Origin of the sequence: Pseudomonas sp. FH4, from assembly GCF_000510915.2 — a bacterium.
Lineage (GTDB): Bacteria > Pseudomonadota > Gammaproteobacteria > Pseudomonadales > Pseudomonadaceae > Aquipseudomonas > Aquipseudomonas brenneri.
Genome location: NZ_AOHN01000026.1, coordinates 173,015 through 230,005, shown reverse-complemented (window position 1 = coordinate 230,005; position 56,991 = coordinate 173,015). Strand labels below are relative to the sequence as shown.

The following is a 56,991-nucleotide window of genomic DNA, read 5'->3' as shown; positions in this document are numbered from 1 at the left end:
AGCTCGAAGCCAAGGCGCCGGACCTGAAAAACATTGCCGACCTGGCCAAGTACTCTGCGGTATTCAAGGACCAGGAAGAGCCGTCCAAGGGCCGCTTCTACAACTGCCCGGCCGGCTGGACTTGTGAGCTGGACAACAGCGAAATGCTCAAGAGCTATGGCCTGGAAAGTTCCTATACCAACTTCCGCCCAGGCACCGGCCCGGCACTGGATGCGGCGGTGCTGTCGAGCTACAAACGTGGCGAGCCGATCCTGTTTTACTACTGGACGCCAACGCCGCTGATGGGCCAGGTGGACCTGGTCAAACTCGACGAAAAACCTGGCGTGGATAAAAGCGTGACCATCAAGGTCGGCCTGTCCAAGACCTTCCACGAGCAAGCCCCGGAACTGGTGGCGGTGCTGGAAAAGGTCAACCTGCCGATCGACCTGCTCAACCAGAACCTGGCGCGCATGAGCAAAGAGCGCATTGATTCGTCGAAGCTGGCGAAGATTTTCCTCAAGGAACACCCGGAAGTCTGGCACGCCTGGGTCAGTGAAGACGCAGCCAAGAAAATCGACGCGGCCTTGTAGGCACAGTGCTCCCGGCTACCCTGAAAAGGCAGCCGGGCACCCGGCCACACTCCATTGGATCGAGAGCACGTTATGTTTCCTGAGAGTTTTACGTTTTCCATCGCCGACTGGGTCAACGGTTGGGTCGATGCATTAGTGACCAATTACGGCGATGTGTTCCGGCAAATTTCCGACACCTTGCTGTGGGCCATCGTCAACCTGGAAGGCCTGCTGCGCATGGCGCCCTGGTGGCTGATGCTGGCGATTGTCGGCGGCGTTGCCTGGCACGCCACCCGCAAGGTAGTGACCACGGCGGTAATCGTCGGCCTGCTGTTCCTGGTCGGCGCGGTCGGCCTGTGGGACAAACTGATGCAGACCCTGGCGCTGATGCTGGTCGCGACCGTGATCTCGGTATTGATCGGCATCCCGCTGGGCATCCTTTCGGCACGCAGCAATCGCCTGCGCGCGGTGCTGATGCCGTTGCTGGACATCATGCAAACCATGCCCAGCTTCGTGTACCTGATCCCGGTACTGATGCTGTTTGGCCTAGGCAAAGTGCCAGCGATTTTCGCCACGGTGATCTACGCCGCACCGCCGCTGATTCGCCTGACCGACCTGGGCATTCGCCAGGTGGACCGTGAAGTGATGGAAGCCATCAATGCCTTCGGTGCCAACCGCTGGCAGCAACTGTTTGGTGTGCAACTGCCGCTGGCCCTGCCGAGCATCATGGCCGGGATCAACCAGACCACCATGATGGCCCTGTCGATGGTGGTGATCGCCTCGATGATCGGCGCCCGTGGCCTGGGCGAAGACGTACTGGTCGGTATCCAGACCCTTAACGTTGGGCGCGGCCTTGAAGCCGGCCTGGCGATTGTGATTCTCGCTGTGGTCATCGACCGCATTACCCAGGCCTATGGCCGTCCACGGCATGAGGCGAGCAAATGACCACTGTCAGCAAGATCGAAGTGAAAAACGTATTCAAGATTTTCGGTGCGCGGGACAAAGAGGCGCTGGCGCTGATTGGCCAGGGCAAGACCAAGGACCAGGTGCTGGCCCAGACCGGTTGCGTGGTGGGCGTCAATGACTTGTCCCTGAGCATCGGTACCGGCGAGATTTTTGTGATCATGGGCCTGTCGGGCTCCGGCAAGTCCACGCTGGTGCGCCACTTCAACCGCCTGATCGACCCCACCAGCGGCGCGATCCTGGTAGACGGCGAAGACATCCTGCAACTGGACATGGACGCCTTGCGCCAGTTCCGCCGGCACAAGATCAGCATGGTGTTCCAGAGCTTCGGCCTGCTGCCGCACAAGAGTGTGCTGGACAACGTGGCCTATGGCCTGAAAGTGCGTGGCGAAACCAAGCAGGTGTGCACCGAGCGCGCGTTGCACTGGATCGAAACCGTGGGCCTGAAGGGCTACGAAAACAAATACCCGCACCAGCTGTCGGGCGGCATGCGCCAGCGCGTGGGGCTGGCCCGGGCCCTGGCGGCCGACACGGACATCATCCTGATGGACGAGGCGTTCAGCGCCCTCGACCCATTGATCCGCGCCGAGATGCAGGACCAGTTGCTGGAACTGCAAAAGACCCTGCACAAGACCATCGTGTTTATCACCCACGATCTGGACGAGGCTGTGCGCATCGGCAACCGCATTGCGATCCTCAAGGACGGCAAGCTGATCCAGGTCGGCACGCCGCGGGAGATCCTGCATTCGCCGGCGGACGAGTATGTGGACCGCTTTGTTCAGCGGCGGGCGGCGGTGGTCTGAGCCGGGTTTTGTGGTGAGTTGGCTGGCCTCTTCGCGAGCAAGCCCGCTCCCACATTTGGAATGCGTTTCCCCTGTGGGAGCGGGCTTGCTCGCGAAGAGGCGGCAAGGCTGAAAAGAATTGAAGAAGGTATGAAGATGTCCCAGGCTAAAAAAATCATCATCGCCGACACCCCGCTGCACTGGCAGGACGTGGTCGCCGTCGCTCGTTTTGGCGCCGAACTGGGGCTGTCGGGCCAGGCCTGGGCGCGCATCGACAACGCCCAGGCCATCGTGCAGCGCATCGTCGCCAGCGGCGAGCGCGCCTATGGCGTCAACACCGGCCTGGGCGCCTTGTGCAACGTGTCGCTCGAGGGCGAGCAACTGAGCCAGTTGTCGCGTAACACCTTACTCAGCCACGCCTGTGGTGTCGGCGCGCCGCTGAGTAATGAGCAGACCCGCGCAATCATCTGTGCGGCGATCATCAACTACAGCCAGGGCAAGTCCGGCCTGCATCCGCAGGTGGTGCATTCGCTGCTGGCGCTGCTCAACCACGGCATCACCCCGCAGGTGCCGTCCCAGGGGTCGGTGGGCTACCTGACCCATATGGCGCATATCGGCATTGCCTTGCTGGGCGTGGGCAATGTCAGCTATCGGGGTCAGATCGTTACGGCCCAGGCGGCGTTGGCCGCCGAAGGCCTACAGCCAGTTGTACTCGGCGCCAAGGACGGCCTGTGCCTGGTCAATGGCACGCCGTGCATGAGCGGCCTGAGCTGCCTGGCCCTGGCCGATGCCCACCATTTGCTGCAATGGGCCGATGTGATCGGGGCCATGAGCTTTGAAGCACAGCGCGGGCAGATCGACGCATTCGACGAGCAAATCATTGCCCTCAAGCCGCACCCCGGTATGCAGCAAGTGGGGATCAATTTGCGCGCGCTGCTCGACGGCAGTGAAGTGATCGCCGCGAGCAAGGGCATTCGCACCCAGGACGCGTTGAGCATCCGCTCGATCCCTCAAGTCCACGGTGCTGCCCGCGATCAACTGGAGCACGCCACCCGGCAGATCGAGACCGAGCTCAACGGTGCCACCGACAACCCTTTGCTGCTGGGCACGCCGGACAGCTACCGCGTGGTCTCCCAGGCCAACCCGCATGGCCAGTCCGTGGCGCTGGCGGCGGACATGCTGGCCATCGCCATGGCCGAAATCGGTTCCATCGCCGAGCGCCGCCTGGATCGCCTGATCAACCCCCATGTCAGCGGCCTGCCGGCCTTCCTGGTGAGCAACCCTGGCGTCAACTCGGGGATGATGATCGTGCAGTACGTTGCCGCTTCCCTGTGTGGGCAAAATCGCCAACTGGCGCAGCCGGCGGTGCTCGACAACTTCGTCACCTCGGGCCTGCAGGAAGACCACCTGAGCATGGGCACCAATGCCGCGCTCAAGCTGCATGCGGTGCTGGACAACGTCACCCAGATCCTCGCCATCGAATACCTGCTGGCGGCCCAGGCCTTTGAGTTTCTCAAGGAACAAGGCTTCGGCGCCGGCACCCACACCGCCTGGCGCCTGCTGCGCGAGCAGGTCCCGGCCTATGAGCAAGACCGCTGGCTGGCGCCGGATATCGCGACCGCCGCCAAGCTGCTCAAGAACACGGATTTGCTGAACCACGCTTTACCGAATGTGCACTGAACCCTATTTCAAAAAGGAGCATGAATGTGACTGCGCTAAATCTGATTCCAGGCCAACTGAGCCTTGCCCACCTGCGAGCCATCTACCAGCAGCCGGTGACCCTCAGCCTGGATGACAGCGCCACGGCGCAGATCGAAGCCAGTGTGGCCTGTGTGGAGCAGATTCTCGCCGAGAACCGCACCGCCTACGGCATCAACACCGGTTTTGGCCTGCTGGCCTCGACCCGTATCGCCAGTGAAGACCTGGAAAACCTCCAGCGTTCGCTGGTGCTGTCCCACGCCGCCGGTGTAGGCGAGCCGATCAGCGACGCGCTGGTGCGTCTGGTGATGGTGCTCAAGGTCAACAGCCTGAGCCGTGGTTTTTCCGGGATTCGCCGTCAGGTGATCGATGCGCTGATCGCGCTGATCAACGCCGAGGTCTACCCACATATCCCGCTCAAGGGTTCGGTGGGTGCTTCCGGTGACCTGGCGCCTCTGGCCCATATGTCCCTGGTGCTGCTGGGCGAAGGCAAGGCCCGCTACAAGGGTCAATGGCTGGAGGCGACCGAGGCGCTGAAAATTGCCGGCCTGACGCCACTGACCCTGGCCGCCAAGGAAGGTCTGGCGCTGCTCAACGGCACCCAGGTGTCCACTGCCTATGCCCTGCGCGGTTTGTTTGAAGGCGAAGACCTGTTCGCCGCAGCCATCGCTTGTGGCGGCCTGACCGTGGAAGCGGTGCTGGGCTCGCGCTCGCCGTTTGATGCACGTATTCACGCGGCCCGTGGCCAGCGTGGGCAGATCGACTCCGCCGCCGCTTATCGCGACCTGTTGGGTGACAGCAGCCAGGTGTCCCAGTCCCACCAGAACTGCGACAAGGTGCAAGACCCGTACTCCCTGCGCTGCCAGCCACAAGTCATGGGCGCCTGCCTGACCCAGTTCCGCCAGGCGGCCGAAGTGCTGGTAGTCGAAGCCAATGCGGTCTCGGATAACCCGCTGGTGTTTGCGACCGAAGGTGATGTGATTTCCGGCGGTAACTTCCACGCCGAACCGGTGGCGATGGCCGCTGACAACATGGCCCTGGCCATTGCCGAGATCGGTTCCCTGAGCGAGCGCCGCATCTCGTTGATGATGGACAAGCACATGTCGCAACTGCCGCCATTCTTGGTGGGCAATGGCGGGGTGAACTCCGGCTTTATGATCGCCCAGGTGACGGCTGCGGCCCTGGCCAGCGAGAACAAGGCGTTGTCCCATCCCCATAGCGTCGACAGCCTGCCCACTTCGGCGAACCAGGAAGACCACGTGTCCATGGCTCCGGCTGCTGGCAAGCGTTTGTGGGAAATGGCCGAGAACACCCGTGGCATCCTCGCCGTGGAATGGCTGGCCGCGTGCCAGGGCCTGGATTTGCGCGATGGCTTGAAAACCTCGCCGAAGCTGGAAAAAGCCCGCGGCATCCTGCGCGCCAAAGTCGGGTTCTATGACAAGGACCGCTTCTTCGCCCCGGATATCAATGCCGCCAGTGAACTGCTGGCCAGCCGCTGCCTCAACGAGCTGGTACCCGCCAAGCTGCTGCCAAGTTTCTAACCACAAGGCCCCCTGTAGGCGCGAGCTTGCTCGCGAAAATCGTTAACGATGACACGGGAAACCTGACACCCCGTGGCGTTCTCAGGTTTTTCGCGAGCAAGCTCGCTCCTACAAAGGGGAGCGTTTTTCCCTGCATAACAATAATTAGGGACGAGCAATGCACCAGCAAGCACAAGGTCTAAAACGCGGACTGACCGCCCGCCATATTCGCTTCATGGCACTGGGGTCGGCGATCGGCACCGGGTTGTTCTACGGTTCTGCCTCGGCCATCCAGATGGCTGGCCCGGCGGTGCTGCTGGCCTACCTGATCGGTGGCGCCGCAGTGTTCATGGTGATGCGCGCCCTTGGCGAGATGGCCGTGCACAATCCGGTCTCCGGCTCGTTCGGTCAGTACGCCAGCACCTACCTGGGCCCGATGGCCGGTTTCATCCTCGGCTGGACCTACGCCTTTGAAATGATCATCGTCTGCCTGGCGGACGTCACGGCCTTCGGCATCTACATGGGCTTCTGGTTTCCCGAAGTCGCGCGCTGGGTCTGGGTACTCGGGATTGTCCTGCTGATCGGCGGGCTGAACCTGTGCAACGTCAAAGTGTTTGGCGAAATGGAGTTCTGGCTGTCACTGCTCAAGGTCGCGGCGATTGTCGCGATGATCCTCGGCGGCTTCGGCATCATGCTGTTTGGCGTGCATTCGGCCGGTGATGCGCCAGCCAGCGGGTTGAGCAACCTGTGGGCCCATGGCGGCTTCATGCCCAATGGCGTGGGCGGCCTGATCGCGTCCTTTGCCGTGGTGATGTTTGCTTTTGGCGGCATCGAGATCATCGGCATTACCGCCGGTGAAGCCAAGGACCCGCAACGGGTTATCCCCAAGGCCATCAATGCGGTGCCGCTGCGCATCCTGCTGTTCTACGTGCTGACCCTGTTTGTGCTGATGGCCATCTACCCATGGCCGCAGATCGGCAGCCAGGGCAGCCCGTTTGTGCAGATATTCAGCAACCTGGGGATTGGCTCGGCGGCGACCATCCTTAATATCGTGGTGATCTCGGCGGCAGTCTCGGCCATCAACAGTGACATCTTCGGCGCAGGCCGCATGATGTACGGCCTGGCCCAGCAAGGGCAGGCGCCCAAGGGCTTTGCGCAACTGTCGCGCCACGGCGTGCCATGGATGACCGTAGTGGTAATGGGCGCGGCGCTGCTCGGCGGGGTGGTGTTGAACTACCTGATCCCGGAAAACGTGTTCCTGGTGATTGCCTCGATTGCCACCTTCGCCACGGTGTGGGTGTGGCTGATGATCCTGGTCACCCAGGTGGCGATGCGCCGCTCGATGACCAAGGAGCAGGTCGCCGAACTGAAATTCCCGGTACCGTTCTGGCCTTACGCGCCGGCGGCGGCCATTGTGTTCATGCTGTTTATTTTTGGCGTACTCGGCTACTTCCCGGACACCCAGGCCGCGTTGCTGGTTGGCGCCGCGTGGATTGTGCTGCTGGTCGTCGCCTATCTGCTGTGGGTCAAGCCCGCAGCCGGGCAAGCTGCCAAGGTTCATTACGACCCGGCTTTGTCTCACCGATAACTTAAAGGGAGGCGTTGATGAAAACGCTTTGGCACCACTGCCACATCGCAACCATGGCCCAGGGCACGTACTCGATCATCGAGGATGGCGCCATGGTCACGGCTGGCACGTTGATCGAATGGATCGGCCCTCGGGCCGAGCTGCAGAGCGGCAACTATGGGCAGATTCATGACCTGCAGGGGGCGTGGGTCACGCCGGGGCTGATCGATTGCCACACCCATACGGTGTTCGGCGGCAATCGCAGTGGCGAGTTCGAACAACGGCTGCAAGGCGTGAGCTACGCCGAGATCGCGGCGGCCGGTGGTGGCATTGCCAGCACTGTGCGCGCCACTCGCGCAGCCACCGAGGACGAGTTGTTCGACAGCGCCCGCCAGCGCCTGCGCAGTCTGCTGCGTGACGGTGTGACCACGGTGGAGATCAAGTCCGGCTACGGCCTGGACCTGGCCAACGAACGCAAGATGTTGCGCGTGGCCCGGCGCCTGGGCGAGGAGCTGCCGGTCAGCGTGCGCGCCACCTGCCTGGCAGCCCATGCGTTACCGCCGGAGTACAAGGATCGCGCCGACGACTACATCGAGCATATCTGCAACGAGATGCTGCCAGCCCTGGCTGCTGAAGGGCTGGTGGATGCCGTGGATGCGTTCTGCGAATACCTGGCGTTTTCCACCGAGCAGGTCGAGCGTGTGTTCAAGGTCGCCCAGCGTTTGGGCTTGCCGGTGAAATTGCACGCCGAGCAATTGTCGTCCCTGCACGGCTCCAGCCTGGCTGCGCGGTATCACGCATTGTCGGCGGATCACCTGGAATTCATGACCGAGGAAGACGCCATCGCCATGGCTGCTGCCGGTACCGTCGCGGTCTTGCTGCCGGGAGCGTTCTACTTCCTGCGCGAAACCCAATTGCCGCCGATGGACGCCTTGCGCAAGCACGGGGTGAAGATCGCCATCGCCAGCGACCTCAACCCCGGCACCTCGCCGGCGTTGTCGGTAAGGCTGATGCTGAATATGGCCTGCACCTTGTTCCGCATGACTCCGGAAGAAGCCCTGGCCGGTGCCACCCGACATGCGGCGACCGCCTTGGGCATGGGCGACACCCATGGCTCACTGGAAGTGGGCAAGGTCGCGGATTTTGTCGCCTGGCAGATCGACCGTCCTGCCGACCTGGCCTACTGGCTGGGCGGCGAGTTGGATAAACGCGTCGTGCGCCATGGCGTCGACGTTACCGTGTAAAAGGAGTACCGCTGTGGATAAGGTTCTGAACTTCAACCAAGGTCGTGTGCCGCTGCTGATCAGCATGCCCCACGCCGGCCTGCGCCTGACGCCTGCGGTCGAGGCCGGCTTGATCCCCGAGGCACAAAGCCTGCCGGATACCGACTGGCATATCCCCACGTTGTATGACTTTGCCGAAGGCTTGGGCGCCAGCACCCTGGCGGCCGAATATTCGCGGTTTGTGATCGACCTGAACCGGCCATCTGACGACAAGCCGCTGTATGTCGGCGCGACCACCGGCCTGTTTCCAGCGACGCTGTTTGAGGGTGTGCCGTTGTTCAGCGAAGGCAAGGAGCCGTCGAAAGAGGAACGGGCGACCTACCTGGAGCAGATCTGGACGCCCTATCACCAGACCCTGCAACACGAACTGGCACGGCTCAAGGCTGAGTTTGGCTACGCGTTGCTGTTCGACGCGCATTCTATCCGCTCAGTCATCCCGCACCTGTTCGACGGCAAATTGCCGGACTTCAACCTCGGCACCTTTAATGGCGCCGCCTGCGACCCTGGGTTGGCCAGCCAATTGGAAGCGATCTGCGCGACTCATCCGCAATACAGCCATGTGCTGAACGGGCGTTTCAAGGGCGGGCATATCACCCGGCACTACGGCAACCCGGCGCAGGATATCCATGCGGTGCAACTGGAACTGGGGCAGTGCACGTATATGGAAGAGTTCGAGCCGTTCCGTTATCGGGCAGATCTGGCCGAGCCGACGCGGGTGGTGTTGAAGCAGTTGCTGCAAGGATTCCTGGCCTGGGGCCAGAAGCACTACACCTGAGCCAATGAAGATCAAAATGTGTGTGGGTTTGCTCGCGATAGAGTTGGGTCAGCCAGATAGAGTTTGACTGGCCCACTTCGGCTACTTTTTCAAAGATATTGAAAGGGCTGGCCTCTTAAGATAGTTCCGGTATTCGAGTAGGTCATTTCCCTAATGCTCTTTCCGCCATAGATGACGCCACGGTGCTTGCTAGTCTGCGCGCCCTAATGATCAGAGAAGGATGGTCTGTGGTGTCTCAGGATGTATGTGTTGACTGCCTTTGTGATTATCTGAGGCGGTTATGGCTTACGAACGTTTAACGAGTTTCATGTATAGCGAAGTGGGCGAGAGGGTCGGTGCGTGGCGCAGGGAAGGTGAAGCTGCAATTGTGCCCTTTTCCTTGCAGGACATTGTGCAAGGCTATGTTGACGCTCACTCCCGCCTCAGCGTCTGGCTACTCAAGCGGGAAATACACCGCTACCTGCGTAATAACCTGACATCTGGCCGCTTGCGCAATGCCGCACCGTTTGATTATGAACTGTGCTTTTCAGAGCATTACTTCGGTTGTAACAACCACCAGTTCTTGCTGTGGGTCTGTCGGCTTCTGGATGAAAACCTCAAACGGACCCAGTGGCGAGGCATAAAGCGGCTGTTCAATAAGCGCTGATAACACGACGCAAAGGATCTACAGCTGCCCAGGCCTCAAACCCTGCTTCGTACGCGCCAGATCAAACAATGGAGAACAAATGTGGGAGCGGGCTTGCCCGCGAAAGCGGTCTGTCAGTTCAAAAAATATGTCGACTGATACGCCGCTATCGCGAGCAAGCCCGCTCCCACACGTGGTTCAGTGAGTCTTCCTGGCGAATCGCTGACGCAGATCCAAGCCCTCAAGGACATGCTCATTGCACAATTCGGGTTTATGATGCCAGACGGCAAAATAATAGACGTCCCCCCAGGGATGGAACCGACCCCTTACGGAGCGCGCAATGCAGACTTTGTACCCGCAGATCAAACCCTACGCCCGGCACGATCTGGCCGTCGACCAAACCCACACGCTGTATGTCGACGAAAGCGGTTCCCCGCAAGGTTTGCCCGTTGTCTTCATCCATGGCGGCCCGGGTGCCGGGTGCGATGCCAATAGCCGCTGCTATTTCGATCCCAACCTGTACCGCATTGTCACCTTTGATCAGCGCGGTTGCGGGCGTTCCACGCCGCGGGCCAACCTGGAAAACAACACCACCTGGGACCTGGTGGCCGACCTTGAGCGCATTCGCGAGCACCTGGGTATTGAAAAATGGGTGCTGTTCGGCGGCTCCTGGGGTTCGACCCTGGCCCTGGCCTACGCGCAAACCCACCCCGACCGCGTGCATGGACTGATCGTACGCGGCATCTTCCTGGCCCGTCCCCAGGACATTCAATGGTTCTACCAGGCCGGCGCGAGCCGTTTGTTCCCGGACTACTGGCAGGATTACATCGCGCCAATCCCCGTGGAAGAACGCCACGACATGATCAGCGCCTACCACAAGCGCCTGACCGGCAACGACCAGATCGCCCAGATGCATGCCGCCAAGGCCTGGTCCACCTGGGAAGGCCGCATGCTCGGCCTGTGTCCCAACCCGCAACTGATCGAGCGCTTTTCCGAACCCCAGCGTGCCCTGTCGATTGCCCGCATCGAGTGCCACTACTTCACCAATAATTCATTCCTTGAGCCCAACCAACTGATTCGCGACATGCACAAGATCGCCCATCTGCCTGGCATCATCGTGCATGGCCGCTACGATATGATCTGCCCGCTGGACAATGCCTGGGAACTGCATCAAGCCTGGCCGAACAGCGAACTGCAGGTGATCCGCGAGGCGGGGCACGCGGCTTCCGAGCCCGGAATCACTGATGCATTGGTGCGTGCGGCGAGCCAGATGGCACGGCGCCTGCTTGATTTGCCACCCGAAGAAGCATGAAAGGCCTTTTGCAGCGGGTACGCGGTGCCCGGGTCGAGGTGGCGGGGGAAGTGGTCGGTGCGATAGACCAGGGTTTGCTGGTGCTGGTAGCCGTCGAGCCTTCAGATACAGTGGCCAGTGCCGACAAGCTGTTGCATAAGCTGCTTAACTATCGGGTGTTCAGTGACGACGAGGGCAAGATGAACCTGTCGTTGAAGGACATTGGCGGCGGTTTGCTGCTGGTGTCTCAGTTCACCCTGGCAGCCGATACCAAGAGCGGCTTGCGTCCCAGCTTCTCCACGGCGGCTCCTCCGGCGCTGGGCGAGGCGCTTTTCGAGCACTTGTTGTTACAAGCGCAACAATTGCATGGCACTGTGGCGTCGGGGCGTTTTGGCGCGGATATGCAGGTGCATTTGGTCAATGACGGGCCGGTCACCTTCCTTTTGCAGACCTGATTGTATGAAAAACGACTTTTAATGCGCAAAAACGCAAGTTTTCGCTACAAATACTTCGCTGCCCCTGCTGCGTTATCTCACCGGCTACTAGATAATCGCGCGCTACGGGGATCAGCGTAAATTGGTCCATTTTTGACTTAGGTAGAGACTTGTCCGAGTGCCGTTGGGGAATCATTTAGCCCCTTCGGAGTCGGAACAATGCTCGCCAACCTGGCATATAGATAGCTGGCCGTTGGTTTTTTGATCTGTTTTCGGCGAGGGTTGCTCGTGATTGTTAGTCCCTGTAATGCACCAAAATTGTCTGCCAAACGGTTGCGAAACGCACTGGTAACGGGCTCTGCCCTGTTTTGCCTGTTCGGCGCGGGTCAACTGTGGGCATTCAGTCTGGACGATGTGTCGGCCAAGGCAAAAGAGCTGGCCGGGCAGAAATACGAAGCCCCGCGCAGCAATCTGCCGAACGAATTCCGCGAAATGAAGTTCGCTGACTACCAGAAAATTCGTTTCCGCAATGAAAAGGCCGAGTGGGCCGATCAGAAAACCCCGTTCAAGCTGTCCTTCTATCACCAGGGCATGCACTTCGATACGCCGGTGAAGATCAACGAAGTCACCGCGACCGACGTCAAGGAAATCAAGTACGACCCGACGCGTTTCGACTTCGGTGACGTCAAGTTCGATCCCAAAGCCACCGAACAGCTGGGTTATGCCGGTTTCCGTGTGCTGTACCCGATCAACAAGGACGACAAGCAAGACGAAATCATGACCATGCTCGGCGCCAGCTATTTCCGCGTTGTGGGCAAGGACCAGGTCTACGGCCTGTCCGCCCGTGGCATGGCAATCGACACCGCGCTGCCGTCCGGCGAAGAGTTCCCGCGTTTCACCGAGTTCTGGATCGAGCGTCCAAAGCCGGGTGACAAGCACCTGGTGATCTTTGCCCTGCTGGACTCGCCACGGGCCACTGGTGCTTATCGCCTGATCCTGCGCCCGGGCACCGACACCATTGTCGACGTCAAGTCGCAGATGTTCCTGCGCGACAAGGTCAGCAAGCTGGGCGTTGCCCCGCTGACCAGCATGTTCCTGTTCGGCGCCAACCAGCCGTCCAAGGTCCTCAACTACCGTCGCGAACTGCACGATTCCAGCGGCCTGTCGATCCATGCCGGTAACGGCGAGTGGATCTGGCGCCCGCTGAACAACCCTAAACACCTGTCGGTCAGCAACTTCTCGGTGGAAAACCCGCGTGGTTTCGGCCTGTTGCAGCGTGGTCGCAACTTCAGCCAGTACGAAGACCTCGACGACAACTACGACAAGCGCCCAAGCGCCTGGATTGAGCCTGAAGGCGATTGGGGCAAGGGTTCGGTCGATCTGGTAGAGATTCCGACCGCCGATGAAACCAACGACAACATCGTTGCGTTCTGGAGCCCGGCCGAACTGCCTAAGCCAGGTGAGCCGCTGGACGTCGCCTACCGTCTGCACTGGACCCTGGACGATGCACCGTTCCACTCGCCAGACAGCGCCTGGGTCAAGCAGACCCTGCGTTCGACCGGTGACGTGAAACAATCGAACCTGATCCGCCAGCCAGATGGCAGCGTGGCCTATCTGGTGGACTTCGAGGGCCCGTCCCTCAAGGCCTTGAAGCCAGATGCAGCAGTGCGCGGCCAGGTCAGCGTCGGTGAAAACGGCGAAGTCGTGGAAAACAGCGTGCGCTACAACCCGCACACCAAGGGCTGGCGCCTGACCCTGCGCTTGAAGATCAAGGATGCGGGCAAACCGACCGAAATGCGTGCGGCCCTGGTCCAGGATATCGTCAAGAGCGAGCCAGAGCAGGTTTCCACCCAAGTCCTGAAGGCTGACAAAGTCTTGGCCAAGCAACACGAGAAGCACGCCAAGAAAGACGCCAAGGACAAGCAAGACAAGCAGCCAGAAGCTGCCCCAGCCACCCCGGAACCGGTCAAGACAGAACAAGTCCTGACTGAAACCTGGAGCAATCAGTTGCCTGCCGATGAGTAACTCTCAAGCCCAGCCAGAGACTCTTGCCGAGTACCTGGCGCATCTTCCGATGACCGACGAGCAGCGCGCCGAACTGGCGGGCTGCAAGTCCTTCTCCGAGCTGCACGAGCGCCTGTCGTCCTCGACTTTTGATGCGCCTGTGGATGCTGCACAGGCGTCGGTTGGCCGTCGGTTGACCCTGAGCACTGCCGAAGAACTGGCAGACGCCGAAATGCTGGTGCTCGATGCCAGCGGTCGGGTTTGCCTGAAGGCCACGCCGCCGATTCGTCGCACCAAAGTGGTGCCCGAGCCTTGGCGCACCAATATCCTGGTACGCGGCTGGCGCCGGCTGACGGGTCGCACCAATCCGCCGGAACCGAAAAAAGACGAGCGCGTGCTGCCCGCTGCCCGCTGGCGCACCGTCGGTTCGATCCGCCGCTATATCCTGCTGGTGCTGATGCTCGGCCAGACGATTGTGGCGGGCTGGTACATGAAAGGCATCATGCCTTACCAGGGTTGGTCCTTCGTCGACTTTGACGAGATCCGCAACCAGACCCTGCTGCAAACCGCCACCCAGGTGCTGCCGTACGCCCTGCAAACCAGCATTCTGATCATGTTCGGGATTCTGTTCTGCTGGGTTTCGGCGGGTTTCTGGACGGCGCTGATGGGCTTCCTTGAGTTGCTCACCGGCCATGACAAATACCGTATTTCCGGGAAAAGCGCCGGCGACGAGCCTATCCCCAAGGATGCCCGTACCGCGTTGGTGATGCCGATCTGCAACGAAGATGTGCCGCGGGTGTTTGCCGGCCTGCGCGCGACCTTCGAATCGGTGGCCGCCACTGGCGACCTGGACCGTTTCGATTTCTTCGTGCTCAGCGACAGTAACGACGCCGATATCTGCATCGCCGAACAGCAAGCCTGGCTTGATGTCTGCCGCGAGGCCGGTGGCTTTGGCAAGATCTTCTATCGTCGCCGTCGCCGTCGCGTCAAACGCAAGAGCGGCAACCTCGACGACTTCTGCCGTCGCTGGGGCGGCGACTACAAGTACATGGTGGTCCTCGACGCCGACAGCGTGATGAGCGGCGAATGCCTGACCAGCCTGGTGCGCCTGATGGAAGCCACGCCGGACGCGGGGATTATCCAGACCGCGCCACGGGCTTCGGGCATGGACACCCTGTATGCACGCATGCAGCAGTTCGCTACCCGCGTCTACGGCCCGCTGTTCACCGCTGGCCTGCACTTCTGGCAGTTGGGTGAGTCCCACTACTGGGGCCACAACGCGATCATCCGCATGAAGCCGTTTATCGAGCACTGCGCCCTGGCGCCATTGCCGGGTAAAGGCGCGTTTGCCGGTTCCATCCTGTCCCACGACTTTGTTGAAGCTGCGCTGATGCGCCGTGCCGGCTGGGGTGTGTGGATTGCCTACGACTTGCCCGGCAGCTACGAAGAATTGCCGCCCAACCTGCTGGACGAACTCAAGCGAGACCGTCGCTGGTGCCACGGCAACCTGATGAACTTCCGCCTGTTCCTGGTCAAGGGCATGCACCCGGTACACCGTGCGGTGTTCCTCACTGGCGTGATGTCGTACCTGTCGGCGCCGTTGTGGTTCCTGTTCCTGGTGCTGTCCACGGCCTTGCTGGCGGTCAATACCCTGATGGAGCCGCAGTACTTCATGGCGCCCCGCCAGTTGTACCCGCTGTGGCCACAATGGCATCCGGACAAGGCGGTGGCGCTGTTCTCCACCACCATCGTGCTGCTGTTCCTGCCCAAGTTGCTGAGCATCATCCTGATCTGGGCCAAGGGTGCGAAAGAGTTCGGTGGCAAGTTCAAGGTGACCTTGTCGATGCTGTTGGAGATGCTGTTCTCCATGCTGCTGGCGCCGGTGCGGATGATTTTCCACACCCGTTTTGTACTGGCCGCGTTCCTTGGCTGGGCCGCGACCTGGAACTCGCCGCAACGTGACGACGACTCCACGCCATGGAGCGAGGCGGTCAAGCGCCACGGCCCGCAGACCTTGCTGGGCTTCTTCTGGGCACTGCTGGTGGTGTGGTTGAACCCCAGCTTCCTGTGGTGGCTGGTGCCGATTGTCGGTTCGCTGATGCTGTCGATCCCGGTCTCGGTGATCTCCAGCCGGGTCAAGCTGGGCCTCAAGTCTCGCGACGAAAGCCTGTTCCTGATTCCTGAGGAATACAACCCGCCGCAAGCGTTGCTGTCGACCGACCGCTACACCCATGAAAACCGTTGGCATGCACTCAATGACGGTTTTGTGCGGGCGGTGGTTGATCCGCAGCAGAACGCCCTGGCCTGCGCCCTGGCGACTTCCCGGCATGGCCAGGCGGAGCCGATCGAGTGGCTGCGTACCGAGCGTGTGCGGCATGCGTTGAAGGTTGGCCCTGCCGGCCTCAACAACAATGAGCGTGTGGCCTTGCTCAGCGACCCGGTGGCCCTGGCGCGCTTGCATGAGCAAGTCTGGGGCGAAGGGCATGCCGAGTGGCTTGGCGCCTGGCGTGAGTCGGTCAAGTCCGACCCGCATGCGCCGTTGCTGCCGTTGCAACCGCTGTCATCCCAGGCGCAACCTGCCTGATTCAGACGCCCCCGAGAGCTGTCTCGGGGGCGCTTGAAACGCCCTTCCTACAGCGCCAGTCGCTTGCGCTTTACCCCTCTAACTTCGATACAAAAGACCCTGGCTCAAGGCGTATTGCCGTGCCTGTCAGTGGGTTAGGATCGCCCCCCAAATCTGAATCGACCGCCTCTGGTGTGCGCTGGCCGCGCAACGCCTGGTGCGCGGCTGCTTAACGAAAAAGGGGCTTTTCATGATCAAAGGTTACTGGTCGATGCTGTTGCTGGGCATTGTCGCGTTGGTACAGGTGCAGATGGCACAGGCAGGCGCCGTTGACGAGGCGGTGCGGCGTGGCGTGCTGAAAGTGGGGACCGATCCCAACTACGTGCCCTTTGAAATGACTGACAGGCAGGGGCGTGTCATCGGCTTTGAAGCTGATCTGCTCGAAGCCATGAGCGATGCCCTGGGGGTGACGCTGGAATGGGTGCCAGTGGCGTATACCGAACTGATCCCGGGCCTGCTGGCCGACCGGTTCGACATGATCGGTAGCGGCATGACCGTGACCCAGGAGCGCAACCTCAAGCTCAATTTCAGTGATTCATTCATCATCGTCGGCCAGACCGTTCTGCTCCACCCGCGCCTGGCCGGGAAAGTCAGCAGCATTGAGGATTTGAACGAGGCCGGCTATCGGATTGCCTCAACCGACGGCACGACGGGCGAGGCGGCGGCACGACGCTTTGTGGGCGCTGCGCAACTGCGCAGCTTTGCCACGGCGGAGGAGGGCATACGCCAGGTGGTCAGCGGCAGGATGGATGCCTTTATCCACGATGCGCCCTATAACCTGATTGCCCTGGCCAAGCCGCAAAACCACGCGCTGCTGGCCCTGGAGCAGCCCTTCACCTATGAACCCCTGGCGTTTGGCCTGAAGAAGGGCGATTACGACAGCCTGAACTGGATCAATCACTTCCTCAACCAAATTGCCCAGGATGGCACCTACGATCGGTTGCATGACAAGTGGTTCAGGGACACGGACTGGCTGTCGGAGATCGAATGATGGTCACAACTGCTTACATAACTCCAAGGTAAGCAGCCACCATGGCAAACCGTCTAATAGCGCTTTTCCCTGGATTTATGTGGGGTTTTTCTGTCATATCCGCCAACAAATCCTGGCTAGACCTTTGTGCCGATGGGCGAGTGGGTTAGCATCGCTCCCCGAAGAAATAGTGCGGCCATGCGAAGGCCTGCATCAAAATAAAATGAGTCAGGGGACTTGGTGATGAAAAAGTATCTTTCGATGCTGATGCTCGGCGTGACGGCCCTGCTGGCAGTCAATACGGCCCAGGCGGGTGCGATTGACGAAGCGGTCAAGCGCGGTACCTTGAAAGTCGGGATGGATCCGACCTACATGCCGTTCGAGATGACCAACAAACGCGGCGAAATCATTGGTTTCGAAGTCGACCTGCTCAAGGCGATGGCCAAGTCCATGGGCGTCAAGCTGGAGCTGGTCTCCACCGGTTACGACGGCATTATCCCGGCCTTCCTCACCGGCAAGTTCGACATGATCGGCAGCGGCATGACCCTGACCCAGGAACGCAACCTGCGCCTGAACTTCAGCGAACCCTTCATCGTGGTTGGCCAGACCCTGCTGATTCGCAAGGAACTGGAAGGCACCATCAAGTCCTATAAAGACCTGAATGACGAGAAGTACCGCCTGACCTCCAAACTCGGCACCACCGGCGAGATGGTGGCCAAGAAGCTGATCTCCAAGGCCAAGTACCACGGCTACGACAACGAACAGGAAGGCGTGCTTGACGTGGTCAACGGCAAGGCCGACGCCTTTGTCTACGACGCGCCGTACAACGTGGTTGCCGAGAAAAAAGTCGGCAATGGCAAGCTGGTGTACCTCGAAGAACCCTTCACCTACGAGCCTCTGGCATTCGGTCTGAAGAAGGGCGACTACGACAGCATCAACTTCATCAACAACTTCCTGCACCAGATCCGCAACGACGGCACCTACGATCGCATCCATGACAAGTGGTTCAAGAGCTCCGAGTGGCTCAAGGACATGGAATAAGGCTGTCTGAATACCGAGTCGCGCCTATCGCGAGCAAGCCCGCTCCCACATTTGGAATGTATTCCAAGGTGGGAGCGGGCTTGCTCGCGATGGCGGCCTGACAGGCGATATCAATCCCGGAACCTGCAATGAAACAGAAAAAAGCCCAATGGCCCTGGCACCTGCTGACCGTGCTGGTGCTGGTCGGCCTGGCCGGCGCGTTGTACTACGCCACCTCGCTGATGTCCTACGAATGGCGCTGGAACCGCGTGCCGCAATACTTTGCCTATCAGGCTGAAGAATCCAAGCGGGCGGCAGATATTTCCACCGTGGTCGAGTTGGTGCGCAAAGGCGACGTTGCTGAAGTTACCTTGCGCAACGACGCTGGCGCCGAGCAGCACCTGACGGTGGCCGAAAACAGCCTGCAAGTGGCCCGTGGCGACGATGTGGCCGAAGGCGATGTGATCGGCGTGACTCGGCATTGGGCGCTGGGCCCGTTGATGTGGGGCTTGTGGACCACCCTGTGGCTGTCGCTGGTCTCGGGGGTCTTGGGCTTGTTCATCGGCCTGGCAACCGGCCTGTGTCGTTTGTCGAATAACCCGACCTTGCGCGATCTGTCGACGATCTACGTCGAACTGGTACGCGGCACGCCGCTATTGGTGCAGATATTCATCTTCTATTTCTTTATCGGCACGGTGCTGAACCTGTCCCGTGAGTTTGCCGGCATCGCCGCGCTGTCGCTGTTTACCGGCGCCTATGTGGCAGAAATCGTGCGTGCCGGTGTGCAGTCGATTGCCCGTGGCCAAGGCGAAGCTGCCCGGTCCCTGGGCTTGAGCGCCAGCCAGTCGATGCGTCATGTGGTGCTGCCGCAGGCCTTCAAACGCGTGCTGCCGCCGTTGGCCGGGCAATTTATCAGCCTGGTCAAGGACACTTCGCTGGTGTCGGTGATCGCCATTACCGAGCTGCTCAAGAGCGGTCGCGAGGTCATCACCACCTCGTTCTCGCCGTTTGAAATCCTGTTCTGTGTCGCAGGCCTGTACCTGCTGATCAACCTGCCGCTGTCGAAAATGGCCAGCCGGCTTGAGCGGAGGCTCGCGCAAAGTGATTGAAGTCCGCGATCTGGTAAAAGTCTTCGATACTCGTGGGCATGTGGTCCGCGCGGTGGATCACGTCACCACCCAGGTGGCCAAGGGCGAAGTGCTGGTAGTGATCGGCCCGTCCGGTTCTGGAAAATCGACCTTCCTGCGCTGCCTCAACGGCCTGGAGGAGTTCGACTCCGGTTCGGTGAGCATCGACGGCCTGCAACTGGCCGACCCCAAGACCGATGTGAACGCCTATCGCCGGGAAGTCGGCATGGTGTTCCAGCACTTCAACCTGTTCCCCCACATGACCGTGCTGGAAAACCTGTGCCTGGCGCAGAAAGTGGTGCGCAAGCGTGGCAAGAAGGAGCGCGAGGCCAAGGCCCTGGCGTTGCTGGAGAAGGTCGGCATTGCGCAGAAAGCCAACGAGTTTCCGTCCAGGCTTTCCGGTGGCCAGCAACAGCGCGTGGCGATTGCCCGGGCGTTGGCGATGGAACCCAAGGTCATGCTGTTTGACGAGCCCACCTCGGCGCTGGACCCGGAAATGGTCGGCGAAGTGCTCGACGTCATGAAAACCCTGGCCCTGGAAGGCATGACCATGGTCTGCGTGACCCATGAAATGGGCTTTGCCCGGGAAGTGGCGGATCGGGTGCTGTTTTTCGATCACGGCAAACTGTTGGAAGATGCTGCGCCCGCGCAGTTCTTCGACTCGCCGAAGGACCCACGGGCACAGGCGTTTTTGCGCCAGGTTCTGTAAGGCACCTGGGCAGGTTCATACCTTGAACTTGCCCACGTACCGCTGAAGATCCGCTCCCAAGCGTGCCAATTCAATGCTCGCCGCCGCCGTCTGTTCACTGGCAGCGGCGGTTTGCTCCGACACGTCCCTGACTTTCAACACGCTGCGATTGATCTCCTCGGCCACCGCACTTTGCTCCTCTGCGGCGGCGGCGATCTGTGGATTCATTTCCTGGATGACCAGCACGGTACGTGCGATTTCTGTCAGGGCGTCCCCAGCGTTGCGCGTCAGGCCGACGCTGCGATCGGTCAAGGTGCGGCTGTTGTCCATGATATCCGCGACTTGTTGCGTGCCGCTGTGCAGCCCGCCAATCAGTTCTTCGATTTCCTCGGCGGACTGTTGGGTGCGCTGGGCAAGGCTGCGCACTTCGTCAGCAACCACTGCGAACCCTCGACCAGCTTCACCTGCACGTGCCGCCTCGATCGCCGCATTGAGGGCCAGCAGGTTGGTCTGCTGGGACACCGACTTGATCACCTCCAGCACACTGCCGATTTTCTGGCTTTCCCGTTGCAGGCCTAGCATTGCCTGGCTTGAGCGCGCCATTTCGTGGGCCAGATGTTCAATATGCGCCACCGCATCCGTCACCACCTGGTCGCCCAGTTCGGTCTGCTGATTGGCTTGATTGGCGGCAATCGAGGCCTGCTCGGCATGCCGGGCGACTTCCTGGGCGGTGGCGAGCATCTGGTTCATGGCGGTCGCCACCTGTTCGGTTTCGTCGCGCTGATTGCTGACGCCCGCCCGGGTTTGCTCGGTGACGGAGGAGAGCTCCTCGGCGGCGCTGGCGATTTGCCGGGCATTGTCACTGATGCTGCCAATCAGCCCCCGCAGGTTCAAAGTCATTTGCGCCATGCTGCATTGCAACTGGCCCAGCTCATCCCGGCGCGGGGTCTGCACGTCGTGGCTCAGGTCGCCATCGGCAATGCGATTGGCCACTGCCAGTGCCCGGCGCAGTGGCTTGACGATCTGCCCGGCGATTACCCAGGCGGCCAGGGCGCCGAAGAGCAAGGCCGCAGCGGTAATGGCGAGGGTCTGGGTATGGGCTTGCTCGGCCTCCCGGTCGCGGCGCTGGGTCTGGTCCTGGCTGAGCAGGTCACTTTGAGCCAGCAGTTGGTCCAACTGCTGCTCCAGCTGGTTTTGCGCGCCCTCGGTCGTAAGCTGGGTGTCCCGCAGGCGTGTCAGGTGTGTCCGGATGCTGAGTACGGCATTTCTCAATGCGCTGCTGTCCACGGGCAGCTTCTCCACGGCCGCCTGGGCAAGTTCAAGGCTGCGCTCCGCGTCGCTGACGGCCTGGGCATAGGCATCCAGGCTGCTGGCGGCCCAGGCCGGGCTCAGGGCACGGTCTTCGGCCTGTTCGATAGCCAAGCGCAGGTTTTCGACGGCATCGAGGGCTTTTTCGTCCTCCTGATCTGGCAGGTCGCTGGCCAATTGCGCCAGGACGTCACTGGTGCGCACAGAGCTTTGTTTGAGTTGCTCGCGGGCAGTTTCCCGTTGTTTGACCAGCGATGGCACATCCTTGAGTGTGGTTTTGAACTGGCCGGAAAAGCTGGCCATGCTTTGCAAGTACTGCAGAGGTTTCGCCACTTTGAGGCGGTTCGAAAGCTCGGCCAGATACCCGTCGATCTTCCCCATGGACAGGCTCAGTTTGTTGAGGCTGACCTCATCGTCAAGGGTGCGATAAACGATTCGGTCGGCCCGTAGTTCTTCGCCGGTGACCGCCAGTTGTGCGAGAACGGTCAAGGTCTGTGAACGGTAGAGCGAGGCGGCGAGGGCCTGCCAACCGGTCAGGGCAATCACAAGGCTCAGGGCCAGCACCAAGGCAAAACCCAGGACCAGTTTGAGGGTGACACTGGCGTTACCCAGCAGTTGAGTCATTCGACGAAGCATGGCCAACCTCCGGCAAGTGCGCAAAGGAGTTCAACGTGCCGGGGCGCCGACGGGCGTGGACACATTAAATCCATTTGAACGCTAGTTCCCTTGGGCGCCAGGCGTACTGATCAAGGACTGAAAAACATGTAGGAAATTTCACAAGCTGCAAGCGGCGACCCGGACGGATCGCCGCGAAGGGCAGGCCTCAGACCCGGAAGCGGCCAACCAGCGTCTGCAGATGGGTACCCAGGCGTGCCAGTTCGGTACTGGAGGCGGCGGTCTCTTCACTGGCCGCAGCGGTCTGCTCGGACACATCACGTACGTTCAACACACTGCGGTTGATCTCTTCGGCCACGGCGCTCTGCTGCTCGGCGGCGGTCGCGATCTGCTGGTTCATCGCCTGGATCGCCGAGACCGTGCGAGTGATGTTTTCCAGGGCATGGCCAGCACGGCGGGTCAGTTCGACACTGCTGTCGGTAAGGTCCCGGCTGTTGTCCATGATGGTAGCGACCTGCTGGGTCCCGCTTTGCAGGCCGACGATCAACTCTTCGATTTCCTCGGTGGACTTTTGCGTGCGTTGCGCCAAGCTGCGTACTTCATCGGCCACCACCGCGAACCCACGTCCGGCCTCCCCGGCACGCGCCGCTTCAATGGCGGCGTTGAGGGCCAGCAGGTTGGTTTGCTGGGCCACGGACTTGATCACGTCCAGCACACTGCCGATCTTGTCGCTTTCGCGCTTGAGATGGCCCATGGCCTCGGTGGAGTTGCCGACTTCACCGGCCAGGCGTTCGATCTGGGCGATGGCTTCGCCGACCACCCTGTCACCTTCACGGGCCTGTTGGTCGGCGGCGACGGCAGCCTCGGAGGCTTCCTCGGCATTGCGCGCCACTTCCTGCACAGTGGCGGCCATTTCGTTCATTGCGGTGGCCACCTGGTCGGTCTCGACCTTCTGGCTGTTGACCCCGGCGCTGGTCTGTTCGGTCACCGCCGACAACTCTTCGGCGGCGCTGGCGATTTGGGTCACGCCGTCGCTGATCCCGCCGATCAGGTCGCGCAGGCCCATGGTCATGCTTTGCATGGCGCGCTGCAGTTGGCCCAGTTCGTCCTGGCGTTGCGACACCAGGTCGTGGGTCAGATCACCAGCGGCGACGCGCTCGGCGACCTTGAGGGTCTGGCTCAATGGGATCACGATCTGCCGGGTAATCGCCCAGGCGGCGAACAAGCCGAAAGCCAGGGCCAGGGCGGTCGCCAGGATCAGCAGTTGCTTGGCTTGTGCGGCATCGTTGTCACGGACCACGGTTTGCGAAACAGTGAGTTTCTTGCTGTGATCGAACAGCAGGTCGCCTTGTTCGGCCATGGCCTTGAGGGCCGCAGCGCTGGCCACCTGGGAGTCGCGGAACTGGCTGACAGCGGCAAGGTAGGCCTTGAGGGAGTCGCTGGCCTCTTGCAGGTTGGCGCTGTATTGCTCCGGCAGTTGACTGCGCAGGCTGTCGGCGTTCTTCAGGGCATTGGCGATGGCGTCCAGGGCCGGCTGTTCGGCTTCGGCCTTGGCGCTGTAGGTGTAGCCGCGCACCTGGAAGCGTGCCTGTTGGATCAACTTGCTCAAGTCGATCACGCTGTTGAATTGGCTGACGCTGTCACCTTGCAGCAGGTTTTTTTCGATTTCCGAGACCCGTGCAACGGCGTTGTCAGCTGTGGCGCCGAGTTTGCTGCGGGCATCTTCGCGGTGGGCGCCGGCCTGGACCATGGCGCTGAAGGACTGTTTGTACTTGGCGACGGCGGCCAGTTGCTCGTCGATCATGGCGACATCGGCCGGCTGCTCGATCTGGCTGCGTGCGGTTTTCAGGCCGCTGTCGAGCTTGTCCATTAGCTCGTTGACCAGTCCCGGGCCTTGTTCGCCACGACGCATTTCATAGTCCAGGCGGGCCTGGCGCAGGTCTTTGGTCAGTTCATTTAGGCTGGAAATAAAGCCCAGTTTGTCGCCACGGCTGATCACGCCGCTCAGGCCCGTCCAGCCGGTGAACGTGATCAGGAGCGTGAGGACCAATACCAGGCCAAAGCCCATGCTCAGCTTGCGATTGACGCTTACATTTCCCAGTTTTTCAGCTAGCCAACGGTACATGCGGTGAACTCCCCTGAACAAGGCTTGGACTTATTCAAAGGCTATCGGCACGTCAACGCGATTCTGTAGGAGCGAGCAAGCTCGCTCCTACAGGAGATCTCAGTTTGGTCAGAAGAGGCGGGCTAGCAGGGCGGTGACGGCGGTTTCTACTCGCAGGATCCGCGCGCCCAGTTGCACCGGCTGCAAGCCGGCCTTGGCCAGCAAGTCCACTTCGTAGGGAATCCAGCCACCCTCGGGGCCGATGGCCAGGGTCACCGGTTCATCGAGGCCGCGTGGGCAGGGCGGGTGATCGCCGGGATGCCCAACCAGGCCAAGGGTGCCCTGGGCCAGGGCGGGCAGGCGGTCTTCGACGAAGGGTTTGAAGCGCTTTTCGATGATGATTTCGGGCAGCACGGTATCGCGCGCCTGTTCCAGGCCGAGGATCAGTTGTTCGCGAACCGCTTCAGGTTCCAGGAACGGAGTCTGCCAGAAGCTTTTTTCAACCCTGTAGCTGTTGACCAGCACTACCCGCGGTACGCCCATGGAGGCTACGGTCTGCAATACCCGGCGCAGCATTTTCGGGCGCGGCAGGGCCAGCAGCAGGGTCAGCGGCAGTTTTACCGGTGGCGGCTGGTCGAGGCTGATTTGCAACTCGGCTTCGCCGGCGTCCAGGCGTAGCAACTGGGCATTGCCCATCAGCCCGCCAATGCGCCCGACACGCAGGCTGTCGCCGACCACCGCGCGATGGACTTCCTGCATGTGCACCAGGCGCCGGTCACGCAGGATCACCCGGTCGGCCGCAATAAAGTCGGCCTCTTCCAGTAGCAGCAGGTTCACGGTTGCGTCGCTGGCGGCTGGTCGTCGTCGGCGGGTTGGTCATCCGGGTGCTCGCCACGCTTGCTCACCAGGCTGCCAAACAGGATGCCGACTTCAAACAGCATCCACATCGGCACGGCCAGCAGGGTTTGCGAGAAGATGTCCGGCGGAGTCAGGATCATGCCGACCACAAAGCAGCCGATGATCACGTACGGGCGGATCTTGCGCAGGTATTTGACGTCGACCACGCCGATCCATACCAGCAGCACCACTGCCACCGGAATCTCGAAGGCCACGCCAAAGGCGAAGAACAGCGTCATCACGAAGTCGAGGTAGCTGGTGATGTCGGTCATCATCTCCACACCGGCCGGGGTGGCGGCGGCGAAGAATTTGAAGATCAGTGGGAACACCAGGAAGTAGGCGAACGCCATGCCGGTGTAGAACAGCATGATGCTCGACACCAGCAGCGGCACGGCGATGCGTTTTTCATGCTTGTACAGGCCTGGCGCGATAAAGCCCCAGATCTGGTGCAGGATCACCGGGATCGCCAAAAACAGCGAAACCATCATCGTCAGCTTGAGCGGCGTGAGGAACGGCGAGGACACGTCGGTGGCGATCATCGTCGCGCCTACCGGCAGGTACTCGCGCAGCGGCGTGGAGACGAAGGTGTAGATCTGCTGGGTGAAGGCAAACAACCCGGCGAAGATGACGAAGATCGCCGCGACACACCGCAGCAGGCGGGTGCGCAACTCGGTGAGGTGCGAGACCAGCGGCATATGCTGGTCGTTTTCCGGTTTATCAGCGCTCATGGGGCTCGCGGCGGCAATGTAGGATCGTGGGGCGCGGGCGACGCGGTGGGCGCCGGTGCCGGTTCTGTCGAGGGTGCGGCGGGCGCTGCGGGTTCAACCACTGGCGCAATGCTCTGTTCGGCCACCGGCTCAACGGGTCTCGGCGCCTGTTGCTGGGGCGAGAGGATTTTTCGCGCTTCCTGCTCCAGGGACAGAATGTGTTCGTTGTGCAACTGCCGGCGGATTTCGTCGGCGCCGATTTCCCGTTCAACTTCCTGCTTGATGGCGTTGAAACTGCGTTTCAGGCGCCCGACCCACAGGCCGGCCGTGCGTGCCGCGCCAGGCAGGCGTTCGGGGCCCAGCACCAGCAAGGCGACGAGGCCGACGAGCAGCAGTTCAGAGAAGCTGATACCAAACATTAGTCAGTGCTCACGAGTCTTTGCGGGACGGCTCTTCGACTTTCTCGGCCTGCACGTCGAAGGTGCGACGTTCAGTGATCGGCTGTGCGGCCTGCGGGTGTACAGGCTGCGCCGGTGGCACCGGGTTGGCGGTGTCGGCCGGTTTTTCGTCGTCGTTCATGGCCTTGCGAAAGCCCTTGATGGATTCGCCGACGTCAGTGCCCAGGTTTTTCAGTTTCTTGGTGCCGAACACCAGTACGACCACGACGAGAATAACAACCCAGTGTTTCCAGTCAAAAATGCCCATGCTGCACTTCCTCAAGTCAAAAAGTTATTCAGGCGGACGGGCGCGAGGCCTTTTCGGCGTGCCCGGACAAGCCGAAGCGACGGTCCAGTTCATCCAGTACGGCCTGTGGGTGCTGCCCCAGTTGGGCGAGCATGACCAGGCTATGGAACCACAAGTCGGCGGTCTCATAGATTACATCGCTGTAATCGCCGCTGATTTGCGCATCCTTGGCGGCGATGATGGTCTCGACGGATTCTTCGCCGAGTTTTTCCAGAATCTTGTTCAGGCCCTTGTGGTACAGGCTGGCGACATAAGAGCTGTCGGCGTCCGCACCTTTGCGGTCCTCCAGCACCTGGGCCACACGGTTCAGGGTATCGCTCATGTTCAATGTCCTGCCGAGTAAATAGCGTGCGGGTCTTTGAGCACCGGCTCGACGGTTTTCCATGCGCCGTTCTCGAACACGCGGTAGAAGCAGCTGTGACGGCCGGTATGGCAGGCGATGTCGCCGATCTGCTCGACCATCAGCACGATCACATCAGCGTCGCAATCCAGGCGCATTTCATGCAGTTTTTGCACATGCCCGGACTCTTCGCCCTTGCGCCACAGTTTGCCACGGGAACGTGACCAGTAGATGGCACGCTGCTCAGCGGCAGTCAGGCTCAAGGCCTCGCGGTTCATCCAGGCCATCATCAGGATGCGCCCGGTCTTGTGGTCCTGGGCAATGGCCGGCACCAGGCCGTCGCTGTCCCATTTGATCTCGTCCAGCCAGTCTTTCATCTTCGACTCCGACAACCGTGCGCTAGCCGCTCCGGCGATGTGCAACAGTGTATAACCGCGCGGGCTATCGACGCACGACCAGATAAAGGCCTACGGCGACCATGATGCCCGCTGGCCAGTAACTCAGGTCGGTCAATGGCCCACCGGCCGCGAGTACCGCGCCACCGCCCAGGTGCGCCGCGCCGAGCAGGCGCAGGAACCAGTCGTCCTTGCGCCGGTGCCACGGCGGCGCCGGGTCCTTGGCGTGGGGCTGGGACATGCGCTCCAGCAGATCGCGGGTCATGTTGGCCAGGTGCGGCAGTTGCTCGACCTGGCTTTGCAGGTTGCCCAGCAGGGTTTTCGGGCTGACGCGTTCGCGCATCCAGCGTTCGAGGAACGGCTGCGCGGTGTTCCACAGGTCCAGGTCCGGGTACAGCTGGCGGCCCAGGCCTTCGATATTGAGCAGGGTCTTCTGCAATAGCACCAACTGCGGCTGCACTTCCATATTGAAGCGTCGCGCAGTCTGGAACAGGCGCATCAGCACCTGGCCGAAGGAAATATCTTTTAACGGTTTTTCGAAGATCGGCTCGCACACGGTGCGGATCGCCGCCTCGAATTCGTTGAGTTTGGTTTCGGCCGGCACCCAGCCCGAATCGATGTGCAACTGCGCCACGCGGCGGTAATCACGCTTGAAAAAGGCAAACAGGTTGCGCGCCAGGTAGTCCTGGTCCTCGGGCGTGAGGCTGCCGACGATGCCGCAGTCGATCGCGATGTATTGCGGGCTCCATGGGTTCACCGTGCTGACGAAGATGTTGCCGGGGTGCATGTCGGCATGGAAGAAGCTGTCGCGAAACACCTGGGTGAAGAAAATCTCCACACCGCGCTCGGCCAGCATCTTCATGTCGGTGCGCTGGTCGGCCAGGGTTGCCAGGTCCGTGACCTGCACCCCGTAGATACGCTCCATCACCAGCACTTTGGGCCGGCACCAGTCCCAATAGACCTGCGGCACGTACAGCAGCGGCGAACCCTCGAAGTTGCGCTTGAGCTGGCTGGCGTTGGCAGCCTCGCGCAACAGGTCGAGTTCGTCGTAGATGGTTTTTTCGTAGTCGGCGACCACATCCACCGGGTGCAGCAGGCGCGCATCGGCAGAGAAACGCTCGGCGGCACGGGCGAGGATGAACAGCCACGCGAGGTCCTGGCCGATGATCGGCTTGAGGCCGGGGCGGATCACCTTCACCACTACTTCTTCGCCGGTTTTCAGTTGGGCGGCGTGTACCTGGGCGACCGAGGCCGAGGCCAGGGGTTCGACATCGAAACGGCTGAACACGTCGCTGATTTTCTTGCCCAACTGCTCTTCGATCAGCCTCATCGACTGCTGGGAGTCGAACGGCGGCACGCGGTCCTGCAGCAGCATCAGCTCGTCGGCGATGTCTTCGGGCAGCAAATCGCGGCGAGTGGACAGGATCTGCCCGAACTTGATGAAGATCGGCCCCAGATCCTGCAAGGCCAGGCGCAGGCGCGCGCCACGGCTCAGGTCCAGGGTCTTGCGCGGGAACCAGCGCCACGGCAGCACATAGCGCACAGCCAGCAGAAACCACGGCAGCGGCAGGGCGAACAGCAGGTCATCGAGGCGGTAGCGGATGACGACGCGTTGGATACGAAACAGACGGCGGACGGCGAGCAGCTTCATGCGTTATCGCTTGGATCAAGGGAGCGGCTCAGACGCTCGAAGCGCGCCTCAAGCCGTTCCAGGTCAAGTTTGGCCTGGTCGAGTTCACGAAAGCGCGCTTCGGCTTCCCGTTGTCCGACAAGGGTGCGCGATTCTTCGCTCAGGTATTCGGCGAGGTTCTGGTTGAGGCTGGCGAAACCCTGCTGGTACCAGCGCGAGCGGCTGCGCAGGTGGCCGCTGATCAACTGGGTGGCCACCGGGCCGAGCCAGCGGGACAGCTCGTATTCCCAGTCCAGCTCCAGGTCTTGCAGCATGGCGGCCAGGTCCATCAGCACCGCGCTGTCGCCTTCAAGGGTGACGTCCGGACCGTGCAGGATCGAGGTCTTGTCCCGGCTCAAGGCCAGGCGCAGCAGGCTGGCCGCCGGCGCGCGCAGGGTACAGTCGGCCTCGGCAGCCCAGTGCGCTGCCAGCATAAGGCCTTCATCGCTGGGCAGGATAAACAGCTGCAAGGCCGGGCTGGTGCAATCGACGGCAATGATCTTGCCGTTCAGGTGCGCCAGCCGCGCCAGGGCGGTGCTGTCCAGGCGCAGGACACGATTGAGGCCGTGTTCGACGCTGGCGAGAAGGCCCGAGAGCAACATCAGGGCTTGATGCCGCGGTGCAGGGCAACGATGCCGGAGGTCATGTTGTGGTAGGTCACGCGGTCGAAACCGGCCTCTACCATCATCGACTTCAGGGTTTCCTGGTTGGGGTGCATGCGGATCGATTCGGCCAGGTAGCGATAGCTCTCGGCATCATTGGTGATCAGCTTGCCCATCAACGGCATGAAGGCGAACGAGTAAGTGTCGTAGACCTTGGACATCAGCGCGTTGGTCGGTTTGGAGAACTCCAGCACCAGCAGGCGACCGCCCGGCTTGAGCACGCGCAGCATCGAACGCAGCGCATCTTCCTTGTGAGTCACGTTGCGCAGGCCAAAGGCAATGGTCACGCAGTCGAAATGGTTGTCCGGGAACGGCAGTTTTTCAGCGTCGGCCTGGACGAACTCGATATTGCCCGCCACGCCCTTGTCCAGCAGGCGGTCGCGACCGACCTTGAGCATCGAGCCGTTGATGTCGGCCAATACCACCTGGCCGGTGGGGCCAACCAGCTTGGAGAACTTGGCCGCCAGGTCGCCCGTGCCACCGGCGATATCCAGCACGCGGTTGCCGGTGCGTACGCCGGACAATTCGATGGTGAAACGCTTCCACAGGCGGTGCATGCCGCCCGACAGCACGTCGTTCATCAAGTCGTACTTGGCGGCCACGGAGTGGAACACCTCAGCGACTTTTTCCGCTTTCTGGCTTTCCGGGACGTTCTTGAAGCCGAAGTGAGTGGTGGGTTCGGCATCGCTGCCTTTGCGCTGATCAGTCATATCGCTGTCACCAAAAGAGAATGCGGGACATTCTAATCCCCAAGGCATGCTTTGTCTTGGCAAGGCTGAAGGTAAGATAGGTGGCCGCCGAGACCTTTTGCCGCATGGCGGGTGAGCAGGGTGCTCAATACGTCTCTATAACGAGGAGTCATTCAAATGGCCCGCATACAGATTGAACGTGCCCACGCACTGGGTAAGGAAGCTGCCAGGGCGAAAGCCGAGAAGTTGGCACATAAACTCAAGGAACAATATGGCCTGGAACCGTCGTGGTCCGGCGATACGCTGAACCTCAAGCGCTCCGGCGTCAAAGGCACATTGAAAGTGGCCGAGGACTCTTTAAGGATCGAGGTGGAACTGGGCCTGTTGATGTCCGCCATGAGTGGCACCATCAAGTCCGAAATCGAGAAGGCCCTGGATAAGGCGCTGGCCTGATCTGCGACCGCGCGCCGCATCGAGTGCAGGTCGATTGCGCAGTTCTTAGGGTGCCGATTCTAATTTTTCTCCCTACTTTGTACTCAGCCCTCAACTCCTGTGGGCAGTTCCTCCACCCTTTTATGCGTGAGGTGCACCATGGCCAAAGTTATTTTGAAGAAAAAAATCGACACCCAAATCAGCGCCCTGAGCGACGTTAAAACCTATGCTCGCAAGATCTGGTTGGCGGGTTTGGGGGCTTACGCGAAGGTCGGCAGTGAAGGCAGCGAGTACTTCAAGGATCTTGTGAAGACTGGTCAACATGTTGAAAGTAAAGGTAAAAAAGTTGTGAATGAACAACTTGATGCTGCCAACAGTCAGATTGATTACGTTAAGAGCAATGTCTCCAGCGTCAAGGGTCGCGTCGAAGTTCAACTGGATAAAGTCGAGAAGGCTTTTGACGCGCGTGTTGCAAGTGCCTTGAATCGAATCGGCATTGCGTCTAAACATGACGTGGAGACACTCTCTGCTAAGCTCGATGAGCTAACGGCATTGCTCGAACGTGTCGCGCGTAAACACTAAGGAGACATCGGATGGCTGTTAAAAAGACTACTCAGAAAGAAGGCAGCTCTTGGGTCGGGAAAGTTGAAGAATACTCCCGCAAGATCTGGCTGGCTGGTTTAGGCGTGTACTCGAAGATCGACAGTGACGGCAGCAAACTCTTCGAGACTTTGGTTAAAGACGGCGAGAAGGCCGAGAAGTTGACCAAGAGCACAGTGGGTAAACAAGTTACTGCGGCCAAGGCAACTGCCGGTTCGCGCATCAGTGATGCGAAGAAGCAGGTGTTGGGAACTTGGGGTGAGCTTGAAGGCGCACTCGACAAGCGCCTCAACAGTGCCATTTCGCGACTGGGCGTGCCTAGCCGTACTGAAGTGAAGGCACTGCACAGCAAGGTCGATACCCTGACCAAGCAAATCGAAAAACTGACCGGCGCTAAAGTTGCCCCAGTGAAAGCAGCTGCAAAACCGGCTGCCAAGCCGGCGGCGAAGACGGCTGCTGCCAAACCTGCGGCGAAAACCGTGGCCAAGCCTCTGGTCAAGGCCGCTGCCAAACCTGCCGCTAAACCTGCGGCCAAGGCAGTTGCCAAGCCAGCGGCGAAAACCGCAGCAGCCAAACCAGCAGCCAAGAAGCCTGTAGCGGCCAAAGCGGTAGCCAAACCTGCGGCCAAGCCAGCAGCGAAACCTGCCGCCAAGCCAGCGGCCAAAACGGCTGCCGCCAAACCGGCTGCCAAGCCAGTTGCAGCCAAACCAGCTGCCAAACCGGCCGCCGCCAAGCCAGCAGCCAAACCTGCGGCAGCCAAGCCGGCTGCAAAGCCAGCGGCGAAGAAACCCGCCGTAGCCAAGAAGCCAGCAGCGCCGAAGCCAGCGGTAGCGGCCAAGCCTGCAACTCCTATAGCCGCGACCAACTCGGCCACCGCGCCGACGTCCGCCGCAGCAACCTCGACTGTAACGCCGGCAACCCCGACGCCATCCAGTCAGTCCTGATCTGTTCGGGACACAAAAATGCCCGGCCTTCAACGGTCGGGCATTTTATTGGGGCTTGAGAACAACACACACCTAATGTGGGAGCGAGCAAGCCCGCTCCCACATTTTTAGTCTGTGTCGTCCAGGTAGCGCAGAGCAAAACGCTCGGTCGCCAACCGCGCCGGCATCAGCAAGTGCGGCGCTACCAGCATCATCACTTGATACACCGCCACCCGCACCTCAGCCTCGCGATCAAGAATCCGCTGGTAATCCAGGGAAAACAGCAGGGTCATGGTGATCTGCTCCACCAATTGCCCTAGCGCCTGGGTATCGCTGACCAACTGCCCCTCGGCCTTGAGCCTGGCCAACAGCGAAGCCAGTGTGCGCTTGAGCGCAGTCAGCAGGTGACGAATCCCCTTGGCCAGCTTGGGCAGGCGCCCGGCCAGGTTCGACAGGTCCTGGAACAGGAACCGATAGTGTGCCATGCGCTCGACGATCAGGTGCAGGAACAGCCAGTAATCCTCCGGCGCCAACTGCACATTTGCCGGTGGGTCGAGCAGCGGTGCCAGCTCCCCCTGGAAACGCTCGAACAGCCCCAGCACCAGCGGCTCCTTGCCGTGGAAGTGGTAATAGAGGTTGCCGGGGCTGATCCCCATTTCATTGGCCACCTCCATGGTTGAAACATTCGGCTCGCCCTTGTGGTTGAACAACTGCAGGGCACATTCAAGGATACGGTCGCGGGTTTTCATCCAGTCTTCTTAGTGGTCAATGGGCCAGGGTGTCAGCGAACCCGCACATAGGTGCCGGGCGCCGCCTCCATCGGTGGGTAGTTCTGGTTGCCCAGGGCTGTCAGGGTCTCGCGCTGCACCCCGGAGCGTTGCTGGATCCACGCCAGCCATTGCGGCCACCAACTGCCCTCGACGTGGCTGGCGTCGTAGTACCAGGCGCGGGGGTCGCTGCTCAGCTTGAGGTTTTCGACAAAATTGGCCTTGGGGTTGCCCGGCGGGTTGAGGATGCTCTGGATATGCCCGCTGTTGGACAGTACGAAGCGTTTGTCGCCGCCCAGCAGCAAGGTCGAGCGGTAGACCGCGTCCCACGGCGTGATGTGATCGTTGATCCCGGCCACGCTGAAACTGTCGACCGTGACTTTCTGCAGGTCGATGGGGGTGCCGCACACCTCCAGGCCGCCGGGATGGCTCAGGGGGTTGTGCTTGAAGAAGTCCAGCAGATCGCCGTGCAAGGCCGCCGGCAAACGGGTGTTGTCATTGTTCCAGTACAGGATGTCGAACGCTGGCGGCTCCTTGCCCAGCAGGTAGTTGTTGATCCAGTAGTTCCAGATCAGGTCATTGGGGCGCATCCAGGCGAAGACCTTGGCCATGTCCCGGCCATCCAGCACCCCTTGTTGGTAGGAGCGGCGCTTGGCTGCCTCCAGGGTCTGTTCGTCGGCAAACAGCATGGCGGGGCTGTCGATCTGGCTGTCCAGCAGGCTCACCAGATAAGTGGCACTGGCCACGCGGCGTTGCTGGCGCTTGGCTTGCAGATGGCCTTGCAGGGCGGCGATGGTCAGGCCGCCAGCGCAGGCGCCCATCAGGTTCACTTCGCGGGCGCCGGTAATCGCCCGGCAGATATTCAGCGCTTCTTCCAGCGCCGCCACATAGGTGGACAGGCCCCACTCGCGATGGCGCACGTCCGGGTTGCGCCAGCTGACCATAAACACTTGCAGGCCGTTCTTCAGGGCGTACTGCACGAAGCTATTGGTCGGGCTCAAATCGAAAATGTAGTACTTGTTGATTTGCGGCGGCACCACCAGCAGCGGCTTGGCGTACTGTTTTTCGCTCATGGGCTTGTACTGGATCAGCTCCAGCAGTTCATTGCGAAACACCACCGAACCGGGCGTGGTGGCGACGGTCTTGCCGACTTCGAAGGCTTGCTTGGTGACCTGGCGCGGCAGGCCATTGTTGTGCAGCAGGTCGTCGAACAGGTTGCTCACACCGCGCACCACGCTGTTGCCGCCGGAATTGAGCAACTCCTTGATCGCCAGCGGGTTGAGCAGGGTATTGGACGGTGACACCGCATCGTTGAGCAACGAGAAGGCAAAGTGCGCCCGGGCGCGGTCGTCGTCGCTCAGGTTGCTGTCGTCAATCCAGTGCTTGGTCTGTTTCTGCCAGCTCAAATAGGCTTGCAGGCTGCGTCGGTACAGCGGGTTGAGTTTCCAGGTGGGGTCGGCGAAGCGGCTGTCGTGGGGGTTGGGTTCATGCACGGTCTCACCCAGCAGCACCCGCCCCAGTTGCCCGCCCAGCGCCAGGGCATGGCGGGCGCTGTGCAGCGGGTTGCGCAGCCCATGGGCGGCGACGCTGCGCAGGGTCGACAGCAGGTCCCGGCCGCGCAGGCCGGTGATTGCACTTTGTGCATTGATGAACGCGGCGGGGGTCGGTGCCGGGATCTTCACGGGTCTGTCACGCATGAGCCAACACTCCTTCGTCAATTCACAAGCAAGCACACAAGTTCAGAACCATAGTCGGTTCTGGCCAAGTTGCGCGTAGGGGCCGTCCTGACCCGGTACTGCTCAGGTGCTGCTATAGGGGGCCGGCTGCGGATGGATCACCGCGCGCAAGCGTTCTTCCTGGAGAAACTTCATGATGATCGGCGCGACTGCTTCGGCCCGGGTGATCAGGAACAGGTGGCCATCGTCGATGATGTGCAACTGTGCGTTGGGAATACGCCAGGCCAGCATGCGCATGTTGACCAGCGGGATCAGCGGGTCGTCGTCGCCGGCCAGCACCAGGGTCGGCTGCTTGATCTTGTGCAGCCAATGAATGCTGGTCCAGCCAAGCCCGGCGAACAGTTGCCAGTAGTAACCCAGCTTGCCCGCCGAGCGCACTTTGCTCGCGTGTTCGGCGGCCAGCTTCGAATCCCGGCGGAACGAGCCGCCATAAATCATTGGCGCGATGCGCACCACGTGGGACGGTTGGATGTAGCGCCGGGGGCTGGCCATAAGCCACAACACTTTTGGCTTGCCCGGCACCATGAAGGCACCGGCAGCGGTGGCGGCCAGGATCAACTTCTTGCAGCGCTCCGGGTAGTCGTAGGCAAACTGCTGCGCCAGGGCGCCGCCCCAGGAAACTCCCACGGCATTGACCTGGCCATAGTCCAGGTAATCGAGCATGCGCGCGGTGAGTTTGGCCAGGCCGGGAAAACGATAGGGCCGGCTGGGCGTCGAGGAACCACCGACACCCGGCACGTCAAAGGCAATCACTTCCAGGTCTGGGTCCAGGGCCTGGACGAACGGAAACACCAGCTCAAGGTTGGCGCCAATGCCGTTGAAAATCAGCAGCGGCGTCAAGTGAGACTTGCCCGGTCGTACCGCCGTGCGGATGGTCTGGCCATCCAGGTCGATGGTTCGGAAGATGAACGGTTGCGGCATGCTCTAGCCCTGTGAAGTGTTACAGCTGGAATGCGGTCAATGTAGGAGCTGGCTTGCCTGCGATAGCGGTGGGTCAGTCAGTACATGTGTTGGCTGACCCACCGCTATCGCAGGCAAGCCAGCTCCCACATTTGATTCCATTTCAATCACAAAAAAGTGTGTGCGTTATCTTTCGTGAACGTATGTACCCGGTGCAGCCTCTGCGGATGCGTAAGTCTTGTTACCCAAGCTCGTAGGCGCTTTCTTCAGCTTGCCCGAGCGCTCCCCCATCCAGCCCTGCCAGTGCAGCCACCATGAGTCGGTATGCTTGGTGGCATTTTCCTGCCAGTCCAAGGCCTTCTCGCCCATGCTCTCGCTGGTCTGGTAGCGCGCCTTCGGGTTGCCGGGCGGGTTGAGGATGCTCTGGATATGCCCGCTGCTGGACAGCACGAACTCAACCTTGCCGCCAAACAGTTGCGCCGACTTGTAGCAGGACTGCCACGGTGTGATGTGGTCGTTGGTGCCCGCCAGGGAGTAGATATCTGCCGTCACCTGCTTGAGGTCGATCGGTGTGCCGCACACTTCCAGGGCGCCTGCGCGCACCAGCGGGTTGTTCTTGAACAGCTCGATCAGGTCGCCGTGGAATGCCGCCGGCAAGCGCGTGGTGTCGTTGTTCCAGAACAGGATGTCGAACACCGGCGGTTCGTTGCCCAGCAGGTAGTTGTTGACCCAGTAGTTCCAGATCAGGTCATTGGGGCGCATCCAGGCGAAGACCTTGGCCATGTCCCGGCCTTCCAGTACGCCGGCCTGATAGGAGTGGCGCTTGGCCGCTTCCAGGGTCTGCTCGTCGACGAACAGTGCCACCTGAGTGTCGAGGGTGGTGTCCAGCACGCTCACCAGCAAGGTCAGGGCGTTGACCTTCTTCTCGCCCAGCGCCGCATAGTGGCCCAGCAGCGCAGTGCAGGTGATGCCGCCCGAGCAGGCGCCGAGCATGTTGATGTCCTTGCTGCCGGTAATGGCGGTCACCACATCGACCGCCTCTTTCAGCGCCTCGATATAGGTCGACAGGCCCCATTCGCGCTGGGCCTTGGTGGGGTTGCGCCAACTGACAATAAAGGTCTGCTGGTTGTTGCGTAGGCAGAAACGCGCCAGGCTCTTGTCCGGGCTCAGGTCGAATACATAAAACTTGTTGATCTGCGGGGGGACCACCAGCAGTGGGCGTTCGTGAACTTGTTCAGTAATCGGCTTGTACTGGATCAACTCCAACACGTCGTTGCGAAACACCACCGCCCCTTCGCTGGTGCCCAGGCTCTTGCCCACTTCAAAGGCGCCCATATTGACCTGGCTCGGCATGCCGCCGTTGTGCACCAGGTCCTTGGCCAGGTGCGAGAGGCCATCGAGCAGGCTCTTGCCACCGGTTTCGAAGAAGCGTTTGACGGCGGCCGGGTTGGCGGCGCTGTTGGTCGGCGCCATGGCCTCGGTCATCAGGTTGATGACGAAGTGCCCGCGGCTGATGTCCTGTTCCGACAGGTTGCTGTCACCGATCCAGTCGTGCAGCTCCTTGCGCCAGGCCAGATAGGTTTGCAGGTAGCGTTTGTAAAGCGGGTTCTGGCTCCAGGCCGGGTCGTTGAAGCGACGGTCATCGCTTTCAGGGGCAAGCTCGGATTTGCCGAATACCACATTCTTCAATTCGACGCCAAAGTGGGCGACGTGCTTGACGCTGTGCAGTGGTTGCTTGATGGCCTGGGTCAGCACCATCCGCGCAGAAGCCAATAAATCCTTTTTGCGTAACGCGATGATCGGGTTCAGCCCCAGGGTGTTTTCCGAGGCCTGGCGTTTCAAGTCATCGTTATTCTTGTTACTCATCTACGACGCTCCATTGTCCGAAAGACGAGTACCGGGTACCGCTGTGCACCCATTTATCGATGCACAACTCAAGCCTGGTACTGCTGCTCGGGTGACCGTTGATACCGCATCGTCAAATGCAGGGAACTTGCCAAGCTCATTGGTTACCCGAGTTTAATTTTTTTCGCAAGCGGACCAATCGTTGGTCACACGACAGAGCATTCAAGCAGAGGAAATTAGAAAATGCTTACTAATGAGCAGGAAGCCTGAGCTAGAGCATCAGCTTGACAATCGACTGACTCGGATCGCGGGTTTTTCCGGCGGCCTTGAGCTCGGCAAGATAATCGGCCCACAGCGCGTCCTGACGTACGGCGAGTTGGTAGAGGTAGTCCCAGGTGAACAGTCCGCTGTCATGACCGTCGTCGAAGGTCAATTTCAGTGCATATTGCCCGGCGGGTTCGATCTTGATCAGGCCAACATTGAGCTTGCCGTATTGCAGGATCGGATTGCCGTGGCCCTGGACCTCGGCGGAGGGAGAGTGCACCCGTAGCAGTTCAGCGCTCAGGTGATAGACCTCGTCCGGCCCGTAGGTCAGCGAGAGGGTCTTGGAGGCTTTGTGCAGGTTGATGGCGGTGGGCATTTTAGACATTGGGGGAACCGCTCATGGATGATCCTGAAGGAACCGGCTTTAAAATGTGGGAGCGGGCTTGCTCGCGAATGCGGTGGGTCAGTCACAGTTGCATAAACTGACCCACCGCATTCGCGAGCAAGCCCGCTCCCACATTAAAGCAGAACGGTTCCTGTGTGAGGCTTACAGGATATAACGAGACAAGTCTTCGTTCTGCGCCAATTCGCCCAGGTGGCTGTTGACGTAGTCGGCGTCGATCTTGATCGCCACGCCGTTCTGCGCGCCCGCCATGTCGCCGGCGCTGAAGGACACTTCCTCCAGCAGGCGCTCAAGCAAGGTATGCAGGCGACGGGCACCGATGTTCTCGGTCTTTTCGTTGACCTGCCAGGCAATCTCCGCCAGGCGCTTGATACCGTCCGGCAGGAACTCGATGCCCAGGCCTTCGGTTTTCAGCAGCTCTCGGTATTGCTCGGTCAGCGAAGCGTGCGGTTCGCTGAGGATGCGTTCGAAGTCGCCCGGGGTCAGCGCCTTGAGCTCCACGCGAATCGGCAGGCGGCCTTGCAGCTCCGGTACCAGGTCGCTTGGCTTGCTCAGGTGGAACGCACCGGAGGCAATGAACAGAATGTGGTCGGTCTTGACCATGCCCAGCTTGGTGTTCACCGTGCAGCCTTCGATCAGCGGCAGCAGGTCGCGCTGTACGCCTTCGCGGGACACATCGACTCCGCCGGAGTTGCCGCGCTTGGCCACCTTGTCGATCTCGTCGATAAACACGATGCCGTGCTGTTCGACTGCTTCCAGGGCCTTGGCCTTGAGCTCCTCCTCGTTGACCAGGCGCCCGGCTTCTTCGTCACGCACCAGCTTGAGCGCGTCCTTAACCTTGAGCTTGCGGCTTTTCTTCTTGCCCTTGCCCATGTTGGCAAACAGGTTCTGCAACTGGCTGGTCATTTCTTCCATGCCGGGCGGAGCGGAGATGTCGACGCCAGCGTGTTCGGCGACTTCGATCTCGATCTCCTTGTCGTCCAACTGGCCTTCACGCAGGCGCTTGCGGAACAGCTGGCGCGTGTTGGAGTCCTGGGCCGGTGCTGCGTCTTCATTGAAGCCCGCGCGTGCCGGTGGCAGCAGGGCGTCGAGGATGCGCTCTTCGGCAGCGTCTTCGGCGCGATGGCTGACCTTGGTCATTTCCTGTTCGCGCAGCAGCTTCAGGGCGGCGTCGGCCAGGTCACGAATGATCGACTCGACGTCACGGCCCACATAGCCGACTTCGGTGAACTTGGTGGCTTCGACCTTGATGAACGGTGCGTTGGCCAGTTTGGCCAGACGCCGGGCGATTTCGGTCTTGCCGACACCGGTCGGGCCGATCATCAGGATGTTCTTGGGGGTTACTTCAACGCGCAATTCTTCGGGCAGTTGCATCCGGCGCCAGCGGTTACGCAGGGCGATGGCAACGGCGCGCTTGGCATCGTCCTGGCCGATGATATGGCGATTGAGTTCATGGACGATTTCGCGGGGAGTCATGGACATAGTGGTGTGTGGTCCTCAAGCAGGAAAAAGCCGACGGCTTATTCCGCGAGGTCCTGCTCCTCAATGGTCAGGTTGTGGTTGGTGAACACGCAGATATCGCCGGCGATACCCAGGGCGGTCTCGACGATTTCCCGGGCCGACAGGTCGGTTTTCTTCAACAGTGCGCTGGCTGCAGCCTGGGCGTAGCCACCGCCGGAACCCATGGCGATCAGGCCGTTCTCAGGCTCCACTACGTCACCGTTGCCGGTGATGATCAGGGACGCGTCTTTGTTGGCGACGGCGAGCATGGCTTCGAGGCGGCTGAGGGAGCGGTCGGTGCGCCACTCCTTGGCCAGCTCGACAGCGGCGCGAACCAGATGACCCTGGTGCTTTTCCAACTGGCCTTCAAAGCGTTCGAACAGGGTAAAGGCGTCAGCGGTGGCCCCTGCAAAACCAGCGAGGACCTGGCCGTGGTACAGGCGGCGCACTTTTTTGGCGTTGCCTTTCATCACGGTATTGCCAAGGGAAACCTGGCCGTCGCCGCCCATGACGACTTTGCCGTGGCGACGAACTGAAACGATGGTGGTCAAGGGGAGAGTCTCCACGCTGCGGGGCGAAAATGCCCTGATGGAACTCATATGGGGGTGGCGAGGGAGATTTCAACCGTAGGACGGGTCTGTGGATGAGTGGTGAAAACGCCACAAAACCAAATGTGGGAGCTGGCTTGCCTGCGATAGCGGTGCACCAGTCACCGAGAATATTGACTGATACACCGTCATCGCAGGCAAGCCAGCTCCCACATTTGATACGTGTTGGCTGTGAATCAGCGGCTCTGGCGTTGTTGTAACAACAGGTTGCTAAAGCCAGCGCCCGCCAGTTGTTTCTGCGCCACGGTCAGCTGCTCACGGTTGCTGAACGGCCCGACCAATACGCGATACCAGGTCGCCTCCTTCACCGTCCCGGACTCCACCGTCACGGTCTGCCCCAGCAGGATGATCTGCGCACGCACCCGATCCGCATCCGCCTGCTTGGGGAACGAGCCCGCCTGCAGGAAGAACTTGGTCACCGGCGCCGCCTTGGTGGTGGCAACCGGTGGTGCCGGCGGCGGGGTAATCCCGGCCAGCGCGGCCTGGGCCCGTGCCGTGTCGATTTTCGCGGCTTCCGCCGGGGTTACCGGGGTGGTCGGCACCTGTGGCGTCGGCAGGGTTTTTTCCGGCACGGCGTCTTGCGGCACGATCACTTCCGATTCCGGCAGCAGCGTGTAGAAGTCGTACTTAGGCTTCACAGGCGCGGTCGGGCTTGGCGGCGTCTTGTTCGCCTCGGCGATCTTGCTGGCCTTCTGCTGCTCCTGCTTGACCCGCTTGACGTCCTCGCCCTGGCCCGGCTCCAGTTTCATCAGGAACACGATAAACGCACCGACCGACAAGCCGATGGCCAGCCACATCCAGCCCGGGATCGGTTGTTTTGCCGGAGCCTGGTAGCGGCTGGCGCCGCGCTTGGGTGCAGGTTTTTTCTTGGCTGCCAACTTACATACGCTCCAGAGTTTCCAGGCCCAACAGTTCCAGGCCTTGCTTGAGGGTCCGTCCAGCCAGTGCGGCGAGGCGCAGGCGGCTTTGCTTTTGCGTTTCGTCGTCGGCGCTCAGGATCGGGCAGTTCTCGTAGAAGCTGGAGAACAACCCGGCGACTTCATACAGGTAGGTGCACAGAATGTGCGGCGTGCCTTTCTCGCCGACGCTGTTGAGCACTTCGCCGAACTGCGCGAGCTTGGCGGCCAGTTCCTGCTCGTGAGGCGCTTGCAGGATGATCTGGCCGTCGACCTCGCTGAAATCCTTGCCCAGTTTGCGGAATACACCGGCCACACGGGTGTAGGCATACAGCAGGTACGGCGCGGTGTTGCCTTCGAAGTTGAGCATCAGTTCGAAGTTGAAGCTGTAGTCGCTGGTGCGGTGCTTGGACAGGTCGGCGTATTTCACCGCGCCAATCCCCACCACTCGGGCGATGTTGCGCAGGTCGGCTTCGGCCAGCTCCGGGTTCTTTTCCTTCACCAGGTTGTAGGCACGCTCCTGGGCTTCGTTCAGCAGGTCGATCAGCTTCACGGTGCCGCCGTCGCGGGTCTTGAACGGACGGCCATCGGCGCCGTTCATGGTGCCGAAGCCCATGTGCTCCATGTGCATCGGGTGGGTGACGAAACCGGCGCGGCGCGCCACTTCGAACACTTGCTGGAAGTGCAGGGCCTGGCGCTGGTCGACGAAATACAGCGCACGGTCGGCCTTGAGCACGCCGCTACGGTAGCGCACGGCCGCGAGGTCGGTGGTGGCATACAGATAGCCGCCGTCGGCCTTGACGATGATCACCGGCAGCGGCTCGCCGTCGGCGGTCTTGAACTCGTCGAGGAACACGCACTGGGCGCCGTTGCTTTCAACCAGCAGGCCCTTGGCCTTGAGGTCGTTGACCACGTTGATCAGGTCGTCGTTGTAGGCACTTTCGCCCATGACGTCGGCCATGGTCAGCTTGACGTTCAGCAGCTCGTAGATTTTCTGGCAGTGGGACAGGGAAATATCGCGGAAACGCGCCCACAGCTCCAGGCATTCCTGGTCGCCGGCCTGCAGCTTGACCACCAGGCCACGGGCGCGGTTGGCGAACTCTTCGGATTCGTCAAAGCGCTTTTTCGCGGCGCGGTAGAAGTTTTCCAGGTCCGACAGTTCGTTGCTGGTGATGGGGTTCTCTTGCAGGTACGCCATCAGCATGCCGAACTGGGTGCCCCAGTCGCCCACGTGGTTCTGGCGGATCACGGTGTCGCCGAGAAACTCCAGGACCCGCGCCACGCCGTCGCCAATGATGGTCGAGCGCAGGTGGCCGACGTGCATTTCCTTGGCCAGGTTGGGCGCCGACAGGTCGATGGCCACACGCTGTACCGGGCCGGCCTTGCGCACACCGATTTTGGCGTCAGCCAGGGCTGCGTCCAGGCGCGAGGCCAGGGCTTGGGTATTCTGGAAAATATTGATAAAGCCTGGGCCGGCGATTTCGGCCTTGCTGACCTGTGGATCAGCCGGCAGCGCGGCAATGATTTTTTCCGCGAGGTCGCGCGGTTTCATGCCCGCAGGCTTGGCCAGCATCATCGCGATGTTGCTGGCGAAGTCGCCGTGGGTCTTGTCTCGGGAGTTTTCCACCTGGATCGCCGGCGTCAGGCCTTCAGGCAACACGCCTTCGTTGACGAGTTGGGTGAGGGCTTGTTGGATCAACTGGCGAATGGTGTCTTTCATGGTGTTCTCTTTCGACCGCAAGCGGCGGCGCGCAATGCGCAGGTGGAAAAACTGGACATTATCCGGTGCGAGGGCGGGCTTGCCAACCTTCAAGGTCCGTTACTGGACCTGCGGGCCTCATCGCGGGCAAGCCCGCTCCCACATTTTGATGTGTGAATACCGTCAAATGTGGGAGCAGGCTTGCCTGCGATAGCGATTTATCGATCAGTACAAATCCACCGGATCAACATCCAACGACCATCGCACCTGCCGCCCACTGGGCATTTGCTCCAGAGCAAGCAACCAGCTACTTAATAGCCGGTGCAGCGGCGCGCGGGCAGTGGCTTGCAACAGTAGCTGCGCGCGATAACGGCCGGCGCGGCGCTCCATCGGTGCTGGCACAGGGCCCAGTAACTCGATGCCGCTCAGACCCAGTTCAGCGAGCAAACGTTCAGCCGCGCTGCACGCTTCATCCAGGAAACCTTCGGCCTGCCCCGGTTTATGGGCCTCTGCGCGCAGCAATGCCAGGTGCGCAAAGGGTGGCAAGCCCGCGGAGCGACGTTCGCTCAACGCCTGCTCGGCGAAGGCGAAATAACCTTGTTCTGTCAGTTGAATCAGCAGCGGGTGGTCCGCCAAGTGGGTCTGGATGATCACTTTGCCGGGCTCTTCGGCACGCCCGGCGCGGCCTGCGACCTGCACGATCAACTGCGCCATGCGCTCGCTGGCGCGGAAGTCTCCGGAGAACAGCCCACCGTCGGCATCCAGGATCGAGACCAGGGTGACGCGTGGAAAGTGATGCCCTTTGGCAAGCATCTGCGTGCCGACCAGGATGCACGGCTGGCCTTTCTGGATGGTGGCGAACAGCTGGTTCATTGCATCTTTGCGCGACGTACTGTCGCGGTCCACCCGCAGTACCGGGAAGTCCGGAAACAGAATCCCCAGGCGTTCCTCGGCGCGCTCGGTGCCTGCGCCCACCGGCCGCAGGTCGACTTTGCCGCATTGCGGGCAATGGCGCGGCACACGTTCCACATGGCCGCAGTGGTGGCAGCGCAACTCGCCGGAGCGCTGGTGTACGGTCATCCGCGCGTCGCAGCGGTTGCATTCGGACATCCAGCCACAGTCGTGGCACAGCAGCGTCGGCGCAAAGCCTCGGCGGTTGAGAAACACCAATACCTGCTGGCCGGCCGCCAGGGTCTGGCCGATGGCTTGTTGCATCGGCCCGGAAATACCGCTGTCCAGCGGGCGACTTTTTACATCCAGGCGCAGGAAACGCGGCTGCTTGGCGCCGCCTGCCCGCTCATTGAGGCGCAGCAGGCCGTAGCGCCCGGTGTAGGCGTTGTGCAGGCTTTCCAGGGACGGGGTGGCCGAGCCGAGCACAATCGGGATGTTTTCCTGGCGGGCGCGGACCAGGGCCAGGTCGCGGGCGTGGTAGCGCAGGCCTTCCTGCTGTTTATAGGAACCGTCGTGTTCTTCATCGATGATGATCAGGCCGGGGTTTTTCATCGGTGTGAACAGCGCCGAGCGGGTGCCGATAATAATGTCGGCCTCGCCGTCCCGGGCGGCGAGCCAGGATTCCAGGCGCTCGCGGTCGTTGACGGCCGAGTGCACCAGGGCGATCCGCGCATTGAAGCGTTGCTCGAAGCGCGCCAGGGTCTGCGGCCCGAGGTTGATCTCGGGGATCAGCACCAGCGCCTGTTTGCCGGCTTCAAGGGTTTCGCGGATCAACTGCAAATAGACTTCGGTCTTGCCGCTGCCGGTGACGCCGGCCAGCAGGAACGCATGGAAACTGTCGGCGCCGGCGCTGATCGCCTCAAAGGCAGCGCGCTGTTCCGGGTTCAGCGGCAACTCCGGTTGGGCCAGCCAGTGTTCGTGACGTTCGCCGGGGGCGTGGCGGCGGATCTCCACCTGCACCAGGTCCTTGGCCAGCAGCAGGTCCAGGCTGTCCTTGCTCAACATCAGTTTGCTCAGCAACTGGTGAGCGACGCCATGGGGATGCTGGGCCAAGGTGGCCAGTGCCTCACGCTGGCGCGGGGCGCGGGCGATGCGCGGGTCATCCAGGCGCGCGCCGGGAGTTATCGACCAGAAGCGCTCCTGGCGGGTCTCGGCCAACTCGCCCTGGCGCAACAGCACCGGCAGCGCCCAGCTCAAGGTGTCGCCCAGGCTGTGCTGATAATACTGGGAGGTCCACAGGCACAGCTTGAACAGCGACGCCGGCAGCGGTGGCGTGGCATCGAGGATGGCCAGGGCTGGCTTGAGCTTTTCTGCCGGCACTTCGCTGTGGTCCGCGACTTCGATCAGGATTCCGATCATCTCCCGTCGGCCGAACGGCACGCGCACGCGCATCCCCGGCTGCAACTGCGCCCGCACCACGCCCGCCGGCGCCCGGTAGTCGAACAGGCGGCGCAGGGGCGAGGGCAGGGCGAGGCGCAAAATGGCGTCGGGCACGCGGGAGGTTCTCATATGGCGGGCGGTGAAGAAGGGCGCGAGCCTAGCAGACCGGCGGTGCAAGTGTCCTGTGTGGGAGCAGTCCGGCGGGTACAAGAGGGTGTGGCAGGCCGGGCTTTTCTGATGAAAGGGCGCATGGCGGCGCTTGCGCGTTTAAAAAGCTCTGGTAGAATCCGCGGCCTAATTACGTGCGGTATTCGACAATAGTGTCGAGTGGCGGCACGCTAGCCCGAGGAAGACACCATGAAAGCCGATATCCATCCAGCGTACGAAACCATCCAAGTTACTTGCAGCTGCGGCAACAAGTTCGAAACCCGTTCGAACCTGTGCAAGCCACTGGGTACTGACGTATGCAACGAGTGCCACCCGTTCTACACCGGTAAGCAGAAGACTCTGGATACTGGCGGCCGTGTACAGCGCTTCGCCGACCGTTTCGGTGCTTTTGGCAAGAAAGCTCCAGCTGCTGCAGAGTAAGGTTCGAAAGCCTGATGGGCTTTTACCTGCTAATGAAAAAGGCGTCCCTTGCGGGCGCCTTTTTTGTGCCTGCGATTTGGCTGTCGGCCGCCCAGGCCGAGGTGTTTTGCCCCGCGCCGACTACGCTCGGCACCTTTGAGGTACAGCGCGTGGTCGATGGCGACACTGTGCGTCTCAAGGATGGTCGCAGTGTGCGGATGATCGGCGTCAATGCCCCTGAAACCGGCAAGAAAGGCCGCCCTGACGAGCCATTCGCCGTGGCTGCACGCCAACGCCTGCAAGCCTTGGTAGATGCCAGTGGCGGTCGGGTCGGGGTGGTAGCGGGCCGCGAGGGCAAGGATCGTTATGGGCGAACGCTGGCCCATCTTTATGGGGCCAACGGCGCGAACCTGGAGGCCCAACTGCTGGCCGAGGGGCTCGGGTTCCTGGTGGCGGTGGCGCCCAATGTCGATCTGGTTGCCTGCCAGCAAGCGGCCGAGCGCAGCGCGCGCGCGGCCAGGTTGGGCCTCTGGCGTCAGTCGCCCGTGCAAAAAGCCTCGCAAATCAAGCAGTCGGGCTTTGCCGTGGTCAGCGGCCGCGTAAGCAAGGTCGAACGCAATCGTGGCGGGATCTGGATCGAATTGCAGGACTCCCTGGTATTACGGGTTGCACCCAATCTTGTCGGACAATTCGATAACGCTCTGCTCGAGCGCCTTCAGGGCCAGGATATCGAGGCCCGGGGCTGGGTGCTGGACCGCTCCCGACGTGGCGGCCTGAAAAGTGGCCAGGCGCGCTGGCTTTTGCCAATAACGGATCCCGGCATGCTGCAATTGGCGCAATAAGAAAAAATTGTAGACATTTTTTATATCGATTGTGAACAGTTGTAAGCCTTGTATCCCGTGGCTCTTGGCCGAAAGTCGTAGGGTAGGGCCCTTGACACCTGTGACCGCTCAGTCTTGTGGGGACTTTGCGAGGCGAGTATCCTCGGCGATCCGTCGTCCAACAGTAAAAAGCGGAATGCCGATATGTCTGATTTGAAAACTGCCGCTCTCGAATATCATGCCCATCCTCGTCCAGGAAAGCTGAGTGTCGAGCTCACCAAAGCCACTGCTACCGCACGCGACCTGTCGCTGGCGTACAGCCCCGGTGTAGCCGAGCCCGTGCGTGAAATCGCCCGCGATCCCGAGCTGGCCTACAAATACACCGGCAAGGGCAATCTGGTTGCAGTGATTTCTGATGGCACCGCGATTCTCGGCCTGGGTAACCTCGGCCCACTGGCCTCCAAGCCAGTGATGGAAGGCAAGGGCGTACTGTTCAAGCGCTTTGCCGGCATCGATGTATTCGACATCGAAGTTGATTCCGAAAGCCCACAGGCCTTCATCGACACCGTCAAGCGCATCTCCATCACCTTCGGTGGCATCAACCTGGAAGACATCAAGGCACCTGAGTGCTTCGAAATTGAAAAGGCCCTGATCGAACAGTGCGATATCCCGGTTTTTCACGATGACCAGCACGGCACCGCGATCGTTACCGCGGCCGGCATGATCAACGCCCTGGAAATCGCTGGCAAAACCCTGTCTGACGCGAAGATCGTCTGCCTGGGCGCGGGTGCTGCCGCCATCTCCTGCATGAAGCTGATCGTGAGCATGGGCGCCCGCCTTGAAAACATCTACATGGTCGACAGCAAGGGCGTGATCCAGTCCGAGCGTACCGACCTGAACCAGTACAAGGCGATGTTTGCCCATCCGTCCTCCAAGCGCACCCTGGCTGACGCCCTCGACGGTGCTGACGTGTTCGTCGGCCTGTCCGGCCCGAACCTGCTGAGCGCCGAAGGCCTGAAGTCCATGGCGGCCAACCCGATCGTGTTCGCTTGCTCGAACCCTGATCCAGAAATCGCCCCGGAACTGGCACACGCCACCCGTAACGACGTGATCATGGCCACTGGCCGTTCGGACTACCCGAACCAGGTCAACAACGTACTGGGCTTCCCGTTCATCTTCCGTGGTGCCCTGGACGTTCGCGCCAAGCGCATCAACGAAGAGATGAAAGTGGCTGCCGCCAATGCCCTGCGTGAACTGGCCAAGCTGCCAGTACCTCAGGACGTGTGCGACGCCTACGGTGGCGCCAAGCTGGAATTCGGCCGTGAGTACATCATTCCCAAACCAATGGATAAGCGCCTGATCACCTTGATCTCCGATGCCGTGGCCAAGGCCGCCATCGAGACCGGCGTGGCTACCCTGCCGTATCCGAAGAACTACCCGCTCAAAAGCGTGGATGATGTGTTCAACGTCTAAACCGTTGTAGCGCACCAACAAAAAGCCCCGGCTCTTGCGAGTCGGGGCTTTTTTGTGGCTGTGCACAACAGGGGCGTGCATATAACCCCTTGTGGGAGCGGGCTGTGTTAATCAGAACAGATCGATCGGCGCCGACTCATCCGCCGGCAACGGGCTGCCCGGTGCCACGCCATTGCCCAGTTCATTCATCGATGGCGGCGTGTCTTCGCTCTTGAACAGTTCGAAGTACGCATTCGGCGTGCCTGGTGCGGCGGCGCGGCCGCTGATCGGGTCGATACGCAGGCTGAGGATGCCTTCCGGCTCCGCCTGGGTGTGGGCCGGCTTGTCCTTGAGAGCACCGGCCATGTAGCTCATCCAGATCGGCAGCGCGACAGTGCCACCGTATTCGCGGCGACCGAGGCTTTCCGGCTGGTCGTAGCCCGTCCACACGGTGGTGATGTAGTCAGCGTTGTAACCGGAGAACCACGCATCCTTGGATTCGTTGGTGGTACCGGTCTTGCCCGCGAGGTCCGTGCGGCCCAGGGCCAGGGCTCGGCGGCCGGTGCCGCGCTTGATCACGTCCTGCAGCATGCTGGTGAGGATATAGGTGGTACGGCCATCAACCACGCGCTCGGCCACTGCCGGTGTTTGTGGGGCAGGTACTGCGTCGGTTGGTGCGGCGCCAGGCGTCGGCTCGATGGTGATACCGCCGTTGGCCGGTGCGGCCAGGCCATCACTTGCGGCAACGCCGTTGGGCACGCTCGGCGGGTTGGCGACAAACAGCGTGTCGCCGTTGCGGCTCTCGATCTTGTCGATCAGGTACGGCGTGACCTTGTAGCCGCCGTTGGCAAGCACACTCCAGCCGGTGGCGATCTCCATTGGCGTGAGGGTCGCGGTGCCCAGGGCCAGCGACAGGTTGGGCGGCAGGTCCTGTTTATTGAAGCCAAAGCGGGTCATGTAATCGATGGTCTTGCCCACGCCCATCGCTTGCAGCAAGCGGATCGACACCAGGTTGCGCGATTTGTACAGCGCTTCGCGCACGCGGATCGGGCCGAGGAAGGTGTTGGTGTCGTTCTTCGGACGCCAGACCTTGTCCAGGTACTCGTCGACAAACACGATAGGTGCGTCGTTGACCAGGCTGGCGGCGGTGTAGCCATTATCCAGCGCAGCACTGTAGACAAAAGGCTTGAAGCTGGAGCCTGGCTGGCGTTTGGCCTGCATGGCGCGGTTGTAGTTGCTTTGCTCGAAGGCAAAACCGCCGACCAGGGCACGGATTGCGCCGTTCTGTGGGTCCAGGGATACCAGCGCGCCCTGGGCGACCGGGACCTGGCTGAACTTCAGGCTGTCATCCTTCTGGCGCTGCACGCGGATCAGGTCGCCGACCTGGGCCACATCCGACGGCTGCTTGGGCATTGGTCCCATGCTGTTGGTGTTCAGGAAGGGGCGGGCCCACTTCATGCTGTCCCACGCCACATGTTCTTCGCCGCTGCGGGTCAGCACCTGCACGCCGTCTTTTTTCACCTGGGTGACAATGGCTGGATCAAGGCCGCTGATCGAGCGCTGCTTGCCCAGTTCGACCGTCCAGGCGCTCAGGGTCTTGCCAGGCAGGCGCGATTCCGGCCCGCGGTAGCCATGGCGCTGGTCGTAGGTGATCAGCCCTTCATGCACGGCGTTGTTGGCGATTTCCTGCAAATTGCTCGGAATAGTCGTGGTGACGCGGAAACCTTCGGTGTAGGCGTCGCTGCCATAGCGGCCGACCATTTCGGCGCGGGCCATCTCGGCGATATACGGTGCGCTGACTTCTGGCGTCGGTACGTGGTAGCTGGCGTTCAGCGGCTCGGCTACCGCGGTTTCATAGGCGTTCTGGTCGATCTTGCCCAGCTTGTACATGCGGCCCAGGATCCAGTCGCGACGTTCCTTGCTGCGGGCTGGATTGGCCAGCGGGTTGAAGCGCGAAGGCGCCTTGGGCAGGCCGGCAATCATTGCCATTTGTGCAAGGCTGGCATCACGAATCGACTTGCCGTAGTACACCTGGGATGCCGCCTCGATCCCGTAGGCACGGTTGCCCAGGTAGATCTTGTTGACGTACAGCTCCAGGATTTCATCCTTGGTCAACTGACGTTCAATCTGCAGCGCCAGGAGGATTTCCGTGGCCTTGCGCGAGAAGCTGCGCTCGCTGGTGAGGAAGAAGTTCTTCGCCACCTGCATGGTGATGGTGCTGCCGCCCGACTGAATGTGTCCGCTTTTTACCAACTGCGTAGTTGCACGCACCAGGCTGCTGGGGTCCACGCCATAGTGGTTGGCAAAATTATCGTCTTCGGCCGATAGCAGGGCGTTGATGAAATTGGGTGGAATATCGGCGAAACGGATCGGGGTGCGGCGCATTTCGCCGAACTCCGCGATCAGTTTTTCATCGCTGCTGTAGACCCGCAAAGGAATCTGCAACTGGATACTTCTAAGGGTCTCTACCGAGGGCAATCCCGGGCTAAGGTAGAGATAGGCGCCGCTGAACACGAGCAGCAGCCCGCAAACGATCGCAACGAAGGAGTACCCGAAAAACTTCAGCAGACGAATCAAGGCTTTTGGATTTCCAGAGAAAAGAATGAGTTAGTCGTCGGGATGGGCATGCCGACCCGACCTGCAGATAAAAAGCGGGAAAAAACGCTGGGCATTAAAGCATTTTTCGCCTCGGGGCGTCATGGGCGCCACTCAACCGAGCCGACCGAATGCATCAAACCCGGAACCGACCAGCCCTGAGACAGGCAAAGCTTTAGGGAGTTTTATGAAAAAGGGATTTTTCAGGCGAAAAGCCGATACCGTACTGGGTGTGGACATCCAGGATAGCGGCGTCAAGGTACTGGAGCTGGCCCGCGCTGGCGATGGCTATGCAGTGCACGCGTATGCGAGCCAGCCTTTGCCGGGCCATGCGGTGGTCGACAGTAATATCGTTGATCTGGAGGTTGTCGCGCAGACCATTTCCAAGGCATTGTTCCGCGCGCAGATCCATCTCACGCATGCGGCAGTTGCCGTGGCGGGACCTGCGGTGATCAGCCGGGTGGTTGCGCTGGAGGCGGGGCTTGAGCCCGATGAGATGGAGCAGCGGCTGCGCTGCGAAGCCGACCAGTACATTCCTTATCCGCTGGATGAGGTAGCCATTGATTTTCAGGTCCAGGGCCCGTCGGGTCGTGAACCCGGTTATGTTGATGTACTGCTTGTGGCGTGCCTCAAGGAGCAGGTGGAAGCGCGCGAAGCGGTATTGGCCCTGGCCGGCCTGGTTGCGCGAGTGGTGGATGTAGAGGCGTTTGCCCAGGCGCGGATGACCGAGCAAGTGGTCGCGCGGATAGTGCCGGGGAGTGGGATCAATAGTGCACAATGGGCTGCCGATGCCCAGGGATTGCGGGTCGCCTGCGGTTTGGCCCTCAGGAGTTTCGATTGATGACAAGAATCAACCTTTTACCCTGGCGTGAAGAGCGCGCTGAGCGCCGTCGCAAGTTTTTCCTGATTTTTCTGTTGCTGATCACCACTATTGCATTGGCCGCCGTATGGCTGGCCGACCGGGTCATCGATCGCGCGATTGATCGACAAGTGGCCCGCAACAACCACTTGAGCAAGCAAGTCACGGTATTGGACTCGCGCATCAAGACCATCGATGAACTGCGCGAACAACGCCAGCAACTGATGGAGCGGATGAAGGTGGTCGAAGACCTCCAGGGCCATCGCGCCTCGGGCCAGCAATTGTTCGAGCAGTTGGCCCGCGCGATGCCGGATGGCGTTCAATTGAGCGAGGTCAGTGTCAGCGGTACATCGGTAGAGGTCACCGGCACGGCGGTGTCCAGTGATGATGTCGCCCGGCTGATGCGCAGCCTGGAAGCTTCCAACACGTTACGTGCGCCCAATCTGCGCCATGTACGGGCCGAGGAGGGTGGCGCGGGCAGTGCCTTCCAGTTGATGGTGGACCATGGGGAGCACCAGGAGACGCAGCGGTGAACCTTTCGCCCGGCCTGCCCAGGCTGGCGATCCCGGAACTCTCCACGCTGTACCGCAACATCGCCCACTGGCCATTGGCTGGCAGACTTATGGTGGGCGCCGTGCTCGCCTTGCTGGCGCTGGTTGCGGGGGATGCTGTGTACCTGGGTGGCGCGCGCGAGGACTTGCAGCGTCAGGAGGCGGGAGAAACAGCGCTGCGCCAGCAGTTTGCGGCAAAAGCCCGGCAAGCCGCCCAGCATGAAGGGTTGGTGCGCGAGCTTGAAACCCAGCGTGCCGCTTTCAGCGAACAGTTGCGCCAGATGCCGACGCTGACGCAAATGCCCGACCTGTTGGAGGACCTCGCCCGGCTGGGGCAAGCCAGCGGGGTACTGGTCGAGCAGCTCAGTGTGCTGGACGAGCGGGTGCAACCGGTGTTCGTCGAGCGACCGATGCAACTCAAGCTGCTGGGCACCTATCACGACCTCCTGACCTTCGTCAGTGGCGTGGCCGGGTTGTCGCATATCGTTACCATGCATGACTTTGTCATTCGTCCCGTGGATCCCCAGGATGGCGCATTGCTGAGCCTGACGATGCTCGCCAAGACCTATCGATACAGCAACCTGGGAGCATTGCGATGAACCGCCTCAAGGTTGCGGGTCTGGGCCTGGCACTTCTTGCTGGATGCGACAGTGACCCGCAGTTGCAGGCGCTGAATGATGAGTTGCAACTGATTCGCCAGCAGGCAGTGCCGCTTGCTGACGAAACGCCTGTAGCAATGCCGGGGCTACGGTTTGTCGCCAGCGCGCCACCCCTGCGTGACCCTTTCCAGCCCCCTGACCAGCCGGCCAGTCGCCCCACCGGCAAGCCCGGATCTGCGCCGGACCTCGACCGCCCCCGGCAGTATCTGGAAGGGTTTTCCGTGGATCAGTTCCAGATGGTCGGCACGCTGTCGCTTGGGGCGCAGACATTTGCCCTGCTGCGCGGCACGGCAGGTGTTCATCGCCTGGCGGTGGGGGATTACCTGGGGGGTGATCATGGGCGCGTCGTAGCGATCCATGAGGGGCAGTTGGAGTTGGTCGAGCTTTTTCCCGATGGTGAGGGTGCCTGGCTTGAGCGCCCGCGCACCTTGGTGCTGAACGTGAACTCATAACGGAAGCAAGAAAATGAAAAGGATTATTTCGTCCTTCGGTGTGGCGCTATGGATAGCGTTCACAGCACCGATGACTGAGGCCGTGCCCAAGCGGATCGACCTGATTCAGTTGCCACCTCCCGGCGCTTCGCCCGTGAATGCCGGGCGTGGCGCGTATAGCGGCGACAAGCTCTCCCTCAACTTCCAGGACATCGAGGTGCGCGCCGTCCTGCAGCAGATTGCCGACGTCGCCGGCCTCAACCTGGTGGCCGGCGATGATGTGCAGGGCTCGATTACCTTGCGCCTCAAGGACGTGCCGTGGGACCAGGCCCTGGACCTGGTGCTGCAAGCCAAAGGTCTGGACAAGCGGGTGACGGCCAATGTGCTGTTGGTGGCGCCGGCCGAAGAGTTGGCTGCGCGCGAGCTGCTGGCCCTGGAAACGCGCAAATTGATGACCGAGCTGACGCCACTGCGGCGGGAGCTGCTGCAAGTCAATTACGCCAAGGCGTCTGAGCTGGCCAAGCTGTTCCAGTCAATGGCCGGGCCTGAAGGGGCGGCCGATGAGCGTGGCTCCGTGGCGGTGGATGACCGAACCAACCACATCATCGCCTACCAGACGGGGGAGCGCCTGGCCGAGTTACGGCGCATCGTCGCGCAGCTGGATGTTCCGGTGCGCCAGGTGATGATCGAGGCGCGGATAGTCGAGGCCAATGTCGACTATGACAAAAGCGTCGGCGTGCGTTGGGGCGGGTTGCTGCGCAACAAGGGTAATTGGAGTGGTGGCGGGGTCGATAAAAACCCGCCAGGTGAGGGCGAGTCTCCCGATAGCTCGCCGTTCGTTGACCTTGGAGTGGTCAACGCGAGCTCCGGCCTGGGCATTGCGTTTATCACCGATAACGTGCTGCTGGACCTGGAACTCACCGCCATGGAAAAAGGTGGCAATGGCGAGGTGATTTCCCAGCCCAAGGTGGTCACTTCCGACAAGGAGACTGCGCGGATTCTCAAGGGCACCGAGATCCCTTACCAGGAGTCCACGTCCGAGGGGGCGACCTCGGTTTCGTTCAAGGAGGCTTCGCTGTCCCTGGAAGTGACGCCGCAAATCACCCCGGATAGCCAGGTCATCATGGAGGTCCGGGTGACCAAGGATGAGCCGGACTACCTGAACAAACTCAATGATGTGCCGCCGGTCAAGAAGAACGAAGTCAACGCCAAGGTCCAGGTCAAGGACGGCGAGACCATCGTCCTGGGTGGGGTTTTCTCTAAAAACCAGAGCAAGGTGGTAGATAAAGTGCCATTTTTGGGCGATGTGCCGTATCTTGGCCGCCTTTTCCGGCGTGATGTCGTTGCCCAAAGAAAATCCGAGCTGCTGGTATTCCTGACTCCGCGTATTATGAATAACCAGGCGATTGCTGTGAGTCGTTGATTCTGTGCGAAATTTGATTCTTGTAGGGCCGATGGGGGCTGGAAAAAGCACCATCGGCCGTTTGCTGGCCAAAGAGCTGCGCCTGCCATTCAAAGACTCCGATAAGGAAATTGAATTGCGCACGGGCGCCAATATCCCGTGGATCTTCGATAAGGAAGGCGAACTGGGCTTTCGTGACCGCGAGCAGGCAATGATTGCCGAGCTGTGCGGCTGCGATGGCGTGGTCTTGGCCACCGGCGGCGGTGCGGTGATGCGCGAGGAAAACCGGCGGGCGCTGCGTGCCGGCGGTCGGGTGGTCTATTTGCATGCGTCGGTCGAGCAGCAAGTCGGGCGCACCGCTCGCGATCGCAACCGACCGTTGCTGCGCACCGCCAACCCTGAGAAAACCCTGCGGGACTTGCTGACGCTGCGCGACCCGCTTTATCGGGAAATCGCCGATCTGGTGGTGCAAACCGATGAACGGCCGCCACGAATGGTGGTTCTCGACATTCTGGATCGTTTGCAGCAACTGCCGCCCCGTTAAAGCCAGGGCCGAAATGCGCTATTCTCGGCAGCGCGTTACAGCCGTCCGAGTTGTGGCGTAGAGCCATCAGGCAGCGCTCGACCTCGACGGTGCCGACAACGTTAATACAGGGCAGGACGCCTGCTTCCATCTTCAGCGCGGGGACACATGCAGACACTTAAGGTCGATCTTGGCGAGCGTAGCTACCCGATCCATATTGGCGAAGGTTTGTTGGACCAGCCCGAGTTGCTCGCACCGCATATTGCCGGGCGACAAGTGGCGATCATCTCCAATGAGACGGTGGCGCCGCTCTACCTTGAGCGTCTGAGTCGCAGCCTTGCGGCGTATTCGGTGATCTCGGTGATTCTTCCCGACGGCGAAGCGTTCAAGAACTGGGAAACCCTGCAACTGATCTTTGACGGGCTGCTGACCGCGCGCCACGACCGGCGTACTACAGTGGTGGCCCTTGGCGGCGGTGTGATCGGCGACATGGCCGGTTTTGCGGCCGCTTGTTACCAGCGTGGCGTGGACTTTATCCAGGTGCCGACTACCTTGCTGTCCCAGGTCGATTCGTCGGTGGGCGGCAAGACCGGGATCAACCATCCGCTGGGCAAGAACATGGTCGGTGCGTTCTACCAGCCCAATGCCGTGCTGATCGACACCGCGACGCTCAATACCCTGCCGCCTCGCGAGCTGTCGGCGGGCCTGGCGGAAGTCATCAAGTACGGGCTGATCTGTGACGAGCCGTTCCTGACCTGGCTTGAAGAACACGTCGATGCCTTGCGCAACCTGGACCAGGTGGCGCTGACTGAAGCCATCTCCCGCTCCTGCGCGGCCAAGGCGCTGGTGGTCAATGCCGACGAGCGTGAGTCTGGCGTGCGCGCCACCTTGAACCTGGGGCACACCTTCGGCCATGCGATTGAAACCCACATGGGCTATGGTGTCTGGTTGCATGGCGAGGCCGTAGCGGCTGGCACGGTGATGGCGTTGGAGATGTCGCAACGTCTGGGCTGGATCACGGTCCAAGAGCGTGACCGTGGTATTCGCCTGTTCCAGCGCGCCGGATTGCCGGTCATTCCTCCCGAGGAAATGACCGAGGCTGATTTCCTTGAACATATGGCAATAGACAAGAAAGTGATCGATGGTCGTTTGCGTCTGGTGCTGTTGCGCCGAATGGGCGAAGCGGTAGTGACCGACGATTATCCGAAAGAGATTCTACAGGCCACGCTGGGAGCGGATTACCGCGCCCTGGCCCAGCTGAAAGGTTAACCAGATCCCGATGACTAGTTTGCATGCCGACGAGGCTTTCCTCGGCCATTACCAGTTGAGCCACGACCCTTTTGCACCACGGGTCCCCGGTTTCAAGTTTTTCCCTGCACAACGCAAGCCTGTGTTGGGGCAGTTGCACCACCTGGCGCGCTACAGCCAGTTGCTATTGGTGGTCACAGGCCCCTTGGGCAGCGGCAAGACGCTGCTGCGCCAGGCCCTGGTAGCCAGCACCAACAAGCAATCGGTGCAGAGCGTGGTGGTTTCCGCCCGTGGTGCCGGCGATGCGGCAGGCGTGTTGCGCCAGGTTGCCCAGGCGCTGGATGTGGCCAATGCCGAGCCGACCGCGATTCTCAAGCAAGTGGTGCAACTGGGTTTGACCGGCCAGGAAGTCTACCTGCTGGTGGACGATGCCGAGCAGCTCGACGAATCCGCGCTGGAGGCCTTGCTGGCCCTGGCGGCCGGTACGCCGGAAGGTCGTCCCCATGTGTTCCTGTTCGGTGAGGCGTCGCTGATTGCCGACCTGGAGCAGCTCAGTGGCGAGCAAGAGCTGTTCCACGTCATCGAATTGCAGCCCTACGAAGAAGAGGAAACCCGTGAGTACTTGGCCCAGCGCCTTGAAGGTGCGGGTCAGGGCATCGAACTTTTCTCCGCCCAGCAGATCTCTGATATTCACGAAAGCTCCGACGGCTGGCCTGGCACCATCAACCAGGTGGCCCGGGATGCGATGATCGAAGCCATGATTGCCAGCCGCTCAGCGGTTAAGCGTCCAAAGATGGGGTTCACCATGCCGAAGAAACACGTACTGGCGATTTCTGCTGTTGTCGTGGTTGCCGTTGCCGCCGCCTGGTTGATTCCAGGCCGCAGCAAGGCACCGACCGCTCCAGGCGCGCCTACCGAGCAGGCACAGTTG

53 protein-coding genes and 1 pseudogene (2 of these 54 only partly in view) are annotated in these 56,991 nt (G+C 61.1%); 32 read left to right on the top strand and 22 right to left on the bottom strand.

The genetic code is table 11. From position 1 onward, the window contains the following. The 18 genes and pseudogenes from H097_RS21155 to H097_RS21075 form a co-directional block, all read left to right on the top strand. On the top strand, positions 1–569 hold the 3' portion of the coding sequence (locus tag H097_RS21155) for an ABC transporter substrate-binding protein (protein WP_032862255.1). 400 nt of this gene lie to the left of the window's left edge; only the last 569 of its 969 coding nucleotides appear in the window; its start codon lies off the left edge, out of view; its stop codon occupies positions 567–569. A 72-nt stretch (positions 570–641) separates the two neighbouring features. Continuing rightward, entirely contained in the window at positions 642–1,493 is an 852-nt protein-coding gene (locus H097_RS21150; RefSeq protein WP_032862254.1) for a proline/glycine betaine ABC transporter permease, read from the top strand. Continuing rightward, positions 1,490–2,314, top strand: a complete 825-nt coding sequence (locus H097_RS21145) for a glycine betaine/L-proline ABC transporter ATP-binding protein (RefSeq protein WP_050593423.1) — start codon at positions 1,490–1,492, stop codon at positions 2,312–2,314. The genes H097_RS21150 and H097_RS21145 overlap by 4 nt, the downstream gene beginning before the upstream one ends. A gap of 135 nt (positions 2,315–2,449) precedes the next feature. Beyond that, positions 2,450–3,973, top strand: coding sequence for a histidine ammonia-lyase (hutH, locus tag H097_RS21140; RefSeq protein ID WP_032862351.1), 1,524 nt, complete (start codon positions 2,450–2,452; stop codon positions 3,971–3,973). Between the two features lie 20 nt (positions 3,974–3,993). Continuing rightward, positions 3,994–5,532: a histidine ammonia-lyase gene (gene hutH / locus H097_RS21135; protein WP_090292776.1), complete on the top strand. Its 1,539-nt coding sequence runs from the start codon at positions 3,994–3,996 to the stop codon at positions 5,530–5,532. Positions 5,533–5,558: 26 nt separating this feature from the next. Further along, positions 5,559–5,645 (top strand): annotated as a pseudogene (locus H097_RS28890) (outer membrane lipoprotein carrier protein LolA); the annotation flags it as partial. Between the two features lie 44 nt (positions 5,646–5,689). Next, positions 5,690–7,099, top strand: a complete 1,410-nt coding sequence (locus H097_RS21130) for an amino acid permease (RefSeq protein ID WP_032862253.1) — start codon at positions 5,690–5,692, stop codon at positions 7,097–7,099. Between the two features lie 17 nt (positions 7,100–7,116). Further along, positions 7,117–8,322 (top strand): imidazolonepropionase, encoded by a 1,206-nt coding sequence (gene hutI, locus H097_RS21125; RefSeq protein ID WP_032862252.1) that lies wholly within the window; start codon positions 7,117–7,119, stop codon positions 8,320–8,322. Positions 8,323–8,335: 13 nt separating this feature from the next. Further along, positions 8,336–9,136: an N-formylglutamate deformylase gene (gene hutG, locus H097_RS21120; RefSeq protein WP_032862251.1), complete on the top strand. Its 801-nt coding sequence runs from the start codon at positions 8,336–8,338 to the stop codon at positions 9,134–9,136. A gap of 280 nt (positions 9,137–9,416) precedes the next feature. Then, on the top strand, positions 9,417–9,782 hold the full coding sequence (locus H097_RS21115) for a hypothetical protein (protein ID WP_050593422.1): 366 nt from the start codon (positions 9,417–9,419) through the stop codon (positions 9,780–9,782). A gap of 319 nt (positions 9,783–10,101) precedes the next feature. After that, on the top strand, positions 10,102–11,073 hold the full coding sequence (pip, locus tag H097_RS21110) for a prolyl aminopeptidase (RefSeq protein WP_032862250.1): 972 nt from the start codon (positions 10,102–10,104) through the stop codon (positions 11,071–11,073). Next, the gene (gene dtd / locus H097_RS21105; RefSeq protein WP_032862249.1) at positions 11,070–11,507 is read left to right on the top strand and encodes a D-aminoacyl-tRNA deacylase; all 438 of its coding nucleotides are present in this window, start codon (positions 11,070–11,072) and stop codon (positions 11,505–11,507) included. Before pip ends, dtd begins: the two co-directional genes overlap by 4 nt. A gap of 267 nt (positions 11,508–11,774) precedes the next feature. After that, the gene (locus H097_RS21100) at positions 11,775–13,511 is read left to right on the top strand and encodes a glucan biosynthesis protein G (protein ID WP_032862346.1); all 1,737 of its coding nucleotides are present in this window, start codon (positions 11,775–11,777) and stop codon (positions 13,509–13,511) included. Further along, positions 13,504–16,074, top strand: a complete 2,571-nt coding sequence (gene mdoH, locus H097_RS21095; RefSeq protein WP_032862248.1) for a glucans biosynthesis glucosyltransferase MdoH — start codon at positions 13,504–13,506, stop codon at positions 16,072–16,074. The genes H097_RS21100 and mdoH overlap by 8 nt, the downstream gene beginning before the upstream one ends. A gap of 229 nt (positions 16,075–16,303) precedes the next feature. Next, a complete protein-coding gene (locus H097_RS21090; RefSeq protein WP_032862247.1) occupies positions 16,304–17,104 on the top strand; it encodes a transporter substrate-binding domain-containing protein in 801 nt (266 codons plus the stop codon). Between the two features lie 222 nt (positions 17,105–17,326). Continuing rightward, positions 17,327–18,124, top strand: a complete 798-nt coding sequence (locus H097_RS21085) for a transporter substrate-binding domain-containing protein (RefSeq protein WP_032862246.1) — start codon at positions 17,327–17,329, stop codon at positions 18,122–18,124. A 128-nt stretch (positions 18,125–18,252) separates the two neighbouring features. After that, complete coding sequence (locus H097_RS21080) at positions 18,253–19,212, top strand: amino acid ABC transporter permease (RefSeq protein WP_032862245.1); 960 nt, start codon at positions 18,253–18,255, stop codon at positions 19,210–19,212. Then, positions 19,205–19,939: an amino acid ABC transporter ATP-binding protein gene (locus H097_RS21075; protein WP_029295984.1), complete on the top strand. Its 735-nt coding sequence runs from the start codon at positions 19,205–19,207 to the stop codon at positions 19,937–19,939. The genes H097_RS21080 and H097_RS21075 overlap by 8 nt, the downstream gene beginning before the upstream one ends. A 15-nt stretch (positions 19,940–19,954) precedes the next feature. On the opposite strand, the gene H097_RS21070 is transcribed toward H097_RS21075, so the two are convergent. The 11 genes from H097_RS21070 to ubiE all read right to left on the bottom strand — a co-directional run bounded on the left by H097_RS21070 (position 19,955) and on the right by ubiE (position 30,069). Continuing rightward, entirely contained in the window at positions 19,955–21,862 is a 1,908-nt protein-coding gene (locus tag H097_RS21070; protein ID WP_032862244.1) for a methyl-accepting chemotaxis protein, read from the bottom strand. 187 nt (positions 21,863–22,049) lie between these two features. After that, positions 22,050–23,966 (bottom strand): methyl-accepting chemotaxis protein, encoded by a 1,917-nt coding sequence (locus tag H097_RS21065; RefSeq protein ID WP_032862243.1) that lies wholly within the window; start codon positions 23,964–23,966, stop codon positions 22,050–22,052. A gap of 108 nt (positions 23,967–24,074) precedes the next feature. Continuing rightward, on the bottom strand, positions 24,075–24,782 hold the full coding sequence (locus H097_RS21060; protein ID WP_032862242.1) for a 16S rRNA (uracil(1498)-N(3))-methyltransferase: 708 nt from the start codon (positions 24,780–24,782) through the stop codon (positions 24,075–24,077). Next, positions 24,779–25,570, bottom strand: a complete 792-nt coding sequence (gene tatC, locus H097_RS21055; RefSeq protein ID WP_032862241.1) for a twin-arginine translocase subunit TatC — start codon at positions 25,568–25,570, stop codon at positions 24,779–24,781. The genes H097_RS21060 and tatC overlap by 4 nt, the downstream gene beginning before the upstream one ends. Continuing rightward, positions 25,567–25,968, bottom strand: a complete 402-nt coding sequence (gene tatB, locus H097_RS21050; protein ID WP_032862240.1) for a Sec-independent protein translocase protein TatB — start codon at positions 25,966–25,968, stop codon at positions 25,567–25,569. Before tatB ends, tatC begins: the two co-directional genes overlap by 4 nt. A 10-nt stretch (positions 25,969–25,978) precedes the next feature. Then, a complete protein-coding gene (locus H097_RS21045; RefSeq protein ID WP_032862239.1) occupies positions 25,979–26,254 on the bottom strand; it encodes a twin-arginine translocase TatA/TatE family subunit in 276 nt (91 codons plus the stop codon). A 28-nt stretch (positions 26,255–26,282) separates the two neighbouring features. Beyond that, entirely contained in the window at positions 26,283–26,615 is a 333-nt protein-coding gene (locus H097_RS21040) for a phosphoribosyl-ATP diphosphatase (protein WP_003187881.1), read from the bottom strand. Positions 26,616–26,617: 2 nt separating this feature from the next. After that, positions 26,618–27,010 carry a phosphoribosyl-AMP cyclohydrolase gene (hisI, locus tag H097_RS21035; RefSeq protein WP_029296001.1) on the bottom strand — a complete coding sequence of 131 codons (393 nt, stop codon included), beginning with the start codon at positions 27,008–27,010 and terminating at the stop codon, positions 26,618–26,620. 64 nt (positions 27,011–27,074) lie between these two features. Then, positions 27,075–28,679: a ubiquinone biosynthesis regulatory protein kinase UbiB gene (ubiB, locus tag H097_RS21030; protein WP_032862238.1), complete on the bottom strand. Its 1,605-nt coding sequence runs from the start codon at positions 28,677–28,679 to the stop codon at positions 27,075–27,077. Beyond that, complete coding sequence (locus H097_RS21025; RefSeq protein WP_032862237.1) at positions 28,676–29,299, bottom strand: SCP2 sterol-binding domain-containing protein; 624 nt, start codon at positions 29,297–29,299, stop codon at positions 28,676–28,678. The genes ubiB and H097_RS21025 overlap by 4 nt, the downstream gene beginning before the upstream one ends. Then, on the bottom strand, positions 29,299–30,069 hold the full coding sequence (ubiE, locus tag H097_RS21020; protein WP_003209306.1) for a bifunctional demethylmenaquinone methyltransferase/2-methoxy-6-polyprenyl-1,4-benzoquinol methylase UbiE: 771 nt from the start codon (positions 30,067–30,069) through the stop codon (positions 29,299–29,301). Before ubiE ends, H097_RS21025 begins: the two co-directional genes overlap by 1 nt. 156 nt (positions 30,070–30,225) lie before the next feature. On the opposite strand from ubiE, the gene H097_RS21015 reads away from it, so the two are divergent. The 3 genes from H097_RS21015 (at position 30,226) to H097_RS21005 (ending at position 32,024) form a co-directional block, all read left to right on the top strand. Next, the gene (locus H097_RS21015; protein ID WP_032862236.1) at positions 30,226–30,501 is read left to right on the top strand and encodes a polyhydroxyalkanoic acid system family protein; all 276 of its coding nucleotides are present in this window, start codon (positions 30,226–30,228) and stop codon (positions 30,499–30,501) included. A 138-nt stretch (positions 30,502–30,639) separates the two neighbouring features. Continuing rightward, complete coding sequence (locus tag H097_RS21010) at positions 30,640–31,062, top strand: phasin family protein (protein ID WP_032862235.1); 423 nt, start codon at positions 30,640–30,642, stop codon at positions 31,060–31,062. 11 nt (positions 31,063–31,073) lie between these two features. After that, a complete protein-coding gene (locus tag H097_RS21005; protein WP_032862234.1) occupies positions 31,074–32,024 on the top strand; it encodes a phasin family protein in 951 nt (316 codons plus the stop codon). 107 nt (positions 32,025–32,131) lie between these two features. On the opposite strand, the gene H097_RS21000 is transcribed toward H097_RS21005, so the two are convergent. From H097_RS21000 to H097_RS20955, 10 genes are all read right to left on the bottom strand, one after another. Further along, positions 32,132–32,752: a TetR/AcrR family transcriptional regulator gene (locus tag H097_RS21000; RefSeq protein WP_032862232.1), complete on the bottom strand. Its 621-nt coding sequence runs from the start codon at positions 32,750–32,752 to the stop codon at positions 32,132–32,134. Positions 32,753–32,784: 32 nt separating this feature from the next. Continuing rightward, positions 32,785–34,467: a class II poly(R)-hydroxyalkanoic acid synthase gene (phaC, locus tag H097_RS20995; protein WP_032862230.1), complete on the bottom strand. Its 1,683-nt coding sequence runs from the start codon at positions 34,465–34,467 to the stop codon at positions 32,785–32,787. Between the two features lie 102 nt (positions 34,468–34,569). After that, entirely contained in the window at positions 34,570–35,427 is an 858-nt protein-coding gene (gene phaZ / locus H097_RS20990) for a poly(3-hydroxyalkanoate) depolymerase (RefSeq protein ID WP_032862228.1), read from the bottom strand. 165 nt (positions 35,428–35,592) lie between these two features. After that, positions 35,593–37,272, bottom strand: a complete 1,680-nt coding sequence (gene phaC, locus H097_RS20985; RefSeq protein WP_032862226.1) for a class II poly(R)-hydroxyalkanoic acid synthase — start codon at positions 37,270–37,272, stop codon at positions 35,593–35,595. Between the two features lie 250 nt (positions 37,273–37,522). Continuing rightward, positions 37,523–37,900: a DUF971 domain-containing protein gene (locus H097_RS20980; RefSeq protein ID WP_032862225.1), complete on the bottom strand. Its 378-nt coding sequence runs from the start codon at positions 37,898–37,900 to the stop codon at positions 37,523–37,525. A 162-nt stretch (positions 37,901–38,062) separates the two neighbouring features. Continuing rightward, a complete protein-coding gene (gene hslU / locus H097_RS20975) occupies positions 38,063–39,400 on the bottom strand; it encodes an ATP-dependent protease ATPase subunit HslU (RefSeq protein WP_032862223.1) in 1,338 nt (445 codons plus the stop codon). Between the two features lie 38 nt (positions 39,401–39,438). Then, the gene (hslV, locus tag H097_RS20970; protein WP_017738857.1) at positions 39,439–39,969 is read right to left on the bottom strand and encodes an ATP-dependent protease subunit HslV; all 531 of its coding nucleotides are present in this window, start codon (positions 39,967–39,969) and stop codon (positions 39,439–39,441) included. Between the two features lie 233 nt (positions 39,970–40,202). After that, positions 40,203–40,904, bottom strand: a complete 702-nt coding sequence (locus H097_RS20965) for an SPOR domain-containing protein (protein ID WP_029296044.1) — start codon at positions 40,902–40,904, stop codon at positions 40,203–40,205. Between the two features lies 1 nt (position 40,905). Beyond that, positions 40,906–42,642 carry an arginine--tRNA ligase gene (gene argS, locus H097_RS20960; protein ID WP_032862344.1) on the bottom strand — a complete coding sequence of 579 codons (1,737 nt, stop codon included), beginning with the start codon at positions 42,640–42,642 and terminating at the stop codon, positions 40,906–40,908. 204 nt (positions 42,643–42,846) lie between these two features. Continuing rightward, positions 42,847–45,066, bottom strand: a complete 2,220-nt coding sequence (locus H097_RS20955) for a primosomal protein N' (RefSeq protein WP_032862221.1) — start codon at positions 45,064–45,066, stop codon at positions 42,847–42,849. Between the two features lie 243 nt (positions 45,067–45,309). On the opposite strand from H097_RS20955, the gene rpmE reads away from it, so the two are divergent. The 3 genes from rpmE (at position 45,310) to H097_RS20940 (ending at position 47,813) form a co-directional block, all read left to right on the top strand. Next, positions 45,310–45,540 (top strand): 50S ribosomal protein L31, encoded by a 231-nt coding sequence (rpmE, locus tag H097_RS20950; protein WP_029296053.1) that lies wholly within the window; start codon positions 45,310–45,312, stop codon positions 45,538–45,540. A 14-nt stretch (positions 45,541–45,554) separates the two neighbouring features. Continuing rightward, on the top strand, positions 45,555–46,361 hold the full coding sequence (locus H097_RS20945) for a thermonuclease family protein (protein WP_032862219.1): 807 nt from the start codon (positions 45,555–45,557) through the stop codon (positions 46,359–46,361). 183 nt (positions 46,362–46,544) lie between these two features. Then, positions 46,545–47,813 (top strand): malic enzyme-like NAD(P)-binding protein, encoded by a 1,269-nt coding sequence (locus H097_RS20940; protein ID WP_032862217.1) that lies wholly within the window; start codon positions 46,545–46,547, stop codon positions 47,811–47,813. A 111-nt stretch (positions 47,814–47,924) separates the two neighbouring features. Here H097_RS20940 and H097_RS20935 read toward each other — a convergent pair whose 3' ends face one another. Continuing rightward, positions 47,925–50,369, bottom strand: coding sequence for a penicillin-binding protein 1A (locus tag H097_RS20935; RefSeq protein WP_032862215.1), 2,445 nt, complete (start codon positions 50,367–50,369; stop codon positions 47,925–47,927). 205 nt (positions 50,370–50,574) lie between these two features. Between H097_RS20935 and pilM the strand changes: the two genes are divergently transcribed. From pilM to H097_RS20895, 8 genes are all read left to right on the top strand, one after another. Then, positions 50,575–51,228 carry a type IV pilus assembly protein PilM gene (pilM, locus tag H097_RS20930; protein WP_032862213.1) on the top strand — a complete coding sequence of 218 codons (654 nt, stop codon included), beginning with the start codon at positions 50,575–50,577 and terminating at the stop codon, positions 51,226–51,228. Further along, positions 51,228–51,779, top strand: a complete 552-nt coding sequence (locus H097_RS20925; RefSeq protein ID WP_032862211.1) for a PilN domain-containing protein — start codon at positions 51,228–51,230, stop codon at positions 51,777–51,779. The genes pilM and H097_RS20925 overlap by 1 nt, the downstream gene beginning before the upstream one ends. Then, on the top strand, positions 51,776–52,396 hold the full coding sequence (gene pilO / locus H097_RS20920) for a type 4a pilus biogenesis protein PilO (protein WP_032862210.1): 621 nt from the start codon (positions 51,776–51,778) through the stop codon (positions 52,394–52,396). The genes H097_RS20925 and pilO overlap by 4 nt, the downstream gene beginning before the upstream one ends. Then, positions 52,393–52,908 carry a pilus assembly protein PilP gene (locus H097_RS20915; RefSeq protein ID WP_082445650.1) on the top strand — a complete coding sequence of 172 codons (516 nt, stop codon included), beginning with the start codon at positions 52,393–52,395 and terminating at the stop codon, positions 52,906–52,908. Before pilO ends, H097_RS20915 begins: the two co-directional genes overlap by 4 nt. Positions 52,909–52,978: 70 nt before the next feature. Continuing rightward, positions 52,979–54,310: a type IV pilus secretin PilQ family protein gene (locus H097_RS20910; protein ID WP_032862208.1), complete on the top strand. Its 1,332-nt coding sequence runs from the start codon at positions 52,979–52,981 to the stop codon at positions 54,308–54,310. Between the two features lie 4 nt (positions 54,311–54,314). Further along, positions 54,315–54,833 carry a shikimate kinase AroK gene (gene aroK, locus H097_RS20905; protein ID WP_032862206.1) on the top strand — a complete coding sequence of 173 codons (519 nt, stop codon included), beginning with the start codon at positions 54,315–54,317 and terminating at the stop codon, positions 54,831–54,833. A gap of 147 nt (positions 54,834–54,980) precedes the next feature. Further along, positions 54,981–56,081, top strand: coding sequence for a 3-dehydroquinate synthase (gene aroB / locus H097_RS20900; protein WP_032862203.1), 1,101 nt, complete (start codon positions 54,981–54,983; stop codon positions 56,079–56,081). 10 nt (positions 56,082–56,091) lie between these two features. Further along, positions 56,092–56,991: the 5' portion of an AAA family ATPase gene (locus H097_RS20895; RefSeq protein ID WP_032862201.1), read on the top strand. 675 nt of this gene lie beyond the right edge of the window; the window shows 900 of its 1,575 coding nt (coding positions 1–900); it begins with the start codon at positions 56,092–56,094; the stop codon falls past the right edge of the window.

Bases quoted from the DNA above. Each gene is read 5' to 3' on its own strand.
- H097_RS21115 (WP_050593422.1), top strand. From the start codon at position 9,417: ATGGCTTACGAACGTTTAACGAGTTTCATGTATAGCGAAGTGGGCGAG.
- H097_RS20940 (WP_032862217.1), top strand. From the start codon at position 46,545: ATGTCTGATTTGAAAACTGCCGCTCTCGAATATCATGCCCATCCTCGT.
- aroB (WP_032862203.1), top strand. From the start codon at position 54,981: ATGCAGACACTTAAGGTCGATCTTGGCGAGCGTAGCTACCCGATCCAT.
- dtd (WP_032862249.1), top strand. From the start codon at position 11,070: ATGAAAGGCCTTTTGCAGCGGGTACGCGGTGCCCGGGTCGAGGTGGCG.
- H097_RS21015 (WP_032862236.1), top strand. From the start codon at position 30,226: ATGGCCCGCATACAGATTGAACGTGCCCACGCACTGGGTAAGGAAGCT.
- H097_RS21085 (WP_032862246.1), top strand. From the start codon at position 17,327: ATGAAAAAGTATCTTTCGATGCTGATGCTCGGCGTGACGGCCCTGCTG.
- H097_RS21150 (WP_032862254.1), top strand. From the start codon at position 642: ATGTTTCCTGAGAGTTTTACGTTTTCCATCGCCGACTGGGTCAACGGT.
- pip (WP_032862250.1), top strand. From the start codon at position 10,102: ATGCAGACTTTGTACCCGCAGATCAAACCCTACGCCCGGCACGATCTG.
- argS (WP_032862344.1), bottom strand. From the start codon at position 42,642: ATGAAAGACACCATTCGCCAGTTGATCCAACAAGCCCTCACCCAACTC.
- H097_RS21040 (WP_003187881.1), bottom strand. From the start codon at position 26,615: ATGAGCGATACCCTGAACCGTGTGGCCCAGGTGCTGGAGGACCGCAAA.
- mdoH (WP_032862248.1), top strand. From the start codon at position 13,504: ATGAGTAACTCTCAAGCCCAGCCAGAGACTCTTGCCGAGTACCTGGCG.
- tatC (WP_032862241.1), bottom strand. From the start codon at position 25,570: ATGAGCGCTGATAAACCGGAAAACGACCAGCATATGCCGCTGGTCTCG.
- hutI (WP_032862252.1), top strand. From the start codon at position 7,117: ATGAAAACGCTTTGGCACCACTGCCACATCGCAACCATGGCCCAGGGC.
- H097_RS20925 (WP_032862211.1), top strand. From the start codon at position 51,228: ATGACAAGAATCAACCTTTTACCCTGGCGTGAAGAGCGCGCTGAGCGC.
- H097_RS21000 (WP_032862232.1), bottom strand. From the start codon at position 32,752: ATGAAAACCCGCGACCGTATCCTTGAATGTGCCCTGCAGTTGTTCAAC.
- rpmE (WP_029296053.1), top strand. From the start codon at position 45,310: ATGAAAGCCGATATCCATCCAGCGTACGAAACCATCCAAGTTACTTGC.
- H097_RS21025 (WP_032862237.1), bottom strand. From the start codon at position 29,299: ATGTTGCTCTCGGGCCTTCTCGCCAGCGTCGAACACGGCCTCAATCGT.
- H097_RS20980 (WP_032862225.1), bottom strand. From the start codon at position 37,900: ATGTCTAAAATGCCCACCGCCATCAACCTGCACAAAGCCTCCAAGACC.
- H097_RS20915 (WP_082445650.1), top strand. From the start codon at position 52,393: ATGAACCGCCTCAAGGTTGCGGGTCTGGGCCTGGCACTTCTTGCTGGA.
- H097_RS21145 (WP_050593423.1), top strand. From the start codon at position 1,490: ATGACCACTGTCAGCAAGATCGAAGTGAAAAACGTATTCAAGATTTTC.
- tatB (WP_032862240.1), bottom strand. From the start codon at position 25,968: ATGTTTGGTATCAGCTTCTCTGAACTGCTGCTCGTCGGCCTCGTCGCC.
- ubiE (WP_003209306.1), bottom strand. From the start codon at position 30,069: ATGACTGATCAGCGCAAAGGCAGCGATGCCGAACCCACCACTCACTTC.
- H097_RS20945 (WP_032862219.1), top strand. From the start codon at position 45,555: ATGGGCTTTTACCTGCTAATGAAAAAGGCGTCCCTTGCGGGCGCCTTT.
- pilM (WP_032862213.1), top strand. From the start codon at position 50,575: ATGAAAAAGGGATTTTTCAGGCGAAAAGCCGATACCGTACTGGGTGTG.
- hslU (WP_032862223.1), bottom strand. From the start codon at position 39,400: ATGTCCATGACTCCCCGCGAAATCGTCCATGAACTCAATCGCCATATC.
- H097_RS21045 (WP_032862239.1), bottom strand. From the start codon at position 26,254: ATGGGCATTTTTGACTGGAAACACTGGGTTGTTATTCTCGTCGTGGTC.
- H097_RS21065 (WP_032862243.1), bottom strand. From the start codon at position 23,966: ATGTACCGTTGGCTAGCTGAAAAACTGGGAAATGTAAGCGTCAATCGC.
- H097_RS21080 (WP_032862245.1), top strand. From the start codon at position 18,253: ATGAAACAGAAAAAAGCCCAATGGCCCTGGCACCTGCTGACCGTGCTG.
- hisI (WP_029296001.1), bottom strand. From the start codon at position 27,010: ATGAAAGACTGGCTGGACGAGATCAAATGGGACAGCGACGGCCTGGTG.
- hutH (WP_032862351.1), top strand. From the start codon at position 2,450: ATGTCCCAGGCTAAAAAAATCATCATCGCCGACACCCCGCTGCACTGG.
- H097_RS21130 (WP_032862253.1), top strand. From the start codon at position 5,690: ATGCACCAGCAAGCACAAGGTCTAAAACGCGGACTGACCGCCCGCCAT.
- phaZ (WP_032862228.1), bottom strand. From the start codon at position 35,427: ATGCCGCAACCGTTCATCTTCCGAACCATCGACCTGGATGGCCAGACC.
- H097_RS21090 (WP_032862247.1), top strand. From the start codon at position 16,304: ATGATCAAAGGTTACTGGTCGATGCTGTTGCTGGGCATTGTCGCGTTG.
- phaC (WP_032862230.1), bottom strand. From the start codon at position 34,467: ATGCGTGACAGACCCGTGAAGATCCCGGCACCGACCCCCGCCGCGTTC.
- ubiB (WP_032862238.1), bottom strand. From the start codon at position 28,679: ATGAAGCTGCTCGCCGTCCGCCGTCTGTTTCGTATCCAACGCGTCGTC.
- H097_RS21010 (WP_032862235.1), top strand. From the start codon at position 30,640: ATGGCCAAAGTTATTTTGAAGAAAAAAATCGACACCCAAATCAGCGCC.
- H097_RS20910 (WP_032862208.1), top strand. From the start codon at position 52,979: ATGACTGAGGCCGTGCCCAAGCGGATCGACCTGATTCAGTTGCCACCT.
- phaC (WP_032862226.1), bottom strand. From the start codon at position 37,272: ATGAGTAACAAGAATAACGATGACTTGAAACGCCAGGCCTCGGAAAAC.
- H097_RS21070 (WP_032862244.1), bottom strand. From the start codon at position 21,862: ATGCTTCGTCGAATGACTCAACTGCTGGGTAACGCCAGTGTCACCCTC.
- H097_RS21005 (WP_032862234.1), top strand. From the start codon at position 31,074: ATGGCTGTTAAAAAGACTACTCAGAAAGAAGGCAGCTCTTGGGTCGGG.
- hutH (WP_090292776.1), top strand. From the start codon at position 3,994: ATGAATGTGACTGCGCTAAATCTGATTCCAGGCCAACTGAGCCTTGCC.